This is a genomic window from Sphingobium sp. LMA1-1-1.1 (assembly GCF_040676365.1).
Taxonomy (GTDB): Bacteria; Pseudomonadota; Alphaproteobacteria; order Sphingomonadales; family Sphingomonadaceae; genus Sphingobium.
Window position 1 is genome coordinate 56,718 of record NZ_JBEGHS010000003.1, and the last position, 52,113, is coordinate 108,830.

Consider the following 52,113-nt stretch of genomic DNA (forward strand, 5'->3'; position numbering starts at 1 on the left):
CTGGTAGCGCTGATAACAGCGTCATACGGATTGATCGCTCGCAGGCCCGTTCTATTCCTGGCGGATATCAGCTGCTTGACTCGTTTCTCGATAGTTTAGACAACGATGAGGAACTAGAGGAGGCTACTCGGCGAGCGCGCGTTGAAAGCGCAGCAGTTAATGCCGAATTGGGTGCGCCCGTTACGTTGGTCCAGCTTCGTCTCTCGAAGGGGCTGTCGCAGAAGCAACTGTCAGCTTTGATGAAAACGTCGCAAAACGCAATTTCGCTCTACGAAAGGCGTGAACGAAAGCCCGGAGAAGAAGTTTTGCGCCAAATGGCTGCGATCTTCGAGGTGGATTTTAATACATTGATGGAAGCGCTTCAAAATGCCGATCACTGACGGCTTCGTTTTATTTTGCGACGACTACCGCTCTGAGGTGGCCAACAAGCAAAGCATCATGGGATTCTATGGGCCGCAGCTACATCTAATCGACCCTCCCGAAGGTGCGCCTCTACAGCTTGGTAATCTTTCGATAATTTGTATCGTTAGAAGCGAGGGTGTTGACGAACTTAAAGTCGACTTTGAGATCGAATTTGAGAATGCGCCAATAGACACCATGGATAATGTCACGGGGAACACGGTGATCTCGGATCTGCCCACTGATCGTCAATGGTCATCAAATTTCCATGTTAAGATGGGTGGGCTGCCGATCCAGGCTGGGATGACAATCAAAGCCAAATTCAACGTGAACGGACAGGCTTTTGCTGCAAGTCTGGGGATAACCGACGCACCGATGCCTCAACCTTTAGTTGTTAGTGGTTAAGCGCTTGCGCGAGTTCCCGTTGCGATGGACAAAATCTCATCCATCTGACGGACAACCTGGACGACAGCGCCGCGCTGCTTGGTCAGGTCCGGCTTGACGATAACGCGTGCGATCATAGCGCGGTAGCGGCCGATCGCTTCGGGCTGGGCCTCGGGCGTCGATAGCGCGGCCGACAGATCGTCGACCTGTTTCCGGTACTGCTCCTCGACGTGCGGGTGGAGCGCCAGGACGTTCGGCAGGGCGTCCGTGCTGGCGAGCTCGCGCTGCAGCCGGTCGGCTTCGTCGCGCGCGGTGGCGAGCATGGTGCGGATCTCGGCGAACTCGCTACCGCCTTCCGCAAACGCCTTCAGCATGCGCTCCTTCTTGCGCTCGGCTTCCTGCAGCTTGCGCTCGATCCGCGCGCGATCGCGGCCGAGGTCGGCTGACTGGCGGGCGAAGTCGCGGTGATATTCGCGGACATATTCGCTCACGGCCTCGGGTGAGAGCAGGCCCGCTTTCAGGTCGGCCAGCACCAGCGCCTCATAGCGGGACGTCTTGATGTGCCGGTTGTTGGTGCAGTCCTGCCCGTAGCGGAAGACGCTACAGCCCCAGAATTCACCAGCGGTCTTTACCCAGGGCGCGCCGCAGACGCCGCAGAAGCCGAGGCCCGACAGGACGTGCTTTGGCCGGCGCTGGCGTTCCGGTCTGACGCCCTGGTTCGACGCGAGCCGCTGCTGCGCTTGACGCCAGGTCTCATCGTCGATGATGCGAAGGTGCGGGAAGTCCTGCTGTTCGACGTCGCCATCGGGATTCGGTCGGCTGAGCCGCTGCCGGGTCTGCGGATTGATGACCTGACGGCTGCGGCCGTAAGTGATGGTGCCGATATAGGTCTCGTTGCGGAGCATGCCCCGTTTGTATTTCAGGTCGCCGCTGATCGCGGTCTCGTGCCAAATGCCGCCGCGCGAGCCGGGGATGCCGTCGGCGTTCAACCCTGCGGCGATCGCGCGCGGGCTGCGGCCGGCGACATATTCCTTGAAGACGCGGCGGACGATCTCGGCCTTGTCAGGGTCGATCTCGCGCAGGCCGCGCACCAGCTGGCCTTTCTCGTCGAGGCGGTTGGCGTGGCGGTAGCCGTAGGCGATGCTGCCCGGGATGCGGCCTTGCTTGAGCGTGCCCAGCTGGCCGCGCCGCACGCGCTTGGCGAGGTCGGTTCGGAACTGCGCATCCATGAAGCCTTTGACCAGGCCGATCATGGGCGTGACGGCGCCGTCGAACAGCGTGAAGAGCCGCGCGCCGACGAACTCGATCCGTTCGCGGATCATGTGCGCGTCGGCGATGTGGCGGGAAATCCGGTCGGTGGATTCGGCGAGCACCTGGTCGATGCCGCCAGCCTCAACCATCTGCATCATGGCGTGCAGTCCTGGGCGCTGGTGCGCATCGATGCCGGCGGCACCAGAGGTCGCGGCATCCTCGAACGCGGCGACGACGTGCCAGCCTTCCTGCTCCGCGCGTTGGCGGCACAGGGCGATCTGATCCGCGGTCGAGCGCGGATTCTGGTTATCGCTGCTGAAGCGTGCGTAGATGACCGTCCGCACCGGCGTCTCCTGGCTGGTCGCTTCGCCCGTGGGAATTCTGGGCGGCGCGAAGGGCGGCAATGTCTCTTGCAACCTGGGCGCGCGCAAGCGCCTTTACGAATTCCCGGATCTTTGGATCAAGGCTCATGCCGCCTTCCTCCTGCGGCTCCAGCGCAGCGCTCGGTTCGTCTCGGCCGGGATCAGCTCGTAATGGGTTTCCTCGATGCAGAGAGTCCGCTCGCAGCGGTGGTCGAGGTTCATGCCGTCGGGCACTCGAGGCGTGGGGATGATGCCCGCGACCCAAGCCACTGCGACATGGACGCGCACGGCGTTGAAGCCGGGGATCCAGATCGAGCCATAGGGACCGCTGCTCGGCCGCTTGCCGCCCTTCGACTGCGCCCCGGTCCACAAGCGGCAGGGCTTTTCCAGCCCGTTGCGCGAGCCGATCAGCAGGCGCTGCTTCTCGGCAAGGCGCGCCGCGACGACGATGCGGAGGCAGGCGGGTATCATGCTGCGGCCGCTTTCCGCCCGACGCAGTGGGGGCACGGCTTGGGATAGAAATTGCAATACAGCAGCGTGAATGCGAGCGCGTAGGTGATGTCTCGCAGGCCCTTCAGCTGGTCGAAGTCCTCCTGCTTCGTGCTGCCGTCCAGGACCTCCAGCATGCGCTTGTAGGTGGCGCGGGCGCTCTTCGACATGATCTCGCGCTGCGCTTCGGACCATCCCTGAGGCTCGCGGGTGTCACCTGACCAGCGGCGGAAGAAGTGGACGATGTTCGACCAGATGGCGTCGTCATAGTCCGCCTTCTCCTTCGACACCCGACCCGCATCGACCGCAGCTTTCGACGCCGCGCCGCGCCGCGCGCGTTCCTGCTCGGCCGCGCGCTGGAGGGTGGCCGGCGGCATAGGCTCACTGAGCAGGTAGCGGCTCATGCCGGCATCCCGTCGTGCTGAACGCCGTCCAGATAGCGCCCTGCGAATGATTTCGTGGTGAGAAGGGCGTGATCGCTACCGTTGGTCCAGAGGCCACCGTCACCGTTCAGTTGGCCGCACGGCAGATAAGCACCCCATTGTTTGAAGAAGAACGGCGTGCCGGCCTCGGAGCACTGGTCGCGCAGGCTTCGCGCCCAATCGGCGAGCATCGGCCGCGCCCCTTTTCCGCTTTCGCCGCCGACCACGACCCAATCCACCTTCGGGTGGCCGTCGTTTTCCCCCTCGCCCCATATGTCGAAACGCTTTCCGTTGAGGCAGCTTTCCCAAGAATGGGCCAGCCCGTCATCGAAGGTCTCATGGATGCGGTCGAGCCTGACTGGTCCGAGCAGCGGCTCGCACGAAAGCCAGCGGACGGCGGCAGGCGTGGCGAGCAGATGAGGAATGCGCTCGTCCGCGCGGGCTTGATCCTCGACCGACACACCCAGCCAGACGTTTTCTAGCGCCTGATCTTTCGTCTGAAGCAACGCGCCGCCGCTGGTCGGATGCACGATTTGAGGGCGCGGAAAATCCTTTGCGATCAGCTTCATCTGACTGATCCAGCGGAATTGCGTGGCGGAGCTGAAGTAATCCCGCATGCGATCGGCACGCTTCGTCAGCACTTGATGGATGTGCTGCGGCGTCAGCGCCATGACGGCGAAGCAGCGGTCGATCCACTCGTCGGAGACGGCCGGATGGAACATGTCGCCATGGGCGTTCCAGAAGATCCGGCGTGGCTTGGCCCAGCGGAGCGGCTGGAGCAGCTGCCCCTCGTTCAACCGGACCTCGCCGTTCCATACCGGCCCCGCCTTGCTGTCAGTCGTCAGCCCGGCGCGGGAGGGGTGATGCTTCAGCCGCGTCCCGGCGAGTCGCATCGCGTAACAGTTGGTGCAGCCCGGCGACACGACGGAGCAGCCGTTGATGGCGTTCACCGTGGCGTCAGTCCACTCGATCTTGGTGCCGTCAGCCATGGGCCCGCTCCCTGATGTGTTGGGCGACCGCGTGCAGCGTCTCCGGCTCCAGATTGAAGAAGCTCAGCTTTCCCCGGCAGGAAACCAGCGGCAGTGGAAAGGCGTCGCGCAGAACGAAGCCGTAGCGGCCGAAGAACCAGCGCGAATCCATCGCGGTGACGCAATCAACGATGCGGGCCATGCCCACCACGCCGCCGCGTGGCATCGCTGCTTCGGCTGGATCGTCCATGTCCAGTTCGCTCTTCGACACGCCGGCATGAACGATGAACCAGCCCCGGCCCTTGGTCGGCCAGTCCCGATTCTCTACGTCCTTGCCGTCGTGGAAAATGTGGTGGGGGTAGGGCTGCTTGATCGACAGGGCCTTGATCACGCCGCGCTCGACGCGGTCGGCCAGCTGGAGGAGGTCCGTCATTGAACACTCCCCATCGCCGCACCGCTCTCGTGACAGGAAATCGCCTGATACCAAGCGAAGGTCGCGATCCCGATCCACTTCTCGAAGGATTCCTCGTCGAGCGCGGCTGGACCGCCAGCTCCGGCGACGAACAGACCCGCGAAGGCGACAATGCCGCCCGTCAGCAAGTCGGCAGTCCCGTTTTCGTGTCCCCTCCGGTGTGCTTTCTGGAGTCGGCGCAGCATGTAGTCGGCCATGGCCCTGCGTTCGGCATCGCACCGCAGGTCATGTTCGCTTGTGCCGAACTTCTGCCATTGATCCGGGCGGCCGACGTGCTTGAATGGGTCGATCCCGTCAGCCATTGGCGATCTCCAGCAGCACGTCCGCGTGGCAGGGTTCGCTCGGCTGGCACCAGCAGGCGAGGTTTTTGCCCGCCAGCTCCCGGTGCGCCATCTCGCGCAAGGCCGGTGTCGCCAGGATATGGAGGCGGAACGCTGCGACCGCCATCGCGGCAGATCGTGTGCCTTCCACAGGGTAAGGGTTGCCCCACTTGGTCGAACGGTCGACCTTCACGGTGTTGGCCGGCATGCGCCAGCCCTTGGCGCGCGACAGTTGGACCCGAACGGGCTTATCCATGACGGGCCTCCGCGAAGGGCTCGCCGCAATTGGGACGGCGGCCGGTGGTGAAGGGGAGTTTGCCGAAGTCGATCGCGCTGAGCAGCATCAGCACGCCGATGGCGACCAGCACAGCGAAGAAGGCGGCGGCGCGGCTCACGCTGTCGCCTCGCGGGCTGCTCGATCGAGCGCTTCGACAACGTCGACAGCCATATGGCCGAAGAGGCCGAAGGCGAGGCACGAGCCGCCTGCTGGGGTGTCGCAGTTGGCGCAACCGCCCAGCCCGTCATCCATATCCTCATCGGCGTCGCGGCTGCGGCAGAGGGCTTTGGCGGCGATCATCACCTTGGCGCGCTTCGCTTCGGGGATGAGGTTCCACATCGCCGGCTCATCAACGACCATCGGCGGGGTCCTCCGGCGTGGCGATAGGCAGGGCTGATCCGGTCGGCTTTGCAGCTTGCTTGGCGCGGATGGCGTCAACCTTCGTCCAGATGCGGGCCAGTTCGCGTTCGGCTGCCTCGCTAATGTCCAGCCCGACCGGATTGCACAGGGCCGCCAGCGTGACCATGACGCCGCCGACTTCCTGCCCGCGCTCGCCAACGGGGCGGCTGAACACATAATCGACCAGTGCATGGGCGCGTTCGGCATTGAACCCCGGCATGGTCTGCGCCAATTCCAGCGCCTCTTCGGTGAAGCGGTCGGCCCGCTCCAGAAGATCGCCGGTTATCGTTGCGCCGAAGCAGGCCAGCATCCATTGCCGAACGCCCGCTTGGAAGTCGGACGGCCAAGCAACGATCCGCTGGGGGAGAGTGGAAAGGGCTTCCGCAGCTTCCGCGCATACGGGATGGACATCCTTGGGCGGCTTGGCGTGGAGAACCCCGGCGCGGTCAATGCAGCGAAGGTTCCTGACGAGCGCATCCCGTAGCCCCTGATCCTGAAATTCTGCCGGTGCTGGGCTCGTGTGGTGATCGGTGATGATATTCGCGATGCTGCTGGCTGCTGTCCGACAGCGTGCGATTACAAGCTCTTCGCGGCTGGTTTCAGACAGCTCTTGAAAAACAGACTGCGCGACCTTCAGGCCGTCAAGCGGGGCCAACGCTGTGCTCATTGGCTATTCCTTTCCACCGGCTGGCCAGCGTCAAAGCGCTGTCCCGGCATGGGCTCGCAGAGCAGGGCGGCGACGATCTTGTCGCGGTACTCGGCGATCATCCCGACGATGATGGCGAGGGCGAACCACGCGCTGCCGAAGAACAGCACGGCTTGTGAGGCGCTCACGCTGCGGCTTCCTCGGCCGCATGGAGCGCGAAGCTGAAGCCATTGCGGATCCCGCTGGTGTAGAGCGTGCGGACCTTCTTGGCCTGGAAGCCGCTGTCGCGCAGGCGGCGGGCAAAGACGGCTTTGTCGATCGAGGGCTCGCGCTGATAGACGGTGCGATACCAGGCGAGGAAATCGCCCCAGGCATCGGCGACTGCGGTGAAGCTGTCGCTGCTGACCGATGCGATGCGGCTCGATGCCCACAGATCGATCGCATCATCGGGCGCGGCCCAGGGCGTCAGCTGATCCAGCGCCACAGTGGCTGTAACGACCTTGCGGCGCTCGGCCTGGCCGATCACGAGCCGGGTGCCGTTGGGATTGATTCGCTGGATGCGGACCTTGGTGTTGCGAAAGACGGCGTAGCTGCCGACGTGCGGGAATTCGGTGGGCGTCTGAAGCATGGTGCAATCTCCGTCACATATGACGGGTTAGCTACACCGTCATATGTGACGGGTCAAGCGGCACGCGTAACGGGATATCGCATCGGAGGTGCCAAGGGTATGATTGGGCAGTTGGACCGGGGGAATTCTGAATGCAATCTGTGGCGCTACTCCTGCTGCTGGCTTCGGCATCAACGCAGGCGCCGATGTCCGGCGCGCGGGACGTGCAAGTCCAACAGGGCCCCGGCAAATGGCATGTGCTGAGGCAGCCGGATCCTATTCGCGGTGGCGATAGCCTGGCCATGGTGGTGGAGTCGGAAAACGGTCACGACTTTGCCTGGCCATATCAGGGCGGGTCGAAGTTGCGTCTATGGCTGGCCCGCAACGCCGCCGGTGGGGAGGGCGCGATCATCGAGCTGACGAATGGCCAGCTAGTCTGCTCGCCGTCTATTCCGTGCAGCGCTCTTGTTCGGTTTGATGAGCGTCCGGCGAGGCGCTTCCGTCTTGGGCTGATGGAAGACTTTTCGCCGAACCGGCTACGGATTGTAGACGGCGAAGAATTCGCTCGCGAGCTTATCAGTGCCCACAGACTCGTGGTGGAGGTGACCGTGTTCCGGGAGGGAACGCCGCAATTCTCCTTCGACGTGTCCGGTCTGGATGTCGCTTCCGATCAGAGACCGTAGAGGTCGTTATTTTCCATGATTCGGTGCATCCGGTGCACGGACTTCGCGGGCAGACGGAACACTATCGGCGGGTTGTATTGCTCCAGCTCGATATATTCCTTGGTCCGTTTCAGCAGCGTCTTTACGAGCACGCTGTAGATCCTGCCGTCGCCCTCCTCGCCCTCTGGTCGGGCCACCTGGACGATCACTGCGTCACCAATGCTCGGCTCTCGACGAGTCTCCACAAACGATAACCAGCCGGGGAAGAAGCGAGGCTGCATCGAAATGCCCGTGTGATAGATCGCGTAGATATCCTTGCGGCCCGCCACCCCTGCGGGCCTGCGCACATAGTCGATCACATCGTTTTCGTCGATTTCCGTCATCTCGACGATCTTACTGAGCCCGTCTTCGTCGAAGTGCATATCGCTCCCCATGGCCGTCCCAAGAACGGGGACATCCTTGCCCAGCTTTAATTTATCGAAGATTGCCATTTCGGGAATAGCTCGCTCCACCTCGCTGGAGGTTGGGAAGTTATAAGGCTGCGGTAGCGACGGCTCTGGCTTCGCGGGCTGATCATCCTTGCCCAGCAGCCAGGCGACCGTGGTGCCGAGTTCGCGGGCGATCATCTCCATCCGTTCGCCGCTGGGCATGTGACCGCGATAGATGCGGCGAATCGCATCCTCGTTGCCGGTCGCTGCCTTCGATACATTGGAAGCCGATCGCTTAATCAGCTCCAGGCGTTCCTTGATACGGTCGTTAAGGGTGTCGGACATGCCGGCATTTATGGCGGATTTGCGGGCCGTCATGCTATCGTCATCCGTGCCGGTTGACTGTGACGCATAAACCGTCATATGTAACGGCTTCCGAAGTGAGGAAGTCGTTTGCTGTGGACCAAGACAATCCATCCTCTGTTCTCATCGATCCGATGTTGGCGCTAGCCGAAATCTGGTCAGCGAAGGCGGGTAAGCCGCTGACCGTGTTAGCTGAGCGGGTCATTTCCAGCAGCCAGTTCTTCGCCCGTGTGCGGGAAGGGCGCGACATCACCGTGCGCAATTACGCTCGTGTCACCGCTTGGCTGAGCGAGCCCGCCAACTGGCCGGACGAACGCATGCCCAAGGCTGCGAAGCGCATTGTCGAGATCATGCCCCATGGTGCTGATATTGCCAGCGCGCTGGCGGCGGCGTCATCTCATAAGGCGGATGAGTGCATGAGTGACTCCGACCTCGGGGCTGCCGCGTGACGAACGGGGCGACGCTCTCCACCGACCAGCTCTACCTGAAGAAGGAAACCCGCGCGGCGGTCGACGACGTGCAGGGGATGGACAAGGTCGCAAAGATGCTCGGCCGGTCACAGTCGCGCATCTCGCACTACTGCTCGTCCAACCGCGACGAGTTCATGCCGATCGACCTGGTCGCGGAGCTGGAGCAGCTGACGGTCGGCAAGCCCGGCCATCCCCGCATCACCCGCGCGCTCGCTCGGCAGGCTGGTTTCCTGCTGGTGCCGGAGGGTGGCCAGGCCGGCGAGGGCCGATCCCTTGGCGAGCATCTGGCCGACGTGGTCGGGGAAGCATCGGAAGTCATGAGCGCGATGAAGACGGCTTTGACCGGCTGCGCGCTTGATCGCGCCGATCGGCAGCGCGCGCTGCAGCAGGCGCGCGAACTTCAGGACGCTGCGGCGGAACTGGTCGCCGCATTGGAAGCGCAAGGGGGGTAGGCATGCACGGGGGTGGGGTAGAACAGGGTGCGAAACGGGGCGCCGCAAGGCGCCAGCTCAATCGCGAAGAACTGCTCGAATGGGTGCTTGCGGCTCAGCCCGGCGCACGGCTGCTCTATGGCCATGGCGAGCATGCTTCCCATGTCGCGAGCGAAGAGGTCAATGACGAGCTGATGAAGCTGGCCGGGCAGGGCTACGTCCACCTGTTCCAGAGCAAGGCGCATCCGCCCCGCTTCACGCGCGACTATATAGCGCAGCGCAGCAGCCGGCAGGTGAAGGCATGAGCGGCGAGGGTTATCCGATCGCCGCCGATCGGCAGGTGCATGACGACACGGTGCAGTGCTGCACCTGCGACGCCATGCACCAGGGCGTCCCATCCTCATCGCTCCCAGCGGGATGGGACGCCTTCATCATGGGCGACGGGCTAGCGCTGTTCTGCTCGGCTTGCGTGGCGGCGGGACGGATGGAGCTGTTCCGCGCCACCGCCCAGCTGCCCCGGCAGCAGCATTGGCGATTTTCGACCTGCATCATCTCGGTCTATCGGCCCGCCACGCGCGAGATACTGATTGCCACGCCCGACGGGACAGCTCGGATATCGGAGCGTGATGCAGAGGCACTGGTCGCCTCTATCGGCGGGGCGCTGGCTGATCGTGCGCTCGCGGGCCAGTTGCTGGGGACTGCCGCATGACGTCCCCAATCGGCGAGCAGGTCGCCGTGATGCTCCTGCAAATCCGCCCCGTCCATGTGGGCGGCGGGGACGTGCGCGACCCGGCCATGCGGCTGGAGCGCGATCTTGGCCTCGACCAGATCGACTTCATGAGCCTCGGCCTGGAGCTGGAGGACCGCTTCGGCCTGGTGCTGGGCGACGATGCGCTGCTGGCGCTCAAAACCGTCGGCGACGTGATCGCCGCGGTAACGGATCATGTTTCTGCCGGGGCCTCGTTCACCCCACCCGGCACGGCGGGGGCTGCCCTTCGGGTCGCAACAGCTCCCGCCAACCCCCTCTCGTGTGATCAAACGGAGCGTTGCTGATGAAGACGGTCAGCCTCCTCGACGATGCGCGCGCGCCGCTGGAGCGCGACTGGTCCGTCGGCATCAACGTCGACAATTTCGCTGGCGGCGGCGGCGCCTCGACCGGACTGGAGCAGGCTGGCTTCCCGGTCCATGTCGCGATCAACCATGATCCCGAAGCTGTTGCCATGCACGCCGCCAACCATCCGGCAGCGCGGCACCATTGCCAGAGCGTGTGGAGCATCGATCCGCTGGAGGCCGTCACCTTCGCCGATGGGGACGGCCTGGTGCGCGCCCATGCGGTGCGGGTCGCGTGGTTCTCGCCAGACTGCAAGCACTTCTCCAAGGCCAAGGGCGGCAAGCCCGTTGAGAAGAACATTCGCGACCTTGCGTGGGTGGTGCATCACTGGATCGACCGGCTCGGCCCCGCGCTGCGGCCGGCCATCATCATGCTGGAGAATGTCGAGGAGTTCCGCACCTGGGGGCCGCTCGGCGATGACGGCCGTCCCTGTCCGACGCGGAAGGGGAAGACGTTCAACCAGTGGGTCGCGAAGCTGCGGCGCGCCGGATACCGCGTGCAGTGGAAGGAGCTGCGGGCGTGCGATTATGGCGCGCCGACCTCGCGCAAGCGCCTGTTCCTGAAGGCGCGCTGTGACGGTCGCAGGATCAGCTGGCCAAAGCCGACCCATGGCAAGCCCGGCAGTCCGGCGGTGATCAGCGGTCGTCTACTGCCATGGCGCACGGCGGCCGAGATTATCGACTGGTCAATTCCCTGCCCGTCCATCTTCGAGCGCGCCCGCCCGCTGAAGGATGCCACCTGCCGTCGGATCGCGGCGGGGATCATGCGCTATGTCATCAATGCGCCGCACCCGTTCATCGTGCCCGTCTGCAACAGCAGCTGGGCATCAGGGCGCGCCTATGCCGGTGACGAGCCACTGCGCACCATCACGACCGCCAAAGGCGGAGAGTTCGCCGTGGTCGCGCCATATTTCGCACCGCTCACCCATCATGGCAGTGCCGAACGGGTCTATGGTCCAGAGGATCCCCTGCCGACCGTGACTGGAGCGCATCGTGGCGAGATCGCGGTGATCGCGCCGCATCTCATGACGATGCGGAACAGTGGCAAACCCTACACCGCTGGCGACGAGCCTAACCACACCATCACGGCCGGCGGCGCGCATCAGTATCTGGTCGCCGCCTTCATGGCGCAGCACAACAGCATGCCAAGGGGCGGACTGCACGCGGGCCACGACGCTCGGTCGCCGGTCAGCACAATCACCGGGCGCGGTACTCAACAGCAGCTGGTGGCGAGCCACATCGTCAAGCTGCGGGGCACGTCGAAGGACGGCCAGGCCACCGACACGCCGCTGCACACAATTAGCGCCGGCGGGCTACACCATGCCGAGGTCCGCGCCTTCCTCGTCAAATATTATGGCGCCGCGCAGCACGGGCAGGAAATGACCGAGCCTCTTCATGCCGTCACGGCAAAAGCGCGCTTCGGCCTCGTCACCGTGACGATCGCCGGCGAGGAATATGCGATCGTCGATATTGGCATGCGGATGCTCAGCCCGCGCGAACTGTTCCTCGCCCAGGGCTTCCCCGCCGATTACATCATCGATCTGGAGGTCAACGGCCGTCCGCTAACGAAGACGGCGCAGGTCCGCATGTGCGGCAACAGTGTCAGCCCGGTGATGGCGCGGGCGCTCGCCTCGGTCGACTTCGTCAACGACGATGATGCCGCCGAAAGGATCGCGGCATGAGCGCGGCGCAGAAGCGCATCGTCGCGGTGCTGCGGGCGCAGCAGCCGGAGGAGGGTTGGACCGCCTCCAAGCTGCGGGTTGCCGCTGGCCTCGACAAGGCGACCTTCCAGGAGGCCGTCCGCGCGCTGCGCAACAGCGGCAAGATGGACTTTGCCGGCTATGCGCTCTCTCCGTCCATGCTGGAGCAGGCTGCGCCGGTCGATGCGGATGCCGTCTCCTCGATCACAGAATCGGTGAAGCTGGAGGCCGAAGCGATGGGCGCCAACCGGCGCGCTGCGCGGACGATCGGCAGCAACGGCGCGCGCGGCGGCATGCTCGACGCGACGGTGACCCGGCTGTCAGCCGGCGGTCGGCTCCAGTATGAGGCGCTCCGCGACGACCAGGTCGCTGCGCTCCAGCTGGCGCGCTCGCAATGGGGCGAGCTGTGGGCGCGGCTGTGCGACAGCGCCGTCGCGGCGGGTGAGCGGCCGGTGCAGGCGATGCGCCGCCTGATCGAAGCGGGCCTGTGGGTGGAGCGGCTCGACCAGGAGGAATCGGCAGCATGAGCACGCGGCGGAAACCTGCTGCGGCCAAGGCCGACCAGCGCAAGTCGATCGAGCGGTTGCTCGCCGAGCACAATGAGCACCGCCGCCTTGTCGGCAAGAATTTCGTCCATCGCGGCAGCGGCGATTCCTATCAGCTGCTGGCGTTGGCCCACACCGAAAGCGGCAATGAGCTGGTGGCGGTCTACTGCCTCAACGCCATGTCCCGCCTGAAATTCACGCGCCCCATGACCGAATTCCTCGATCGGTTCGAGGAAGGGCTGGGCATCAAGCAGGAGACAGAATGATGGCGAAAGCCAGCACGACGGCGCAGCCGCCGGCAGAAGGTGACGAACAGGGCGCGGCCGGGAAGGACAAGGCGCCCGTCAATCCGCCGATCATCGAAGTGGGGGTAAAGCAGCTGCGCGCCGCCATGAAGGCGGTGGCGGGCGCGATCGAGAGCCGCAACACCATTCCCGTCCTGAGCAACGTGCTCATCAACTGCGACGGGCGTCGCCTGTATCTGACCGGCACCGACCTCGACACGATGATCGAAGCCACGGTCGAGGCGCAGAAGGCGCGGGGCATTGCGGTGACCGTGGGCGCGAAGCTGCTGGAGGACATCGCCAAGAAGCTGCCGACAGAGGCGCTGGCGACCATGGTGCTCGACGGCAACCAGCTGGTCGTCAGCGCGGGCCGTGCCCGGTTCCGCCTGCCGACGCTGCCGGTAGCGGACTTCCCGATTCTCAGCTCGCCCGAATGGCTGCATGAGTTCGAATGTCCCGCCTCGGTGTGGACGCAGATGATCGATCGCGTCGCCTTCGCCATGTCGAGCGAGGAGGCCAGCTATTATCTCAATGGGATATATCTGCACCAGACCCCGGCGGGACTGCTGGGCGCGGCCGCGACCGACGGGCATCGCCTCGCGGTGTTCCGCACCGACATGCCGGAGGGTGGCGAGGGACTCACGTCCATCATCCTCGGCCGCAAGGCGGTCGGGCTGGTAGCGAAACTGCTCGACGACTTGAAGCCCGGCGATGACGGCGTGTCGCCGGAGGTGGAGTTCGCGACCGACGGCAAGAAGGCTCGCTTCGATTTCGGCACCGTGACGCTGACGACCAAGCTGATCGACGGCCAGTATCCTGATTATACCCGGGTCATCCCCTCCGGCACCGACAAGCGGTGCGAGTTCACGCCCACGGTCCTGCGCGAAGCGGTCGACCGGGTGATCGTCGTCACGACCGAAAAGACGCGGCTGGTGAAGGCGGTGTTCGGCGGCGAGATGCTGCAGCTGGAGTCGGTCAGCCCGGAAAACGGACGCGGCACCGAAGAGCTGGCGGTCGCGCATGAGGGCGGCGAGCTGACGATCGGCTTCAACGGCAGCTATCTGCTGGCGGTGCTCGACCATCTGGCGGCCGGTGCTGCCGAAGTGCTGATGAGCGACCCCGCCGGGCCGACGCTGTGGCGGCAGGATGAGCAGGCCACGTCCTTCTACGTCCTTATGCCGATGAGGGTCTGACGATGAGTGCTTTTCTGCAATGCGACGCCGCCGGATGCGATCACCGCGAGGATGTCGAGGAAATCCTGGAGGCGCAGGTTGGAATGCCCTGCCCGAAATGCGGAGCAAGTCTTCTCACTCGCGAAGACTTCGATGTCTATGTGGCCCGGTTCAAGCCGATGCTCGACATGATGAAGGTGCTGGGCCTCGCGGTTGATCCCGAACCCGGCACGGACGCACAGCGCGTCTCGGTCCATTATCATGATGGTGTGACCACCATCCGCGAACAGGGTCTGGCCTGATGGGCGTCGCCGGCTCCTTTGACCCCGCCGACGGTCCGGCCTTGCTGCCTGCCAGCGAGCTGTATCGCCGTGCGCGCAAGGTCGAGGAGCTGGCGCGCATCGCCATGGATTGCACAAGCGCGGGGGCGCGGTGCCGGGATGTAGCGCGGGCAACGCGCATCATGGCCGAAATCGGCGCGATCGTTGGCCCTGGGGGTGAAGCATGAGCTTGGGCGGCCTGCCACTTGGTCACTTTGGATGCCTGCTCGCGGATCCGCCGTGGGCGTTCCGCACCTTTTCCGGCGAGAATATGACGCCGCACCGCTCGGCGGAGGATCACTACCGCACGATGGAGCTGGATGACATCATGGCCCTGCCGGTGGGCGCGCACGCGGCGAAGGATGCGGCGTTGTTCATGTGGATCGTCGACAGCCATGTCGACGTCGCGATCGAGCTGGGCCGGGCCTGGGGTTTCGAGCTGAAGACGGTCGCCTTCATCTGGCTGAAGACCGGCATGTATGAGGCGCAGTTCGACCTCTTCACCGGCGACTTGCCGGATCCGCTCATGTCGATGGGATATTGGACGCGCAAGCAGGCGGAAATCTGCCTGCTCTTTACGCGCGGCAAGCCGGAGCGCCTGTCGAAGGGCGTGCGCCAGGTGATCGTCGATCGGCGGCGCGAGCACAGCCGGAAACCCGACGATCAATATGACAGGATCGAAGCGCTGGTTGGCGGGCCAAGGCTGGAGCTGTTCGCCCGCACCACGCGGCCGGGCTGGTCATCTTGGGGCAATCAGACAGACAAATTTGGGGAGGCGGCATGACAGAAGAAGCGAAGAAGCCTTGGGTCACGCGTTGGGGCGCGGATCCGGATAGCTGGAACTGTTACGATCCGGACGATGATCCGTACAGCGATGGCAGTGGCATGCCGGGACGTGAGCTGGTCCGGGGCGCAGTGGCGCGCTGGATGATGACCCAAACGGTCGCATCCGTCGGCTCTTCGCTCGACGTTGCCATGACCTTCAATCTGCCGCTGCAACTGGCAGCGGAAGCGGTAGGCGGTCTGCCTTGCGACCTTGGGGAAGCAGTGCAGGTCTGGTCCTCGCTCAATCATGACGGCTGGGGTGATAGCAGCGTGGGTGACGCTGCGCTGGCTTTCTTATTGCCGCCGGCGGAGATCGTTGCCGCGGTCGAACATCATCCATGGATGTATCTGACGGGGGACCGCGCCGACATCGCGGGCATGCTGATCGGGCATGAAGGGGAATAGGGGGCCGTCGGCCTGAAGGCCGCGACTTTCGAGAGATTTGTTTGAGTTGCCTGATTTTCGGGGTGGGTGTTCGTGTCCTTATCGCCTCAATTCCTTGACCAGCTGCGCGATCGGACGACGCTGTCCGCGCTGATCGGCGGGTCGATCAAAGTCGAAAAGGCGGGGCGCGAGCACAAGGCGTGCTGCCCGTTCCACAATGAAAAGACGCCCAGCTTCACCATCAACGACGACAAGGGCTTCTATCACTGCTTCGGCTGCGGCGCGCATGGCGACGCCATCCGCTGGCTGACCGATCATCGCGGCCTGACCTTCATCGATGCGGTGAAGGAGCTGGCGGACAAGGCCGGACTGGATGTTCCCGCCCCGACGCCGGAGCATGCACGGCGGGAAGCGAAGGCGGCCAGCACCGGCGATGTGCTGAGTGCGGCCGCGCGCTTTTATGCGCAGCAGCTCGATCGCACGCCCGCCATCAAGCAGTGGCTGATCGACCGTGGCGTGACGCTGGCCCAGGCGCAGGCGTTTGGCCTCGGCCTCTCGTCATGGCGCAACTCGGTTGCTGGCTGCGGTGCGTCGACCGATGCGCTGCTCGACGCCGGACTGTTGGTCGAACAGAGCGGCGATCAGGCCGGCCTTCGGCGGGACTATTTCCGGGGCCGGCTGATGGTGCCGATTCACGATGCACGCGGCCGGGTGGTCGGCTTCGGCGCTCGTGCGCTGCCGAACCGGGACGGCGAAACGCCCGATCCCAAATATCTCAACAGCGCCGACAGCGAGACCTTCGACAAGGGTCGGCTGCTGTTCAACCATCATCGTGCGGCGCCGGCGGCGCGCACTGCGCGCAGATTGGCGATCGTCGAGGGTTATTTCGACGTGATCGCGATGGACCGCGCGGAGATCGTCGAGTGCGTCGCGCCGATGGGTACCGCGCTCACCGAGGCGCAACTGGAGCGTGCCTGGCGCATCCATCATCATCCGGTGCTGTTGTTCGATGGCGACGGCGCGGGGCGCAAGGCTGCGGTCAAGGCATGCGAGCGCGCCCTGCCGATGGTCGGGCCGGGCAAGATGCTGTCGGTCGCGCTGCTGCCCGAGGGCAAGGATCCCGACGATCTGGAACGGGAAGGCGGTCGCGCGGCGATCGAGGCGGTGCTCGATGCTGCCCAGCCCATGTTCGATTTCCTCTGGCAGGTGGAGCTGGCCGCCGCCGATACCTCGACGCCTGAGGGGCGCAGCGCGCTGCGTCGCCGCCTCGGCCGTCTCGCCGCCGGCATCCAGGATGAGGAAACCCGCGCACAGTATCGCGTCGAATGGGATGCCCGCTACGCCGCTGCCTTTCCCCCGCCGCCCCCGGGGTTATCTGAAGAAGAGATGCTTCCGAATGGAAGCGTGGCGGCCTTCTCTACATTGCCGGGGGAGGTGGGGGCGCGGCTGAAACGGCTGAGCCAGCTGTGGCTTCGTCGCAGCGTCGACCATTGCCCCATCACCGCCAAGGCGATCTGCCGCTGGGCGTGGGAACTAGGGCGGCGGGTGGATTATGGCCTGCTGACGGTCGAGGAAGCGCAGCCGGAGGTCGACCGTCTCGTCGACGCGCTGGCGCAAGCGGAAGATGGCTGCGGCACCGACAGCGGTGATGATGTCGCGCGCGCCTTCGCCGCCGGTGAGCAGCGCGGCTTCGATCCGGGACCGACGCTGCTGGATTTCCAGTGCGCCGGGTTCGAGCGCACCGACCTCGGCAACGCCGAGCGCTTCCACGCCCGGTTCGGCCGCGACTATCTCTACACTACGGCCAAGGGATGGCTGGGCTGGGATCAGCGCCGTTACCAGGTGCTGAACCAGGAAAAGGATGTCACGCCGTCGGAGGTGCAGGCGGGCGTCTTCGAAACCATCCGCGCCATACAGCGCGAGGCATCGGTTATTCGCGACAGCGGCGTGCGGCGGCCGGACATCGTCGATGAGATGGATGAAAGCGCCGGCAAGTTCGAGTTGGTGCAATGGAATATCTGGGTCAATCAGGGCAATCCCGAGCACGGGCTCGACATGGTCGTCGACGTGAAGAAGGGGCAGACGGTCCTGCTGTCCGACCTGATCGGCCGCTGGGGCCGCGCGTCGGAGGCGTCGGGACGGCTCAGCTGCATCCCCAATCTGGTGAAGCGCTGGCTGACAGTCGAGCTGACTTCCTTCGATACCAATCCGATGGTGCTCAACTGCCAGAACGGCACGTTGCATTTTCTGCCGCCGGATGAGGAAGGCTCGGCTCGTGTCGAATTGCGTCCGCACGATCGCGCCGACCTGCTGACCAAGATCACCGCCTGCGATTATGATCCGGGGGCCGAAGCGCCCGAATGGCAGAAGCTGGTCCGGTGGGCGCAGCCGAACAAGGATCGCCGCCGATACCTGCGCCAGTGGGGCGGCTATAATCTGACGGGCGAGATGGGGGAGCAAATCTTCCATATCTGGTGGGGGCCGACGGCTGCGAACGGCAAATCGACGGTGGGCAACGCGATGCGGGAGGCCACCGGCGATTATGGCGACATCACCAACGTCGACACCTTCATGAACGACGGGCCGAAGAAGCGCGGCGACCAGGCGACGCCGGACATCGTGCGCCTGCCCGGCGTGCGCTTCCTCACCTCGGGCGAGCCCGAAAAGGGTGCCAAGATCAATGAGGCGCTGATCAACAGTGTCACCGGCGGCGACCCGATGCTGGCGCGCGACAATTTCCGGTCCTTCTTCCGCTTCACGCCATCGTTCAAATGGACGCTGTGGTGCAACGCCAAGCCTGACATTCCGCAGGGTACGGAGGGCATCTGGCGCCGCGTGAAGGTGCTGCTGTGGGAATCGCATCTGGAAAAGCATGAGCGCGACCGGACGCTGCCCGATCGGCTGAAGAAGGAATATCCCGGCATCCTCGCGTGGATGGTGCGGGGGCTGATCGACTGGATGGACAATGGCTTCATCGAGCCGGAGGATGTGAAGCGCCAGTCCGAAGCCTATCGTGACGATAGCGACCCATTGGCCAGTTTCCTCCGCATGTGCACGGTCGAAGATCAGTCGGCGCGCGTTCAGTCGTCGCATCTCTATGAGGTCTTCTGCGCCTGGGCCAAGGCGGCAGGCGAGGTTGAATGGAAGCAGAAGGGCTTCAGCAAGGCCATGAAAGACCGGGGCTTCGACAACAAACAGTCGAACGGGATGCAATGGCTGGGGCTGAAGCTGGTCAAGCAGAAGCATGATTTCGTGGATGAGCACGGCAATGTCGTGACGTTCCGCGACGACGGCCCGCCTACATCCGATGCCGGGCCTCCTGTCGACCATGGTGGTGGCGTCGGTCCACCCGATGACGGTGACGATTACGTCCCCTTCTGGCCGGAGGACGAATGATGACGATGCTTCCATTTGGAAGGGTGGCGGAAGCATCGCCGGAAGGAAGAAAGGGCGGATTTGTACGGGTTTGGAAGGTTTGGAAGGTTTAGCGAAACGCTATGGCGCGCATGTGCGTGTGCGCGCAGGCATGCATGAACATTAGATAATCAATAACCCTTCCAATCCTTCCAAATAATCATTTGAGGTAGAAAGAAATGAAAAAGAACAAAGGCTTGGCGGTGGAAGTGTGGGGCGCTCGTCGCTTCCTCATCCCTTCCGCTGGTGGAAGGGAGCGCAGCGCATGGTGATGATCATTCGTTCGGGTGCCCTGCCGGGGCATCGCAGCACGCGGGAACAGGACTTCGCGCCGCTGGCTCGCCCGTGGGAGCGCACCGGCTCGGTCGATGTCGAGCAGCTGGCGATATGGGCCTATCGCGATCAGAAGGTGGATCGCTTTGCCACTATCGGCCTGCATTCGATCGAGGTCGAAGCGTCGGGCATGGAGGCAAGGGGCCGTTCATCTGATGGCTGCGCGGCCATTGGCGATATCAACCACATGGGTTGCCGTATCGACTATTCAGGTCGGATCGTGCGCGACACGGTCCATCCGGCGGCTGAGACCGTGGCGGCTCTGCTCGCGACTATCGACAATGGCCGCATGGTGGCCTTCCATGCGCGCCTGGGTGGTCGGCCTGACGGGTGGGAAGATCCCAAGCATTGGTATCGGGCGGTCGTTTGGGTGAAGCGTTGGGAAGATGCGCAGGTCGAACGGACCGGGCGCGGCACGTCGCCGACCTTCTGCAGTGTGATCCCGACAGTCACGCGCGAGGAGCTGGCTCGTCGGCGCCTCGCCTATCTCAGCTGGTGGGGGGCGCTGGACGCGCTGGCGTGGCAGCTGTCGATGCGGTCGATGGGCTTCACGGTCCGTCCGCCCTCGGCTCCGCAGGCGCCGTGGGAAACCGCGGGCCAGGGCGACGCCTGATGCCATCGGTTCGCACCTGTCCGATTTCGCTTGACCGGCGGCCCGAGGCCCGGGGGGCACCCCCCTACGGGTCCTCCCGACCGACCCAGCGCGTATGCGGTGCGGCAGCGCAGTCCGCGCGTGTTTCAGAAATGGCGGAAAACCTTGGGTTTTTGATTGGTGTTTTGGACTGCGCGCAAGAAAATTGCGCGAAACGGGGCAAACGGCATGACTGACCAACCGCAAGAGCTGATCGTCAACCTGGAGGAATTTTGCGATTTGTGCGGCACCACCGGCGAGACGATGCGCGGCTATCTGAAGGCAGTTCCGGACGATGCGACCTGGCTGATCGAGCGCGGCGACCGGGGGCGCGGTTACCGCATCGAGGCGCGGGGCGGCGTCTCATGGTGGCGGGCGAAGCGCGAAAACGATGAGCAGCTGAGTGCTGAGCGCCGCGCGCAGCTGGCGCAGATGCGGTTGGACCTGATCGGCGACCAGGTCGAGGCCCCGGCCCAGCTGGGCATGTCCGGCAAGCAACGCCGGGAGGAATATGCGGCTGCGGAGGCGGCGGCCAAATATCGCAAGATGATGGGCGACCTGCTCGATCGGCACGAGATGGTCCACGCGCTCTCCTCCGCTGGTGCGGAATTGCGGCGCCGGCTGCTACAGGTGCCCGGCGAGTTCGCCATCCGCGAGGGGCTGGCGCCGCAAAGCGTTACCCCGTTGGAAGGCATGCTGGGCCGCGCGGTCGACGATTTTCTTCGGACCATTGCAGATGAGATGAAGATCGAGATAATTGCGGAAGGGGGAACCGACGCCGATGCTTGAAGCCGCGCTGCCAGCTCCGGCCCTAGCCAGCGCCCGCGCTGTCCTGGTCGACGCGCTGGAGGCGCTGCGCTTTCCCGAGAAGGTTTCGATTTCGGAAGCTGCGCGCCGCCACCGCGTGCTGATGAATCCCGGAGCCTATTCCGGTCCGTGGGGCGACAGCCCGCACGATATGCGCTGCCTCGATCGACCGATGGACTGCCTGCATGGGGACTCGCCTTATTCGGTCGTGGGCGTCATGGGGCCCAGCCAGACCGGCAAATCGGAAATCGGCAATAACTGGCAGCTGCACACGATCCTCTATGACCAAGCCGACCTGTTGTTCGTCGCGCCGACCAAGGACCTGATCAACAGCTATGTGACGACCCAGTTCGACAAGATGCTTGACCTTGCGGTCGACAAGGATGGCAATGCCGGCATCCTGCGCGAGCGCCAGCTCGGCGGCGTCTCGGCGGACAATATCAACCTGAAGCGATTCCGCGGGTGCGACCTTCACTTCCTGTGGCCTGGTGGCCCAACCTTCCGCGCCAAGCCGTTCCCGCGTGGTCGTATGGACGACTTCGAAGAATTCTCGACCGACGTTTCCGACCAGGGCAGTGCGCTCGGCCTGATGGAAGGCCGTATGGCCAGCTTCGCCGCCTATGGCCGGACCAAGATCTACGCGAATTCAAGTCCAACGCTGGGTCGGACCAAGGGTATCGAGGCGCTGGTCGCCAGCGGAACCGATGAGCGGTGGTTTGTCGATTGCCTCCAATGCGCCACGCCTTGGCGGCTATGCTTCGACCTTTTGCATTACGACCGGAGCGGCACGGGCGAAGATGCCGCCGCCAGCGCGGCGGTCGTCTGCCCGGATTGCGGCGGCCTTCATCTCCAGTCCGACAAGCGCATGCTGATGTCGACGGGGCGCTGGGTCGGCCGCGGGGAGCGTGCAGTGTCGCTGCGCGAGAGCGATATTGGCAAGGTTGGCGACTTGATCCGGACCGATCGGGCGACCTTTCGCCTCGAAGGTCTGATGGGTTTCCGTCCTTGGGCGCAAATCGCCAAACTTGCGCGCGAAGCGGAGATTTCCTTCTCGATCGAGCAGGATGCCGCCGCGCTGGTGTCGTTCGACAATACTGTGGTCGGCCGGAACTTCGTACCGCGCGAGGATGGTGAGCCAGCGGTCACCGAGGATGCGCTCTTCACGCGCGCGCGCAATTCCTATTACCGGATGGGCGAGGTTCCTCCTGGCGTTCTCTGTCTTGTCGCGACGATCGACCAGCAGGGCAATCGGTTCGAGGTTGCGGTGTGGGGCTTCGGCGTAGGTTTCCGCTGCTGGTTGATTGACAGGTTCGCCGTGCTGACCACTATTGAGAACGGCCGCGAGCGCCCGCTGCGCCCGTTTAACCGACCCGAGGATTGGTCGGTGCTGCATGCCCGCGTGCTTTCGCGCACATATCCCATGGCCGGCGCGCCCCATCTGCGCATGAAGATTATGAACACGTCGGTCGATACGGGCGGTCTCGATGGGGCGACCGACAATGCCTTTGCCTGGTGGCATAGCATGGTGTCGGGCGACATCGGATCAGGTCGACCGCCGCTGCCGCCGACCGCGATCACGCTGCTGAAGGGCGGCAACAATCCCAAGGGCAAGTTGCTTCCGCCGCCGACGGTCGATGCGAAGCGCCAGATCAAGGGTGCGCCCCAGGCCGAATTGTTCGTGCCGAACGTCAACCGCTACAAGGATATCGCCGATGTTCGCCTGAAGCGCGCGGAGGAAGGGCCCGGCTACATCGCTTTTCCGAACAATCTTCCGCAGGCCGATGACGGCTCGTTTCCTTACCTGGCCGAGCTGCGGGCCGAGACGAACGTGAACGGTCAGTGGACGCGCGAGCCGCACCGCGCGAACGAAACGTGGGACCTCTACATTCAGGGTTGCGTGGTAGTCACGCGCTTCGGCGGCAATGATGCGAGTTTCGCGTGGGTGCCTGATTGGGCGCGGCCTCCCAAGGATGCGCCGCGAAAGCTGATGCCTGAGCCGCAGCCGGATCCTGTTGAGCTGGGGCGGGAGGAGCCGCCGGCGAACGTGCCGGCGGCTCTTAGACCTTCATCCAGAAATGCGCGTCCGCGGCGGTCGGTGCGAGTGTCGCGCGGTTAGGCTACAGCCGGTTCGATGGCGGTGCCGCAATAGCGGCATTTGATGGCTTCCACCTTGATGAATTCCGCGCAGGCTGGGCATTTCCGCATCTTCGCATTGCGCGTGATTCCCGTCGGGGACGGCGATCCTGGTCCGATCAGCGCGAGCAAGAGAATGGCGAAAATTCCGAACGTCGCGCCGAGTACGCCCCATAGAACAGGTTCGCGGTCGCGCGCTTGCGCCATCTTCACGCACAGCACAATCGAACCCAGCCAGATGACCAGAACAAATAATACGCCCACGCTAACCCCCAACCGCGTTCATGGCCGGAATGTATGCCGGTTGCCGCTCCTCGTCCATAGCCTCATCGCTGGTGTCCTGACCGGCTCTTGTATCATGGCGGACCAAGGGTCGCGCCACTCATATCTCTGCTGATTTTATTAGTCGCCTATTATACGGATACTTGGCATCCTGCCCCTCTACCCCTGCTCCGGCTCCAAAACTTGACGGCGGAATCGTTTATTTGACATAGGCCAGAAGGTCAGAAGAGCTGTGCACGAACAGACCCGCCCCCGGCGCCCGGAGGCGGGTCTTTTTGTGCGCGTGCATCCCGGAGATATTCATGGCCCTCACCCCGGCAGAGATCGAGCAGCTGCAAGCCCGGCTTGCTGCCTATCTCGAAGCAGAAGCGGCCGTGCTCCGGAACCAGTCCTACAAGATGCCAGATGGGCGCGAGCTGACGCGCGCTTCGCTCGCTGAAATCCGCAAGGGGATTGATTCCCTCCGCAACGAGATCGCCAACGCCAGCGGCGCGCCGATCGTGCGCGGCCGCTTGCGGCGTGGCGTCATGGTAGGGCGCTGACGAATGCGCGTCCGCCAGAATTTCTTCGACCGCATGGTCGCGGCGGTGTCGCCGGAACGCGGTGCGCGCCGCTTCGCGGCTCGGGCGGCGCTGACGGCGGCCACGTCGATGACGGCGGGCTTGCCGATCAGCCCCGGCGGTCAGGTCACGGGACAGGGCGGCTATTATGGCGGGCAGTCGGATCGGCGACAGACGCGGGGCTGGGCTGCAAAGCTGCGGACACCCAACCAGGACGCCGCGAAGCGCGACACGCTGATTGCCCGGTCTCGCCATGCGGCCATGAACATTCCGCTGGGGACGGCGGCCGTCGAGCGTCCGATCGACTTCACCGTCGGTTCGGGCCTTATGGCGATCCCGGAGATTGACGGGGCGGCGGTGGGTCTATCGGATGAAGACGCTGCGGCTCTCAACCGGCAGATCGCCAAGGATTATGACGACTACATGTCGTCCACCGATCCCGACGCGGAGCGGGGAACGACTGGATATGGCCTGCAGGAAATCGTCATGCGCGGGGTCCTGGAGTCCGGTGACATCGTGCCGCTGCGCTGCTGGGCTGACGATCAGCTGGGCCGCACGCATTTCACCGCGTGGAAGCTGGTCGAGGCGGACTGGATCGTCTCGCCGATGGGGCATGTCGAAGGCAAGCCGTTGAACGGCGCCGGCAACGTCTGCACCGATGGCGTCGAGGTCGACGGGTATAACGCGCCCGTCGCGGTGCATGTGCTGAAGAAGGCGCCCGATGGCGCGTTCGGCGGACGTTATGCTCGCACGGCGGGGGATACGGTTCGCATTCCGATCTGGGGCGAGAAGAGCGGCTTGCCCAGCGCTGTGCTGATCATGTCGAAGCGACGCGGCGGGCAGACGCGGGGTATTCCCGTCCTGGCGCCTGTTCTGGAGATATTGCGCCAGGTGTCCGACCTCACCGACGCGGAACTGTTCGCGGCCGTGATGACCGCGATGTTGGCCATCGTCTACAAGTCCCCCGGCGCGGGCAGCATGCCCGAAGCCGATTATGGCGCCGCAAGCGAAGAAGCCCGCATGGTGTCGGGCGGCGGCGCCTACAGTGGTGACGGCAGCGATCGTGGCGGCAACATCCGCATGGAAGCCGGGTCGGTGCTGGAAATCGACAGCGAGTCCGAAGTCGATGTGAAGTCGCCGGGTCGGCCCAATCCGGCGTTCGATCCTTTCTTTCTCGGCATGGTCCGGCAGCTCTCGGCTGCGACCAAGGTGCCCTATGAAATCCTGCTGCTGCACTTCACTGCGAGCTATTCGGCAAGCCGAGGCGCGCTGGAGGTTTTCTACCTGACCCATGTCATGCCCAAGCGGGAATGGCTGTCGTCGATGTGGTGTCAGGTCAGCTATTCATGCTGGCTGCATGAGCAGGTCGTGCGGGGCATCTACAAGATGCCGGGTTTCCTTACCAATGCGACGCGGCGCGCTGCATGGTCGCGGGCGCGCCACAGGGGTGATGGCAAGATCACGCTGGACCCGGCGCGCGAAGCGAAGGCGCTGGAGGTTTATGAGGCGCATGCCTGGTCGACCGGCGCGCAGATCACCGCCGGCCTCAACGGCGGCGATTATGACAGCAACGTCACGGTGCGGGCATCCGAGCACAAGCGGTTTGTGGATGGCGGCTTGCCGATTCCGAACGCCAAGGGCGGCGGGAACGAAACGGCGCCCTCCAGTCAGAAGGAAGAGCAGGAATGAGCAGGTCGGGTGCGCGCGCGTTCTCGCTGGTCGATATTTCGCAGCGGGCGTTCAATCGTCCGGTGATGATCACGCCGGAGAAGGCGCAGATCGTCCTGGGCGTCATAGGTCCGCGCCTGAATGTTGGGTCCTTGATCGTCGCGGGCCAGGACGGACCAGCGGTGCCGATCGGCACGCTGCAGCAACTAGCTGCGACGGCTCGTGTCGACATGGAGACTATGCCCGGCGACGACGACATCGCCGCGCGCGATTGGAACACTGGACAGATTGTCGATCCCTACGAGACGTGGAACGGCGCCGCGATCATTCCGGTGCGCGGAACGTTGATGGCGGAAAATGGGCTCAACCCAGCTTCGGGTGCCACCGGATATGATGGGCTACTCTACAAAGCCCGCTACGCTCACGCCGACCCAAAGGTCAAAGGCTTGGTCATCGACGTCGATAGCCCCGGCGGCGAGGTGGTCGATATGCTGGAATTCTGCCAGCAGCTGATCGCTATCCGTGAGGACAAGCCGATCCGTGCCATCATTCGCGGCTGTGCTGCGTCCGCTGGCTATGCAATCGTCAGCTGCGCCACTCCTGGTCAGGTGACGGCCGCGCCTTACAGTATGGTCGGGTCGATCGGCGCAATCATGATGCACGCCGATTGGTCCAAGAATCTGGAGCAGGAAGGCATCGCGGTGACGCTGATCACAAGCGCCCCGCACAAGGCGGACGGTTCGCCCGTTATGCCGCTTGCGGCCGATGTGTTGGAGCGGCTTCAGGCCGCTGTGGACGCCTGTGCCGCATCCTTCATCGATCATGTCGCTGCCGCGCGCCCCGTGATGAGCCGTGACGCGATCGTCGCACAAGAGGCGCGCTTCTATTCAGGCGAGGACGCCCTGTCGCAGGGTCTCGTAGACAAGTTCATGAACTGGGATGAGTCCCTGAGGGAATTTGCCCAGCAATTGAACGGTGGCGGCATGAATAGCCGCTCCGCACCAACCGCGCCCGGTGCGCGATCCACGAAGGGAACGACGATGAGCACTCCGAATCCCGCACCGGCGGACGACACGCCCGTGCACACTCAGGCGCAGCTGGATGCTGCAGTTGCCTCGGCCTCGGCCAACGCGACGGCTGCCGCCACCACCGCCGAACGCGAACGCATCAGTGCGCTTGCTGAACTGGATAGCGACAGCACGATCAGCGCTTCGCTGTCGAAGGCCATGACCGAGGGCACCAGCGCGGGCGATTACGCGATCGGGCTGGCGCAGGCGGCGAAGGCTGCAACCGCGACCGCGCTGGAAGCGGCGAAGACCGACGCGATCAAGACCGATGCTCTCCCGAGCGGTGGCGCGGCGCGCGGTGCGGGCACCGGCGATAAGGGCAATCGCGGCGAGGCGGCTGTTGCTCGCTTCCGCGGCAAGATCCCCGGTCTGCCCGCCCGGGGCTGATCCGCCCAACATCATGCGGGGCTTGCCCCATTGGAGTATCGCAGGGCGGTCCCGATGGGCCGCCCTTTTTCGTGAAGGGAATGCATCATGGCTTATGAACGGGCCGATTATTCGCAGGAAACCCCCTACAGCCCGAAGCATCTGCTTGCTTCCGGCTCCTACACCACCCGCAAGGTGACGATCCTGTCCGGCCAGAATCTGGTCGGAGGTGCGGTGATCGGCGCGATCGCGCTGGGCGCCGTCACTGTCACCCCCGGTGCAGCGGTCTCCGCTACCCCCGCGGGTACCCCCGGCAACGGCTCCATCGGCACAGTTACGTCCGATTCCGGCGCTCCGGAGGGAACGTATCAGGTCGTCATCATCGAGCCCGCGGCCAATGGCGGCACGTTCGAAGTGATCAAGCCCGACGGCTCGCTTGATGGCGCTGGCGTGGTGGGCCAAGCCTATAATGGGTCGATCAACTTCACCCTGGCCGACGGGTCGACCGACTTCGTCGCGGGCGATCGTATCCCGGTCGTGGTGGATTACGCCGCCGGTTCGGGCAAGTACAAGCTGTCGCTCGCTGCGGCGGTCGACGGCTCCGAAACGCCCGACACGGTGCTGGCCTATGATGTCGACGCCAGCGGCGGCGATATCGAGGCGATTGCCTATGAGACGGCCAACGTCGTTTCCGGGGCGCTCACCCTTGGCGCCGGCCACACGATCGCGAGCATTCGCGAGGGCCTGCGCCTGAAGGGCATCCTGATCGACGACTGATCGTGTCACCCACCATCAACCGGGCCCACCGGGTCGCACCCCGGCTTCCGCGTGAAGCCGGGGTTTATTTTCATGGAAGGTAGAGCAAATGCCCGACGCACTTTACGGCACCGAAGAATTGCTGCCGATGATCGACTCCCTGTTCATCCCCGGCAATTTCCTGATGAAGATCGCTTTTCCCGGTCTGCTGGAATTCGACACCGAGCAGGTGTCGATGGACCGCGTGCTGGACGACCTGCGCCTCGCGCCGCTGGTCTCGCCCTATTCGCCGGGCAAGGTCCAGCAGCCGCGCGGCTTCCAGAAGGAGTCGATCGTCCCGGCCTATGTGAAGCCGCGCAACCCCGTGCCCGCGAGCCAGGTGATGAAGCGCATCGCCGGCGAGAAGCCTTGGGGCGAACTGAGCGCGGCCGAACGCCACGAGCTGATCATCTTCGACCTGCTCAACGGTCATCGCCGGAAGATCGACCGTCGCGTCGAATGGATGGCGGCATCGGTCCTCAAGACCGGCACGCTGGTGCTATCGAGCGCCGACTATCCGGCAACCACGGTCGATTATCAGCGCAGCGCTGGCCTCACCAAAACCTTGCTGACCAGCGATCGTTGGGGCGAAACCGGCATCTCGCCCTATGACGATGTGGACGAATGGATCAACGAGGTCGGTGAAGAATCCGGCGGCGCGGTCAATATCGTCGTCATGGACCGCAAAGCATGGGGGCTCTACATCGCCGATCCCAAGGCGCAGAAGGCCCTGGACAAGACCCTTGGTCAGACCAGCGTCGCCTATGAGCTGGGTCTCACTGTCCAGCTGCCTGGCTCGCCGGTGTTCAAGGGCCGCGACGGCAACATCGAATTCTATGTCTACAATGACAAGTTCGAGAATGACTCGGGTTCGATCGAGGCGCTGCTGCCCGACTATACCGTCATCCTGGTCAGCCAGGGCGGCATTGAGGGTGTCACCGCGTTCGGCCTCATCCAGGATGCGCGCAACCAATATGGCAAGGGCGCCTATTTCTCGAAGAACTGGATCGACGACAACACCGGCGCCGAGCTTCTGGAAAGCGCGTCGGCGCCCATTCCGGTGCCGAAGCGCATCAACGCGACGCTCTGCGCTACGGTTCGATAAGGCGGTATCCTCTCCTCCGCCTAACCTGTGGCCGCCGCCCTGCACGGTGGCGGCCGCTTTTCGTGAGTACAAAGGAGGCCATCCATGGCCACGAAGACAATTCTGGTCGCGGCGCAGCAGCTTCGCGGCGGTGTGCCGGTCAAAGGCAAAGAGGGCGAGATCGAACGGCATGTCGCCGAGAAGGGAACGCATCTCACCAGCGCCGTTCTGAAGAAGCTGGGGTTGAACACCAAGGCCGTGGACGGGCTGAAGGCGAAGGGCGTCATCATCGAGCGCGATGTAATGCATGCCGATGTCGACGACCTGTCCGATCTGGACTTGCTTTCCGGCGCCGAGCTGGAAGCTGTGCTGCTGATGCGCAAGGTCGCGATCGAGCCGGGCACCGAAAAGGATGGCCTGATCGCGCTCATCAAGTCGAGCAAGGCAGGCTGATCCATGCCGGTGGAATCCGCTTCGGATCGCGCCAGCTTCTTCTCGTCCAGCGAGTTCGCGGAGCTGGCGCTGTTCACCCCCGCAGGTGGCGGCAGCGGCGATGCCGTCGTCTGCACGATCGTCTATGATCGCGGGCAGGGGAAGAACCGCATGGCGGTCGGGGAAGCGGCGGCATCGGGTGCGGAGCGCGCCGTCTGGATCAATGCCGACGAGGTCGCCACGGTCGGGCGCGGTGCCCGCATCGTTGTGCCCGTCGACGAGGATGGCGACCCGTTGCCTGGCGCCGAGACGCTCGACGTGATCGGCGAGCCGAAGCTGGACGAGACCGGCTTCATGTGGGCGGCCGACCTCGTGCTGGTGGACTGACGTCATGGTTTTCGTGCCGGGACGCAAGCTCACCAGCTACGAGCGCGGCTTCGGTCGTGGCTTCGGCATCGAGATCGCAGGCGAGGCGGCGGAGAAGGAGTCGCGGGAAATCCTCGCGCAGGACGCCATCTCCATCAAGGGTGCGGCGGTGGACGCGGTCGAACACACGACCAACAGCGTGAAGATCAAGATCCGCACCTATATCGATCAGCATTTCGGCGGGTCGGAGATGCACGGCAACAATCACCGTCGTGTCTCGAACGCGGCGGCGCAGTCGAAATTCTACAACGACCTGTCGACGCGGGGACAATATACCGGCCTGGTCTATTCCAAATGGGGTCGGGGCAAGGGGCCGGGCAGCTTCATCGACTTCCTCGTGCTGCACATCAAGGGCGGCACGCTGGCGGCGCGGGACGGCGGAAAGCTGAAAATTCCCAACCGGCGCGAGCCGGGCGCGCTGATGGGGCAGGTGGGCAATTTCGGCGACAGCCGCATCTTCATCCGCAAATCCGCTGAGCCCGGCAAATCGTTCCTCATGCGGGCCTTCAAGAAAAGCGGGGGCGCCAAGCGCGGCGGCCGCGTGGTGCTGCTGGCGACGCTGGTCGACTCGCTGCGCTTCCCGGCGTCGCTGCGGGGGATCGACACCATCCTGGTCGCTGCCGGGCCGGAGCTTGAAAACAATTTCCTCTCCCTGCTGGGGCAGAGCGGCACGACGGGATCGGCGTCATGAGCAGTGTGCGCGAACAGGTGCTGCAGGCCGTGCTGGCGAAGGTAGAGGGCGTGAAGGCCGCACTTAGCTGGGTGACGGCGGTGCGCAATCCGCGTGACCCGCTGGGTGACGACCAGCTCAATGCGTTGGTGCTGTTCGATGGGGGTCTGCTTGACCCGCGCGGGCTCAGCGGCGGGGTGCAGGAGGACGAAGTGGAATTCTCGGTGGGGCTCATCGTCCGCGAGAAGGAATCAGAGGGTCTCACCGCAGAGGCGCTGATCGACGCGGGGTTTGTGGCCATAATGGATGCTCTGCTGGATCCCGACGACATCCAGCTGGGCGGCCTGGTGGAGTGCATCGATCCGCGAGGCGGCAGCGACCCCGTTTACGGTCGCGCGGAGAAGGGGGCCCGTGTCGTCGGCGGCCTCGTCATGGATTTTTCAGCACGGTTCATGACCCGCGAGGGCGACGCCTCGCAGGTCGGCCCGTGAACGACAAGGAGACAGTCATGGACGAGAAGAAGGGCATGAGCTTCGAGCCGCGCAGCGGCGACACGCATGTCATCGGCGAGGATGGCGAGGCGGTGAATGTCGACGCGCAGGCCCGCGCCGCGGCGCTGGCCGATCTGGCTGACACGCTGAAGGGCGAAGATGGCGCTCCGGTGACGCCGCCCGAGGGCGATCTGACCGATCCGCCTGCGCCGATCGCGCCGGAGCCGACTGCCAGCGGTCGCAAGACCAAATAATTCCGACCATCCAAGCAAAGGACCGTGACCGATGGGTGATTTCCTGATCAAGAACCGCCTCGTGCTGGCGAAGGTGGAAACCACCTCCGGCACCGATGCGTCGCCGACGCCGTCGGCCGACGCCGTGCTGTGCGAAGAGCCGCGCGTTGCTCCGAACATGGAACTGGAGCAGACCAATGAGGTGACGGGCTCGCTCGATAGCCAGCAGTCGATTGTCGGCGGCGGCTATGCCGAGCACAGCCAGCGCATCTTCGTGAAGGGCTCCGGCACTCCCGGCACCGCGCCGGAGGTCGACCCCTATCTGAAGGCGTCGGCCATGGGACTGACGACGCTGGCGGCGAACAGCACGGGCACGGCCCAGGCTGGCGCGACGGGGTCGATCACGCTGGCAGCGGGCGCGCCTTCGACCAGCCTCGTCGGCTTCGTCATCGAAACCACCGGCGGCACAGGGCCGGGTCAGACGCGCGTCATCACCGCTTACAACACCACGAGCAAGCTGGCGGCGGTCTATCCGAACTGGGATGTCACGCCCGACAACACGACCACCTATTCGGTGAAGGCGGGCAATCTCTACGTCCCTGTCTCTGCGGCGTTGAAGAACATCAGCAGCTATGTCTACCAGAAGAACAGCGGCGCCGGGAACGCGATCCTGAAGAAGCTGCTGGGTGGCGCAGCCAACTGCGCCCTGGCGGTGCAGACCCGTCAGACGGCGAAATTCACCTTCACCGTTCGCGGCATCCTGTCCGATCCGGAGGAAGTGTCCAATCCCGCCGCGGGCACCTTCGACGCCACTCGCCCGCGCCCGTTGCGCGATGCTGACGCCTTCCTCGGCGGCGCTCGGGTGTGCTTCCGCAACTTCACGCTCGATTGGGGCAACGTCATTTCGCAGGGCGACTGCCCCGGCGCGCAATATGGTTATGATCCTGCGCGCGTGACCGACCGCAAGCCGACGGGCCGCATCAATCCGCAAATGCTGACCCTGACCGACCGCAACGCCTGGTCCGACATGGTCAACGGCACGACCAAGCCTCTCTGGCTCAACTGGGGGGAGGTGGACGGCAACCGCGTGTCGCTGTTCATGCCCGCCATCGCCTACACCGGCAATGAGGAGGAGGACCTGGACGGCATCCTTGCCGAAGGGCTGCCCTATCAGCCTGTTGGTCCTGACAGCTGGGTCTATCTGCTGTTCTATTGAGGGTGCCCTGATGACGACTGTGCTGCGGGATCACCGCCATGTGAAGACGCTGGGCGGCGTGGACTATGCGTTCCGCCGCCCTGATGTGTATGATCTGCCCGCCATGCGCCGACGGTTGCGCATGGCGCGCGTGCGGCGCCCGACGCTGCCCGAGTATCGTGCGATCGGGGCCGAGGGCATCCGCCGCATCGGGGAGGCCGCGGGCGACGCGGCTGAGGGCGCCCGCCAGGCTGAAATCCTCGAACGCTGGTATGATCTGCTCGTGCCCGTCGATGAGGACCAGATCGATGAGCCGGACCTGGAAGCCCGCGCCGTGCTCCTGGCGGAGCAGCAGGCGGAGCGCCGGCAGGAGATGGCGAAGCTCTACCCTGATGTGCTGGCGATCGAGGCCAATCTCGACCGGCACTGCCAGGATTGGGCGGAGCTGCGCGCCGACGCTGAATATTGGGAAGAGATCAGCCGCATCGACTCGGTCCGCCTGCTGCTGACGGAGATCGGGGGCAAGGTCTTCCCCCGCGACGCGGACGGCCTGATGATCGAGGAGGGCTATCAGAGCATCCCTCCGCAGCACCGTCTCCAGCTTGGCACCTTCGCGCTCAGCCTGCTGACGCCCGACGAGGCCACAAGAAAAAACTGATCATCGCCGCCGCCTGGGCCTTCGATCCGGGGGCCTATGACGGCGGCGAGGATTACACGCCGCGCGATCCCCTGCGCGGCGATTCCTTCATCGCGCAGGAGCCCGCAGGCGTCCGCTGGCTCCATGTGCACCCGCAATATCTGGTCGACGACGAGACCGCGCTGATCGTGCGGCTCGCCAGGCTGTGGCGTGACGGGGTGATGCCGGAAGACGGCGGCCCCCTCATGCAGTCCGCCTGGACCGTCGCCGCCATCACGATCGTGCTGAAAGCCTGGAGTGACCTTCAGGCGGCGCGCGACCGCAAGACCGCAAGGGATTGACCGCATGGCTCAGACCGCCCGCGCCGTGAACCTGGCGCTGCGCATCGTCGGCATTGCCGACGCGGAGCGCGACTTCAAGCGGGTCGGCGACGCCGGCGGGGTCGCGTTTCGCCAGATCGAAAAGGAAGCGCTCGACGCCGAAAAGGCGATCATCAAGACCACCAATGCTGAAAAGACCGCGGCAATGCTCAGCGAGCGCCGCAGGACAGCCCGGTCCGAAGCGCGCGCCCTGTTCCCGACCGCGAGCGATTCCGCGCCGGTGGTGCGGCGCCAGCGGCGCGACTATGTCTCGTCCAGGGTCGCCGCAGCCGAGAAGATCATAGACGATGCGCAGGGTGCGCAGGCGCTGGAGAATCTCGCCACGAAATCGGCGGCTGCCGAGGCTCGCCTCGTCACCCTTGGTCGGGTCGCGTCTGTAGCGGCGGTGGGGGTTTCCGCGCTGGCCTATGGTTTCGTCAAGGCGGCCGAGGCGGAGGATGAGCATGAGCAGGCTATTGCCCGCTTCAACAAGACGCTGGCGCTCACGGGCAATGTGTCTGGCGCCACGGCGCAGGAACTGGAGACGTTCGCGGAAAAGGCGGCGGACTCCACCAAGGCGAGCGAAGAAGGGGCGCTGAAGGCTGCCGCCGCCCTTGCGCGCGTGCCCGGCATTGCGCGCGCCGAACTGCAGCGCGCGCTCACCATCGCCGCCGACCTTGGCGATACGCCCGACGATGTCGTGCAGCAGGCGGAGAAGATGGGCGCAGTGCTGAGCGCCCTTGCCCGCAACGATGTCGAGGAACTGCGAAAGGCGCTTGGCGACGATCTGAACCCGGAAATCACCATCACGGTGATGAAGCTGGCGGAGGCCGGAAAAACGGCTGAGGCCCAGACGGCCTATATGGACGCGCTGGCAGGGGCGGTCGCCAACAATCCGGACAGTCTTTCTGAAGCGACCGATCATGTGACGAGGTCGTTCACGGGCATGCTCGCCAAATGGAGCGAGGGCAGCGGCGCGAAAGACATCCTGATCGGCGGGCTCAATGCCATTTCGTCGGCGATGGATTGGCTGTCCGGCAAGACGGAGGCCGCCAGCGGAAAGCTGGGCGCGTTCCTGCACTATGCGCGCCAGATCAGCGCGGCGGCTATCAACCCGGCCAAGGCCGCCGATATCATCGTGCATGGGTTCGAACCGCAGCAACAGCAACCGAGGCAGACTCGGTCGGCCTTCGCGAGCCCGGTCGAGCAGATGCTGGAAATGGGCCGTCGCGCGCGGGGGATGGCGACTGATGCCGCGGCCCGAGCCCTGCTCGCCAAGCCGGACACGCCCAAGAAGAGCAGTGGCGGCGGTGGTGGCGGCAAGTCTGACGCCCAGCGCGAAGCGGAGCGGCTGGCCCGCGAATCCGAGCAGGCGCGCAATGCTGCCGACCGCGTCCGCCAGTCTAACCAGGAGGTCATAGACAGCTACAAGCTGCGCTCCGATGAGGCGCATGCGCGGCTCGGGCTGGAGGGTGACGCGCTGGAGGCGGTCGTCCGCCAGCAGGCGATCGACGCTGCGGCCCGGCGGATTTCGACGGAGCTGGTCGAGAAGGAAGTCACGGCGCGTCGTCTCGCGGCGAAGGGGCATTTCGACGAAGCGCAGGCGCGGGCCGAAGCTACCGCGATCGTCGATCAGCAGACAGTCGCGGTGCGGAGATTTGCCGCCGCCGAGTATGACGCGGAGCAGGCGCAGAAGCAGTTCATCGAACGGCAGCGCATCGCCACCCAGCTGTTCGAGGAAACCCGCACGCCGCTGGAGAAGATCGCGCAGGAAGTCGCCAATGTGCAGGCGGCCTTCGACAGCGGCGCGATCAGCGCCTTCACCTTCAGCCGTCGCATGAAGCAGTTGGCCGAGGACTATGTCGACCTCGGCCGCATGGGCAATAAAATGTGGGAGGGGTTCGGCCAGGATGTGGGCCGCACCCTCACGGATATCATCCGCAATGGCGGCAGCGCCCGCGACATTCTCAGCCAACTGATAGACCTGCCCCTTCAGCGGCTTCTCCAGAAGAATATCGAGGAGCCGGTCGCCAAATTCATCGACGGCATCACCGGCAATGATGTCGCCAAGAATGTCGCCAAGGCCAAGAGCGACATTCTGCCCGGTCTGCCGCAGCAGCTCGGTATCCAGGCGGAGCCGGAATTTCTGCGCTTGACCACGGCGGCGGGTATGGCAGCCGATGCGCTCACGCGGGTCGCGGCCGCTGGCGGCTCGCCCATTGTTGACCCGCTGGCCGATGTAGGAGTCGAAGCGAACAGGGCCGCCGAAGGCATGAATGCGATCACCGCGCAATCGGGCCAGCTTGGTTCGGCGTTCAACAGCCTGATCGCCATGGCGACGGGTGGTTCGGTGTCGGGCGGCGGCGGCTTGCTGGGCACGATCATCGGTCTGGGATCGCGGCTGGTCGGCCCCGCGATCGGCGGCGGCGTCACCAGCGCGGGCACGGATGCCGTCTATGGTGGCACTCTGGGCGGCATCTACCATGACGGCGGCCGCGTCGGGCCCGGCGGCAAGCAGCGGATGCTTCCCTTCGATGTGTCGGCACTGCCGCGCCTGCACAACGGTACGCTCCGCAACGACGAATTCCTGTCGGTGCTGCAATTGGACGAGGAAGTGCTCAACCGATCCCAGGCCCGCGCCTTCCGCACCCTGCTAAAGGGTCAGGTCGCCTCGCGTTTCGGCGGCGGCGGGGGGGGGGCCGGCCAGACCATCATCAACAACTGGAATGTGCCTGCCACGCCCGACCGCCGGCGCACGGGGGCAGAGGTCGCGCGGCGTCAGGCCGAGCAACAGGATGATTTCCGCCGGAGGGGGCTGGCCTGATGGTTGACGATGTTCGCTTGCCGGAGAAGTGGTCGAAGGGATCCAACGGCGGCTTTGAATTCTCCACCGACGTGGTGCCCACCGACGACGGCGGCGTGGAGGCGAACGAGAATTGGGCGGTGCCGCTGCGCCGCTACGAAATCTCGCACAATGTGAAGGCCCCGGAGGATATTGGGCTGCTGCGCGCCTTCCATGCGGCGCGGCGCGGCGCCGCGCGGCCCTTCCTGTTCAAGGATTGGATCGACTTCACGAGCAAGGCGGACGGTAACTCATCCGCCACCATGACCGATCAGCCGCTGGGAACCGGCGATGGCGCGACCACGGCCTTTCCGCTGGTGAAGCGCTATGCCGACAGCGTCAGCCCTATTGACGTGCCGGTCCTCTGGCCTGTTACCGGAACCGTTCTGATCGCCAAGGATGGCGTTGCCGCCCCCACGGGCTGGTCCGTGAATCGTGGGACGGGCGTCGTCACCTTCTCGGTCGCGCCGGCGCTGGGGGTGATCCTTACGGCAGGCTTCCAGTTCGATGTGCCGGTGCGCTTCGAGGACGATCTGCTGCGGATCAGCTGGGACACGATCAACAGCCGCAGCGCGGGCAGTGTGCCGCTGCTGGAGTGGCGCGCATGAGCCGCACCATCCCCGTCGGCCTGGCCTCCCATCTGGCATCCTCGAATCGCTCGCTCAGCTGGTGTCTGCGCATCGATGCGCCGAACGGCACGAGCGTCGGCCTGACCAGTCATGACCGGACCTTGTCCATCAACCTTGGCGACGGCGCGCTGGACTATGTGCGCGGCCTCGCCCTCTCGGAGGTTGCGCTTGTCGCCGGGCTCGGCGCCGACAATTTTCAGGCGAGCGGCCCGCTCGGTCCGCTGTTCACGGCCGAGGACATTCTCGGCGGTCGCTGGAACAGCTCCCGCTTTCGGCTTTTTCAGGTGAACCATGCCAGCATCGGCTCCGGCGTCATCAAGGTGCTGGGCGGCAAGCTGGGCCAGCCTTTGATCAACGGGCGCTCCTATGCGCTGGAGGGCCTCGGTCATACCGCCAGCTATAATCAGGATATCGGCCGGGTGACTTCGCCCTATTGCTCGACCACCTTCGGCAGCGACAAATGCAAATATCCGTTGCTGCCGCCGGTCTGGACCGATCTGGCCGATGTTGCCATGCGTGGCGCATGGGATGCAGGTGTCGGCGACTTCGTGCGGCCGACGCTGTTCAACGGCTTCCATTATACCTGCTCTGTCGCGGGCACGACCGGCGCGAGCGAACCCAGCTGGCCGACAACGCTGGGCGGGACCGTGGGCGACGGCAGCGCGACATGGACCTGCGTCAAGGCGGCGACGATCGAGGCCGAGGTCGCGTCCGTCAACAGCGATCTCAGCTTCGCGCTGGCGGCCCTGCCGATCGTCACCGCCAACGACGAGCTGAACTATGGCCGGGTCGCCTTCACCAGCGGCGCGCTCGTCAACGATCCTGAGATCGAGATATTCGACTGGATCGCGTCGAGCCGCACGATCGAGCTTTATGCCGGCATGCCGGTGCTGCCGGAAGTCGGCGACACGCTGGTGATCCGCCGTCCCTGCCTCAACACCCGCAACTATTGCCGCGACACTTGGGCGAACACCTGGAACTTCCGGGGTGAGCCCGACCAGCGAGGCAGCGACCAGGTGCTGCGTAGCCCGGAGAGCGGACAATGACGGCGACACGCGCGGACATCGTTGCGGAGGCGTGGCGCTGGGTGGGAACGCCCTACCATGAGCAGGCGAGCGTTCGCGGCGCCGGCTGCGACTGCAAGGGGCTGGTCGTCGGCGTCGCCCGCGCCTGCGGTTTGCCGGAGGCGGACGGATTCCACGCGCGGCTTGCCGATTATGGAATTCGCATCGATGCGGCCCTGCTGCGGCGCGGGCTTGAAGCCGAGCTGGTGCGGGTTGATGTGCCCCGGCCCGGCGACGTGCTGCTGCTGATGGTCAGGGGCAAGGCCCAACATCTGGGCCTGCTCGTCGATCGCGGCCGCATGCTGCATTGCTGGGGCGCGGGCCCGCGCGCCGTCGTCTCCGCGCCCTGGACCGAGGGCCGAGTCGCGCGCGAACTGGATTCGGCTTGGGCTTTCCCCTCGATCATTGCGCAGGAGGCCGCCCATGGCTGATCCGGTTTCCCTTGGCCTGACACTGGCGCTCACCGCCGCGCAGATGGGGCTTCAGGCTTCGCGGAAGATCGAGGGGCCGCGTCTCACGGATCTGTCCGTCAGCCTCGGCGATCCCGGCGACCAGAAAAATTATTTCCTCGGCACGCGCCGGTTCGACAGCTGTTCCTTCCTGTTCGCGGAAGACTTGCGCGAAGTGAAGAAGAAGCGGAAGACCAAGGGCGGGAAATATAATCAGTATAAATATTTCGGGACCTGGGCGAATCACATCGCCGACCATCCTGTCGACGCGGTGACGCGCATCTGGCTCGACAAGCATCTGGTCTATGACGCCACAGGGGGAGGACCGATCAGTGCCTTCGCCGCTGGCGGCGTCTACGCCGATCTCAGCGAATATCTGCGCTTCATGCTGGGCGCGGAGGATCAGGAACCTGATCCCCGCATGCTGCTGACGATAGAGGCTCAGCATGGGGAGGGCAGTTGCCCCGCCTATCGCGGGCAATCGCTGGTCATGTGGGAGGAAGTTCCGCTGGAGAAGTTCGGCAATCGGCTTCCCCAGCCGACGATTGAAGCCGTCACTTCCGCCGCGCCATATTATCCCTTCGATCTTGTCGATTCCTCGCCTAGCACCGGCGAGACGCCGTTCCTGTGGACAATCATGGCGAGTCCGGACGGGTCCCGATTTTACATCGGTCACCTCAATTCTCCGACCGTCACGGTATGGGATGCCGGCACGCGATCGATGATGTCGGAAATGAAGCTGGATCATGGCCTGGGCGCGATGACGCCTAGCGGGTCATTTTATTCGATCAGCGGTGTTTGGGGGGACGTTTATCTTGCCTTCACCAACCCCGATGGAATGTATGTCATTCTGGCCGGACCTGGCGATTTCGACGAACCGCCCGGCGGCGTGGCCTATGTCGGCGGACTGGTCTGCGTCTATCCCATCTTCAACTGGCAACAGACGCAATATTGGAACCCTGGCACCGGACGCGTCGAAGCGCGTTATCCCGGCTTTTCCGCCACCCATTATTTCGAGGATGTGAACGGTCGCCCTTGGGCTGTCGGCCAGGTGGGTACCGATCCGAAGATTGCCTTTTCGATCATGCCCTATGGTGAGGTGAATGAAGTCACGACCGGCGAGACCGGCGACGCCTTCGCGATCGACGGCGGTAACGGCGCCTTCTTCGTCTGGCAGGGCGGCAAGGTGATGATGGTCGATACGACCAGCTGGACGGTCACGGCCTCGACGGCGAACAACGGCGTCAATGTCTTCACGCCGCCGATGGCGTTCCGTCACTCTCGGCCGGGCCAGAAATCGATATGGGTGGGGCCGACCGAATATTCTACGCGCGACGCCTCGATCATCAGGACGGTTTCACTGCTGGACTGGCCGGTGGGGGAGCTTGCCGATTGGGTCATCTATGATCCGTTCAATCATGCGTTGCTGACCCAATCGGGGGCAACAGGCAACTTCGTCTGGCGCTATCTGGACCGCATCACGGGCGAGGGTGTGACCATTGCGCAGATCATCGCGATGGTCAGCGATATGTGCGGCGTCGACGATGCCGACTATAACGCCTCGCTCTGCACCGACATAGTCGATGGCTTCAGCTTCACGCCCGGCGCGGCCAAGTCGATCCTCTCGCCCGTGCTGGAAGCGCACGATATCGATCCGGTCTCCGAAGACTTCATCGTCCGGTTCCGCCCACGCGGGACGGCGAGCGAGGGCTTCATCCCGACCGGCAAGATCGTCCGCAGCGGCGACAAGCGCTTCAGCATCACGGTCGCCAAGGATGAAGACCTGCCGTTACAGGTGACGATGGCCTTCGCCGATGTCGACAAGGATCAGCAGGGCAATGTCGCGGAGTCGGCGCGAGCGGCCGACGCAGTCCGCACCAAGCGCGTGACGCAGCTCGACATGCGCAACGTCGCCACCGATGTCGACAATGCGCGCCAGCTGACCGACCGCTTCATGCGCCGCCAGCATTATGAGAAGGAAAGTTACGAGCTGGCGATTTCCGATCGCTACCTGAAGATCACGCCCGGCAGCGTCTATACGATGGAGCTGGACGAGAGTGAGCGGACGGCCCGGTGCGTCTCCACTCGCATCGGCGCTGATCGCATCACGGAAACCCAATGGGTGCGCGATAATCCCTCGCTCGCGGGGCGCAGCAGCGGGACGGGCGCGCCGATGGATTCGCGTGCGCCCAGCCAGATCCTCGTGCCCGCGCTGTCGAAGGGCATGGTTATCGATGCGCCGCTCGCCGTCGATTCGGATGAAAGCGCGTCGCCCTTCCTGATGGTCGCGGCCGGTCCCTACGGACAGGACGTGTATTGGACCGGCGCCGAAATTTGGGCCAGCGACAGCGGCGACGAAGATGAGTTCGACCCGGACTGGGCAGCGGTTCCCTACCAGAGCGCCGCGACATGGGGCTATTGCACCGATGTTTTGGGCGATGCGCTGCCCTGGGTGCCGGACATGGGCAATGTCGTCACGGTCTTCATGGGCCATGGCGAGCTATCGAGCGTCACCATGGACGAGCTGCTGCTCGATGATAGCCTCAACCTCGCGCTGATCGGCAGTGAATATGTGCAGTTCGCCACCGCGACTCTGGTGGCCCCGCGCACCTATGAGCTGTCCGGCCTGCTGCGGGGTCGCCGAGGCACCGAGCAGCATCTTTCGATGCATGCTGTTCGGGACCGCCTCCTGCTGATCGACGCGGCGGTGTTGAAGCGCAGCATGGGCGTGTCCGAGATCGGCGACACCGATTACTACAAGGCGATCACCCAGGGGCGTGATGACGCGAGCGCGCCTGTCGAAACCGTCACCTTCGGTGCGGCCGCTCAGAAACCCTATGCGCCTGTTCATGGGGCGCTGACGCTCGATAGCGGGTCAGGCGACTGGTCGATCGACGCTGTGCGGCGGACACGTCTTGGCGGGGCCAATGTCGACGGGCAGGACGTGCCGCTCGGCGAGACGGGCGAAAGCTGGTCCTGCGACATTCTCGACGGCGCGGTCGTCGTTCGGACCATCGCCGGCGACAGCCTGCCCCTGGCCTATAGCAGCGCGCAACAGACAGTCGATTTCGGCGCGCCGCAATCCAGCCTGACGGTGAACCTCTACCAGGTGGCGCCGCCTCTCTCCCTGCGGGGCTTCCCGCTCCAGATCGCAGCCTAAGGGTATCCAATGACAGATTTTCCGAACACCGGCGCGCCCATGTGGGCGGGGCCGCAGGCTTCGCCATGGGACGTGGTGAACGAAGCATCGTTCATTTTCGATGCCTTCGCGAGCCGCTCTATCATCGAGGACCGCGACCTGACCGCGCCTCCGGGCAGTTGCGCGAACGGCGCGCGCTATCTGGTGGACGCGACCGCGACCGGAGCTTGGGCTGGGCATGATGGCGAACTCGCCATCGCGATTGGCGCGAATGCGAGCAACGGCTGGTATTTCGCGACCGTGGATAACCACGGGAACCAGTTGTTCGTGCGCGATGAAGATATTCTCATCGAATATGACGGTGCGGCATGGGTCACGGCACCGGGCGGGGTCTCATACCTCAACGACCTGACGGACGTAAACGCCCCAGCGCCCGCCGATAATGATCTTCTGTCATGGGATGAAGGGGCCGGGCAATGGGTGCCGGTTGCTGCGGCGGCCGGTTACACGGATGAGCAGGCGCGCGATGCGATTGGCGCGATGCTGGCGGATAGTTCCACGATCGACGTCACCTACAACGACGAGGGTGACGCCGAAACCTTCGAAGTGATCCAGGCTGCGCTAAAACCAACCGAGAGCCTGATCATCGCATGCTCGGATGAAACAACGGCGATCACCGCTGGAACGGCGAAGGTCACTTTTCGGATGCCCTATGCCTTCACCCTGACGGCGGTGCGGGCCAGCGTCACTACCGCGCCCACGGGCTCCACCATCCTCATCGACATCAATGAGAGCGGGACAACGATCCTCTCTACCAAACTGATGATCGACGCGAGCGAGAAGACCAGCACGACCGCCGCGACCGCTGCCGTGATTTCAGACAGCGGCCTTGCCGATGATGCGGAGATCACGATCGATTTCGACCAGGTCGGCTCCACCATCGCGGGCGCCGGGGTCAAGGTTTATCTGATCGGCCATCGCACATGAGCATGATGGTCAACTCCTACGCGTTCGGGGGAATCGCCATTCTCAGCTTCGGGCTGTCTGTTGGAAATACTGAGGTCAATATTGGCAATGGCTTCATGGCGGGTAGCACGTGGACCGCGCCGGCGAGCGGGACCATTACCCACTTGACCGTTCTTTACGGGACTGGAGCGAATTACACTGGCAATTTCCGCTTGGCCATATACGCTGCCTCGTCGCCCACAAGCTGGGGAGTAAAGCTGGCGGAAACCGCATCGCAAAGCGGGATCAACACCAGCCAGTCCAAGAAAATCGCGCTCACGACGCCTCTGGATGTAGTCGCCGGGCAACTCTACGCGCTGTGCGTGCAGACCGATAATAATTTCGGGGTGCGGGCTGATACCGCTTACACTTGCTACTATTTCACCGACAGTTATGCCGACGGCGCAGCCGCTAACGCTGGTTCTCTTGGTTCCTTCACAGGCGCCCCCGTGATCCTGGCCACGGGTACACCGATCACCCCCGCCTTCAGTGCTTCGCCGACAATAACGACCGACACCGGCTTCTTTGCCGAAGGCGACACTGCCACCGTCTCCTACACGCACAACAGTCCAAGCACGTCTATCCAGTGGACTAGAGACGGCGTCGCGATCAGCGGCGCTACATCGGCCAGCTACACCTATGTTTCCGGTGATGTGGGGCATGTCGTCGCCTGCACCGTGACGGCGATCAACGGATCGCTCAGCGCTAGTGCATCCGCCAGCGGAACGACAATCGGGACGCCCAGCTATACGACGCACACCCGCGTTCCCGCTGGTGACATGGATAGCGGTTCCGACAGCCGCCTCACCGCCGGCGACATGCAATCCGGCTCTGACCTGCGCATTTCTACTGAAAGGACCGCCTGATGGCGAACAAGAAGATCAGCGATTTCACCGCCATCACTGTCGTCGATAAGGATGATCTGATCGAGATCGAAACCATCGGCGGCAACTCGCGCAAGGCCAAAAAGCGCAACGCTATGCCCGGCCCTCTTGGCGTTTTGGCGCTCAAGAAGAGCACCAATCAGTCGATCGTCACCGGCGCGTGGCGGCTCGTAAGCTGGGACGTTGAGATGCATGACAATCTCAATGCCTTTTCTTCCGGTTCATCGACGACCGATTTCACTGTTCCATCGGGCATCACTGTCATGAGGGTCAACCTGCGGGCAGGGTGGGCGAACAATTCGACCAGCAATCGATACCTCTCCCTTTATAACGTCACCACGTCGACTGACGTGGCGATCGACATCAAGGTGTCGGCAAATGAGTCTGGGCAGACCCTGAATTCTGGACTGATCGAAGTCACGGCGGGCCATGTCTATCGCATCCAGGCCAACAGCGGCTCTCAGACCCTCAATCTGTCTGGCACCGAGTTTGGGGGGGCGAGCATCCTAACTGTCGAGTTTTTCGAGGCGTGGGCCAACACGCATATCTAGTTCGAACACAGCAAGGGGGTGAGCTTATGCCTGATCCGGGGGCAGGTGGAATTTCGTCGGGCGAGGTCGGGGGCGTCCTCGCTGGGGTGATCGCGGTGGGCATGGCTTTGGGGAAGGGAATGGCCTGGCTGCTCAACTGGAGGGATGCGCGAGCGAAGACCCGCGCCGCCAAGCTGCAGGTTTGGCATGACGAGCTGAAGGCCCGCGAGGATGCGCTCGACAGGAAGATCGACGCCCGCCTGGCCAGCTTCGAGCAGCAGGTCGATAAATGGCGCCTGGCCTTTCATCTGGTCGCGGCCGAGCTGCTCCAGCGTTATCCGCAATCAATGGCACTGATGCAGGCGCAGAAGATCCTCGCCGAAGCCTTCCCGATCCATCTGGCGGTGCCGGAGGACATGGCGCGGTCGTTGGACCGGCTCGACGAAGCGGAAGCGGGCAAGCCGTAACCGTCGGCACATTTGTCAATTACATGGGGCGCTTCGGGCGCCCTTTTTCATGGGGGAAGGGCGATGCATTATCCCAAGGGATACGAGTGGCTTGCCAATGTCGGCACGTTGCCGCGCACGATTCAGGAAGGGCTGGCGCTGGTCGGCACGATCGAGAAGGCGGGGCCTGCCAGCAATCCGGTCATCATGAGCTGGGCGAAGGAGCTGGGACTTGCGTCGACATATTCCGATGACGCGGTGCCATGGTGCGGGCTGTTCGCGGCGTTCGTCGCCAAGCGGGCGGGGAAGGATGTGGTCGGCGGTCCGCTGTGGGCAAGGAATTGGGCCAAGTTCGGAATCGCGCCGCCTGCGGCTGGGTTGGGGGACGTGCTGGTCTTCCAGCGCTCCGGCGGTGGCGGGCATGTCGGCTTCTATGTCGCCGAGGATGGGCACGCCTTTCATGTTCTGGGCGGCAACCAGTCTGATGCGGTGACGATCGCCCGAATCGCCAAGGCCCGCTGCATCGCGTTCCGCCGGCCCATCTACCGCGAGCAGCCCAAGAGCGTGAAAGCCTATCGTGTCGCGGCCGGCGGAGCTTTGTCGGTGAACGAGGCATGAGCGAGCCGCGCAAGAAAGCCGTGTATGTCGGTGCGCCCGCCTGCTTCGCGTTGGAAGCGGAGTGCCAGCTGCTGAATCAGGCATTCCCCGGAACGTGCTATCTGGTTGGGTCCTCGTTGGAGCGGCCGGATTGGCGCGACATCGACGTGCGCATGATCATGGATGATGAGGCGTTCGCTACGCTCTTTCCGCACGCGAAAGAGCATTGGGAATTCGACCCTCGCTGGATTGTGATGACGGTCGCCATATCGGAGCGGCTGTCAAAGCAGACCGGGCTTCCGGTGGATTTCCAGTTTCAGCCTCGGACGCATGCTAACAAGCGTCATAGCGGGCCGCGCAATGCGTTGGGCCTGATCTTCGCCAGACGTGGGGAGGAAGATTGATGACCCTCCTCCCTGACACCACCGGCTGGACGGCCCGCGACTGGCGCCGGATGGTCGGCATCGTCTTCCTCGGCGCGGGTGGCATTGCCTGCACCGCCATCGCATGGTTCGCGCTGACGGTGCTGGCCGCCAAGTCGCCGGGGCCGTGGCCTGTCGCCTATTTCGCCTATGGGTGTCTGGTGCTCATCGGCATCGTGCTGACGGGCCTGTCGGCCATACTCGGCCGGCGCACCTTCAGGCTGAAGGTGGGCGGCAACACCGTCGAGAGCGTCGGCGAGGATGCGGCCGATCGCATCCGGGCTGCGGCGGAGCAGGCGTGATGGGCGCGCTCCTCTCCCGCATCGGACCGCACCTGTTGGTCGTCGCCGCCGTGCTGGGCGGGCTCTGGTATGTCGACCACCGGGGCTATCAGCGCGCGCGCAATGATTTTCAGATGGACCAGCTGAAAATTAGGGCGATGTTCGACGGGCTGTTGCGTGACAGCGAAGAGCGGATGGCAGGCGTCATTCGCTTCCAGGACCGCGACCTAGCCGACAAGATCGCGGCGGTGAAGGTCTATCACCGCACCATCATCCAGCCCGCAATCGAAAAGGAAATCGCCAATGATCCGGCGCTTGCCCGCCCTGATGCTCGCATGTCTGACGGCCTGTGGCGTCAACTCAACGCCGCCCTCGCCGGCAGCGCCTGTTCCCGCCGCGCTGACGGCGGAATTGAGTGCGCCTTGCCCGACGCTGCAACAGCTGGCGGACCCGATGTGGGCGACGCTGGCGCGGGTAACGTCACCGAACGCGGGCCTGAATGATGAGTGTCGCCTGCGGCATGCGGCGGTGGTGAACGCCTACGTCGCAAGCCGGGCTGAGATCATCCGGCACAATGAGGAAGTAGCAAAGCGGTCGAAGGGCCGCCACTGAGAGTGCCCTGAAGACGGGGGCCGAAGCGCGGACACGCTTCAAGCCGGCGGGTAGTCACCGCCATGTCCCCAACAGGATCCTGTCGGGTCCATCCCGCCACCCGGCGCCCGGGTGAGGGGAGACGTATCGGAAGAACAGCGATGGAGTCGAGCCACCTTTTTGATGATTTCGTTCAACCCGTCAGCCCGCCTGCGGCCTACATAGGCGGCAAGCGTCGCCTGTCGCGCATGCTGGTGCGCGCGATCGAGCGTATTCCGCATCACAGCTATTGCGAGGTGTTCATGGGGATGGGCGGCGTGTTCCTACGCCGCACGCGCCGCCCAGGGGCGGAATATATCAATGATTGGTCGGAGGATGTCTCCACCTTTTTCCGCATCCTTCAGCGCCATTATGTCGCCTTCCTGGACATGCTGCGATTCCAGCTCACCACGCGCAGCGGATTCGAGAAGCTGTTGCGCGTCGATCCTTCGACCATGACCGACCTGGAGCGGGCGGCGCGCTTCCTCTATCTCCAGCGCCTGGCGTTCGGCGGAAAGGTCGCGGGCCGCAACTTCGGCGTCGATCCGATGAACAGCGGAGGCTTCGATGTCACGCGCCTGGCGCCGATGCTGGAGCAGCTGCACGAGCGGCTCGCCGCGGTGACGATCGAGCGGCTGCGCTGGCACGATTTCGTGCGGCGCTATGATCGGCCGGGCACGCTGTTCTACCTCGATCCGCCCTATTTTGGGTCAGAGGGGGACTATGGCGCGGACCTATTCGACCGTTCGCAATTCTCGACAATGGCGGAACAGATGTCCGCGATCGAGGGCACTTTCCTGCTCAGCATCAATGACTGCCCCGAAATCCGGCAGCTATTCGGCGCCTTCCAGATGGTGGAGGTCGACCTACTCTATTCAATCGGGAGCGGGTCGCCGACCGACGCGCGCGAGCTGGTCATCACTAATATCGATGCATCGCTAAAAGCCTTGCTTGGGAGCTGCGGCGGCTGATTTTTCCTTCTGAAGTGACCGGCGCCGCGATAGAGTTATTGGATTTCGTTTGTTGAAACTTCCCGGTTATTATTTGCCGTCCTGCGCAGGGGAGGCTTCATGATAACCTCAGCGATACTCGATCGTTTTAAGTTCCTGACGGCGGATTCGCGGCTGCCGGTCATCGACCCACTTTCAGTGCCTGCCTTGGTGGTGAGTTGGCTGTTTATAGGCGCAGCGACGGTGGGTTTTGCATTCACCAGCTTCACCTTGGTGCCGACGCACATTCTTTCCAGCTTCCTGCTCTATGCATGGCTGATGCTTGGCGGTGGCCTGGCGCGGCGATACGGGATGATCCGCATCGGTCTTTGGCTCAGCTCGATCGCAACCCTGACGCTGGTGTCGATGGGTTCGCTGATGCTGATCACGTTGGTCACGGCGGTGGCATTGCCGTTTCAGGATGCGGCCTTATTGAGTGCTGATGATGCGGTGGGCTTTCATTGGCTTGCCCTTTACCAGCTCTTCTTGGCCCATCCTTGGCTATTTGATGTAAACAGCGGCTTGTATCGACTGATCATCCCGCTTCCCTACGTTGTCTTGACGCTGCTGGCACTATGTAATCAGCGGAAGGAAGCATGGGCGCTGATGTTCGCCTGGGGCATTTGCCTAGCCATTACGGTGGTAATTTATCCATACTTCCCCGCGATCGGTCCCTACGAATATTTTCACATCGCTAGAAGCGACGCGCCCAAAGCGTTGTCCGATTACCCTTGGCTTTTCGATGGTCGTATCGCGTCTATACGCGACCATGGACAACGGGTGATCGATCCGCTGCAATTCATCGGTCTAGTCTCGTTTCCAAGCTTTCACGCCGGATCGTCGCTACTTCTTGCATGGACGTGCCTTAGCGTGCGCTGGGTAGGTCCGGTTTTAGCTGTGCTTAGCGTGGGCATGGGTGCGGCTGCGTTGATCAGCGGCAGCCACTATTTGATCGACCTCGTCGGCGGCGTGTCGATAGCATTGTTCGCGATATGGCTGGCTTCTAAGCTGGTCGGTATGACAGAGGGTGGCGCCGGTTAGGCGGCCATGGCAAGGCTGTTTTGGTGGCCTCGGCCGACATACGCTAACGGCCAACGCGGTTCCGCAAATTCATCGCAATAATGATTGGCGATAAGCTTCGACCACCAGCCGCCATTGCCGGGCAGGGGCAGGACCGGAAGCTGAACGAGCTGGAATCGGTCCGTCATCACGTCGAACAGTCGGATTTCATCGCGGTGAACCACGTCTTCCGCGTCATGCAGGGCGATCGCCTTGAAGCGCGATCCGGTACGTCTTTCCTCCTGAAGCATGGCGCGCCAGACACGGTTCAGGCAATCGGCCTTCGTGGTCGGCCCGTCGCGTTCGTTGATGCACAGGATCAGCCGCTCTTCGCCGGAAGCGAGGGGCGTCAGTATATCCAGAGTGGCTCGGTCATTGGGATAGATGCCGACAAAGATGCGGTAGTCCTGATTACCCCAGCGGTTCAGCGCATTGCGCAACATTCGGCCGATCACATCGGCCTCCTGCCAGGCGGGAATGAAGATGGCGATGCGGCCCGGCTGCCGCGAAGCCGGCAGGGTCGCCGTCGTCATTCGCTCGTGGCGCGAATAGACAATCAGCTTGCGCCACAGCCGACGACACAGGAAAACTGAGTCTATAATGAAATCATCGATCCCGCCAATCGCCAGTCCCACAACCGCGAACAGCAGAATTTCATGATGAACCCTCCCCAGAATAACGAAGATGGTCTCCCCCACGGAATGCGGCTCCCTGTATTCCCCGGACGCGCTATGGCAGCAAAGAATTGATTCTCAAACATTTATTGGTTGCGACATCGGAATGAACATCGATCTTCAGCCCTCTTCCAGCCCACTCCCACAGGAGCAAGCAGCATGATCAATCGGCGCTCCTCGGCGCTGCGTGATTTTCTGAAAAGCGAAGCGGGGCGGGCGGCCGCCTCCTGCTGATGGGGGCTGTCGCCCTGGCCATGCTGTTCGCCAATTTGCCGGGGCCTGCGGGGCATCTCCATCATGCCTTTGTTCATGCGGAGGCCGGGCCGGAATTGAAGCGCGGTCTGGGCAAGCAGATCGGCATCTTCGGCAGCATTCTCGCTGGCTTGCGGCTTTCGGCCGTGACGGGATATCTTGTCCTGCGACGTGCCAAATACCGCTGAAGATCCTGATTTACTCGTCCAGCCGCCTTTCCCATGCGTCGGACGGAATCGTATAGCTACTGGGCCGGTGTTATCCTGACGCTGCCGCAGAGCGAATCGCACTTGATGCGAACTCCAGCCAATCTTTTCAACGATCAGGTAGGAGGGTGAATATGAATAGGGAGATGGATGTAAATTATCTGCTGCACAGGCAGCAGGTCGCCTTGATCCGTGCGCAGATGAGCCGGTCGGCGAAGGGCCGGGAAGCCTATGAGGGTCTTGCGCGCGGCTATACGGATCAGATCGATGCCTACAGGCGTCAGAATGAAAATCTGGTCGATCTGACCCATTAAGCGTCCCCGCATTTCCCCACGATACTCTGGTCGTGACGACCCCTCTGTCAAAGCCGGTTGATCAGTCGCGCTATCGATTCATGATGCGTTGCATCGTCACCGCATTCCTTTTCCAGCATGGACTTTATCTGCTCCAGTTCTGCTTCGGTCAGATGTTCGATACCGATGAACTCGTTCCGTGCTGTCGAAAGGGCGCGTATCAGTTCGTCCATTTTCGCCTGAATGGCTGAGCCATCCCGATTTTGCGCATTCTGGATCAGGAACACCATCAGGAAGGTGACGATCGTCGTGCCGGTGTTGATGATGAGCTGCCATGTGTCGGAATAATGAAAGATCGGGCCGGTCACGATCCAGGCCAGGATGATCAGCGCCGCCAGGATGAAAGCGGCAGGCTGGCCAGACCAACTTGCGATACGGTGGGCAAAGGCTGTGAAAATCCGGTCCATCTTTCTTTTTCTCCGCTGGCCATAGCAAATATTTAGCCCCTGTTCAGGCCATGCTTGCCATGAAGGCGGGATGACAGCCATCCCTTTCCGTGCGCTGGCCTGCGGGCTTGGCGCTTCTCTCTTCCTGATGTCCTGTGCGACGGTTTCGCCCGAATCACGCCTGCGAACGGGCTTGATCGATGCGGGCGTGTCTCCCCGCATGGCGGGCTGCATGGCGGAAAGGATGGTCGATCGGCTGAGTTTGGCGCAGCTCCGCAGGCTCCAGTCGCTGGCCTCGCTCCGCAAATCTCACATGGGCGACATGACGGTGGACCGGTTCCTCTTCAAGGTCCGCGCGCTGGAGGATCCAGAGATATTTGCCGTGACGAGCAAGGCGGCGATCGTCTGCGCCATCGACCGCTGATTTCGCAATAACCGCGCTGTCGCTTCGCAAAGGTTTTGCAATTTTGCAAAGTCATTTTGCGAAATTTTCTGGCGCTGGCTCCCTGCCTGTGCTTAGCCGCTGTCCAGAAGAGTTTCAGCGGAAAGGACGGGCGAGCCCCATGAACATCCACGAATATCAGGCGAAGGAATTGCTGGCCAAATACGGCGCGCCGATCGCTGCCGGTTATGCCGCCTTCTCCGTCGAGGAAGCTGTCGAAGCGGCGAAGAAACTGCCCGGGCCGCTCTATGTCGTGAAGTCGCAGATCCACGCCGGCGGCCGCGGCAAGGGCAAGTTCAAGGAACTCGCTCCTGAAGCGAAGGGCGGTGTCCGCCTCGCCTTCAACCTGGATGAGGTCAAGGCCCACGCCACCGACATGCTCGGCAACACGCTGGTCACCATCCAGACCGGCGAAGCGGGCAAGCAGGTCAACCGCCTCTACATCACCGACGGCGCCGACATTGCGAAGGAATTCTACCTTGCCCTGCTGGTCGACCGCGCCAGCAGCCGGGTCGCTTTCGTAGTGTCGACCGAAGGCGGCATGGACATTGAAGAGGTCGCCCACTCGACCCCGGAAAAGATCCACAGCTTCTCTGTCGATCCGGCCGCCGGTTTCCAGCCGCATCACGGTCGTTCGATCGCCGCCGCCCTGGGCCTGAGCGGCGATCAGGCTAAGCAGGCTGCCAAGGTGGCTGCCTCGCTCTACGCCGCGTTCCTCGACACCGACGCCGAGCAGATCGAAGTCAATCCGCTGGCGCTGACCGAGCAGGGCAATCTGTTGGTCCTCGACGCCAAGGTCGGTTTCGACGGCAACGCGATGTTCCGTCACAAGGACATCGCCGAACTGCGCGACCTGACCGAGGAAGATCCGGCGGAAGTCGAAGCGTCCGAATATGACCTCGCCTACATCAAGCTCGACGGCAATATCGGCTGCATGGTGAACGGCGCGGGCCTGGCCATGGCGACCATGGACATCATCAAGCTGAACGGCGAATTCCCCGCCAACTTCCTGGACGTCGGTGGCGGCGCCAACAAGGAAAAGGTGACTGCGGCCTTCAAGATCATCCTGAAGGACCCGGCGGTGAAGGGCATTCTCGTCAACATCTTCGGTGGCATCATGAAGTGCGACATCATTGCCGAGGGCATCGTCGCCGCCGCCAAGGAAGTGAACCTGTCGGTTCCGCTGGTTGTCCGCCTGGAAGGCACGAACGTCCAGCAGGGCAAGGACATTCTGGCCGCTTCGGGTCTGGCCATCGTCCCGGCGGACGATCTGGGCGACGCGGCGAAGAAGATCGTGGCGGAAGTGAGGAAGGCAGCCTGACGCAGCTTTTCGCCTGAACAAGACACCAAGGGGTGCGGGTGGTCCGGTAACGGGCTGCCCGCGTCCGCGTTCGCATTTGCGAGCTTGGCGTGAATGAAGGAAGGATGTTGGAGATGAAGATCCTTGTGCCCGTGAAGCGGGTGATTGACTATAATGTGAAGCCGCGCGTGAAGGCGGATGGGACGGGCGTCGATCTGGCGAACGTCAAGATGTCGATGAACCCGTTCGACGAGATTGCGG

The 52,113-nt window shown here is 63.7% G+C and carries 67 protein-coding genes and 2 pseudogenes (1 of these 69 cut by a window edge); 53 read left to right on the plus strand and 16 right to left on the minus strand.

Annotation, left to right across the window (positions count from 1 at the left end; genetic code table 11):
* On the plus strand, positions 1-380 hold the 3' portion of the coding sequence (locus MRBLMA1_RS06030; protein ID WP_363735629.1) for a helix-turn-helix domain-containing protein. Its footprint begins 82 nt before the window's first position; only the last 380 of its 462 coding nucleotides appear in the window; the start codon falls outside the window, past its left edge; the stop codon is at positions 378-380.
* On the plus strand, positions 367-804 hold the full coding sequence (locus MRBLMA1_RS06035) for a hypothetical protein (protein WP_363735630.1): 438 nt from the start codon (positions 367-369) through the stop codon (positions 802-804). Before MRBLMA1_RS06030 ends, MRBLMA1_RS06035 begins: the two co-directional genes overlap by 14 nt.
* Here the strand turns inward: MRBLMA1_RS06035 and MRBLMA1_RS06040 are convergent.
* The 12 genes from MRBLMA1_RS06040 to MRBLMA1_RS06095 all read right to left on the minus strand — a co-directional run bounded on the left by MRBLMA1_RS06040 (position 801) and on the right by MRBLMA1_RS06095 (position 7,017).
* Positions 801-2,378: a recombinase family protein gene (locus MRBLMA1_RS06040; RefSeq protein ID WP_363735631.1), complete on the minus strand. Its 1,578-nt coding sequence runs from the start codon at positions 2,376-2,378 to the stop codon at positions 801-803. The genes MRBLMA1_RS06035 and MRBLMA1_RS06040 overlap by 4 nt on opposite strands.
* Before the next feature lie 123 nt (positions 2,379-2,501).
* Positions 2,502-2,867: a hypothetical protein gene (locus MRBLMA1_RS06045; protein ID WP_363735632.1), complete on the minus strand. Its 366-nt coding sequence runs from the start codon at positions 2,865-2,867 to the stop codon at positions 2,502-2,504.
* Complete coding sequence (locus MRBLMA1_RS06050; protein ID WP_363735633.1) at positions 2,864-3,289, minus strand: hypothetical protein; 426 nt, start codon at positions 3,287-3,289, stop codon at positions 2,864-2,866. Before MRBLMA1_RS06050 ends, MRBLMA1_RS06045 begins: the two co-directional genes overlap by 4 nt.
* Positions 3,286-4,296, minus strand: coding sequence for a phage Gp37/Gp68 family protein (locus MRBLMA1_RS06055; RefSeq protein WP_363735634.1), 1,011 nt, complete (start codon positions 4,294-4,296; stop codon positions 3,286-3,288). Before MRBLMA1_RS06055 ends, MRBLMA1_RS06050 begins: the two co-directional genes overlap by 4 nt.
* The gene (locus MRBLMA1_RS06060) at positions 4,289-4,708 is read right to left on the minus strand and encodes a hypothetical protein (protein WP_363735635.1); all 420 of its coding nucleotides are present in this window, start codon (positions 4,706-4,708) and stop codon (positions 4,289-4,291) included. The genes MRBLMA1_RS06055 and MRBLMA1_RS06060 overlap by 8 nt, the downstream gene beginning before the upstream one ends.
* Positions 4,705-5,049, minus strand: coding sequence for a hypothetical protein (locus MRBLMA1_RS06065; protein WP_363735636.1), 345 nt, complete (start codon positions 5,047-5,049; stop codon positions 4,705-4,707). Before MRBLMA1_RS06065 ends, MRBLMA1_RS06060 begins: the two co-directional genes overlap by 4 nt.
* The gene (locus MRBLMA1_RS06070; protein ID WP_363735637.1) at positions 5,042-5,323 is read right to left on the minus strand and encodes a DUF4326 domain-containing protein; all 282 of its coding nucleotides are present in this window, start codon (positions 5,321-5,323) and stop codon (positions 5,042-5,044) included. Before MRBLMA1_RS06070 ends, MRBLMA1_RS06065 begins: the two co-directional genes overlap by 8 nt.
* Positions 5,316-5,462, minus strand: a complete 147-nt coding sequence (locus MRBLMA1_RS06075) for a hypothetical protein (RefSeq protein ID WP_363735638.1) — start codon at positions 5,460-5,462, stop codon at positions 5,316-5,318. The genes MRBLMA1_RS06070 and MRBLMA1_RS06075 overlap by 8 nt, the downstream gene beginning before the upstream one ends.
* Entirely contained in the window at positions 5,459-5,704 is a 246-nt protein-coding gene (locus tag MRBLMA1_RS06080; RefSeq protein ID WP_363735639.1) for a hypothetical protein, read from the minus strand. The genes MRBLMA1_RS06075 and MRBLMA1_RS06080 overlap by 4 nt, the downstream gene beginning before the upstream one ends.
* Positions 5,694-6,410 (minus strand): hypothetical protein, encoded by a 717-nt coding sequence (locus MRBLMA1_RS06085; protein WP_363735640.1) that lies wholly within the window; start codon positions 6,408-6,410, stop codon positions 5,694-5,696. The genes MRBLMA1_RS06080 and MRBLMA1_RS06085 overlap by 11 nt, the downstream gene beginning before the upstream one ends.
* Positions 6,407-6,577, minus strand: a complete 171-nt coding sequence (locus MRBLMA1_RS06090) for a hypothetical protein (RefSeq protein ID WP_363735641.1) — start codon at positions 6,575-6,577, stop codon at positions 6,407-6,409. The genes MRBLMA1_RS06085 and MRBLMA1_RS06090 overlap by 4 nt, the downstream gene beginning before the upstream one ends.
* Positions 6,574-7,017, minus strand: a complete 444-nt coding sequence (locus MRBLMA1_RS06095) for a hypothetical protein (RefSeq protein ID WP_363735642.1) — start codon at positions 7,015-7,017, stop codon at positions 6,574-6,576. The genes MRBLMA1_RS06090 and MRBLMA1_RS06095 overlap by 4 nt, the downstream gene beginning before the upstream one ends.
* 131 nt (positions 7,018-7,148) lie before the next feature.
* Between MRBLMA1_RS06095 and MRBLMA1_RS06100 the strand changes: the two genes are divergently transcribed.
* On the plus strand, positions 7,149-7,679 hold the full coding sequence (locus MRBLMA1_RS06100) for a hypothetical protein (RefSeq protein WP_363735643.1): 531 nt from the start codon (positions 7,149-7,151) through the stop codon (positions 7,677-7,679).
* On the opposite strand, the gene MRBLMA1_RS06105 is transcribed toward MRBLMA1_RS06100, so the two are convergent.
* A complete protein-coding gene (locus MRBLMA1_RS06105) occupies positions 7,667-8,509 on the minus strand; it encodes a S24 family peptidase (protein WP_363735644.1) in 843 nt (280 codons plus the stop codon). The two genes, MRBLMA1_RS06100 and MRBLMA1_RS06105, sit on opposite strands and share 13 nt — an antisense overlap.
* A 35-nt stretch (positions 8,510-8,544) precedes the next feature.
* Between MRBLMA1_RS06105 and MRBLMA1_RS06110 the strand changes: the two genes are divergently transcribed.
* The 17 genes from MRBLMA1_RS06110 to MRBLMA1_RS06190 all read left to right on the plus strand — a co-directional run bounded on the left by MRBLMA1_RS06110 (position 8,545) and on the right by MRBLMA1_RS06190 (position 22,991).
* Positions 8,545-8,898: a hypothetical protein gene (locus MRBLMA1_RS06110; RefSeq protein WP_062117706.1), complete on the plus strand. Its 354-nt coding sequence runs from the start codon at positions 8,545-8,547 to the stop codon at positions 8,896-8,898.
* Positions 8,895-9,371, plus strand: coding sequence for a phage regulatory CII family protein (locus MRBLMA1_RS06115; protein WP_363735645.1), 477 nt, complete (start codon positions 8,895-8,897; stop codon positions 9,369-9,371). Before MRBLMA1_RS06110 ends, MRBLMA1_RS06115 begins: the two co-directional genes overlap by 4 nt.
* Before the next feature lie 2 nt (positions 9,372-9,373).
* A complete protein-coding gene (locus MRBLMA1_RS06120; protein ID WP_363735646.1) occupies positions 9,374-9,655 on the plus strand; it encodes a hypothetical protein in 282 nt (93 codons plus the stop codon).
* Positions 9,652-10,059 carry a hypothetical protein gene (locus tag MRBLMA1_RS06125; RefSeq protein WP_363735647.1) on the plus strand — a complete coding sequence of 136 codons (408 nt, stop codon included), beginning with the start codon at positions 9,652-9,654 and terminating at the stop codon, positions 10,057-10,059. Before MRBLMA1_RS06120 ends, MRBLMA1_RS06125 begins: the two co-directional genes overlap by 4 nt.
* Positions 10,056-10,403 (plus strand): acyl carrier protein, encoded by a 348-nt coding sequence (locus MRBLMA1_RS06130; RefSeq protein ID WP_363735648.1) that lies wholly within the window; start codon positions 10,056-10,058, stop codon positions 10,401-10,403. The genes MRBLMA1_RS06125 and MRBLMA1_RS06130 overlap by 4 nt, the downstream gene beginning before the upstream one ends.
* On the plus strand, positions 10,403-12,142 hold the full coding sequence (locus MRBLMA1_RS06135) for a DNA cytosine methyltransferase (protein ID WP_363735649.1): 1,740 nt from the start codon (positions 10,403-10,405) through the stop codon (positions 12,140-12,142). The genes MRBLMA1_RS06130 and MRBLMA1_RS06135 overlap by 1 nt, the downstream gene beginning before the upstream one ends.
* Positions 12,139-12,687, plus strand: a complete 549-nt coding sequence (locus tag MRBLMA1_RS06140; RefSeq protein ID WP_363735650.1) for a hypothetical protein — start codon at positions 12,139-12,141, stop codon at positions 12,685-12,687. Before MRBLMA1_RS06135 ends, MRBLMA1_RS06140 begins: the two co-directional genes overlap by 4 nt.
* Positions 12,684-12,971, plus strand: coding sequence for a hypothetical protein (locus MRBLMA1_RS06145; protein WP_363735651.1), 288 nt, complete (start codon positions 12,684-12,686; stop codon positions 12,969-12,971). Before MRBLMA1_RS06140 ends, MRBLMA1_RS06145 begins: the two co-directional genes overlap by 4 nt.
* Entirely contained in the window at positions 12,968-14,182 is a 1,215-nt protein-coding gene (dnaN, locus tag MRBLMA1_RS06150) for a DNA polymerase III subunit beta (protein WP_363735652.1), read from the plus strand. The genes MRBLMA1_RS06145 and dnaN overlap by 4 nt, the downstream gene beginning before the upstream one ends.
* Before the next feature lie 2 nt (positions 14,183-14,184).
* Positions 14,185-14,463, plus strand: a complete 279-nt coding sequence (locus tag MRBLMA1_RS06155; RefSeq protein WP_363735653.1) for a hypothetical protein — start codon at positions 14,185-14,187, stop codon at positions 14,461-14,463.
* Positions 14,463-14,669, plus strand: a complete 207-nt coding sequence (locus tag MRBLMA1_RS06160) for a hypothetical protein (protein WP_363735654.1) — start codon at positions 14,463-14,465, stop codon at positions 14,667-14,669. Before MRBLMA1_RS06155 ends, MRBLMA1_RS06160 begins: the two co-directional genes overlap by 1 nt.
* On the plus strand, positions 14,666-15,265 hold the full coding sequence (locus MRBLMA1_RS06165; RefSeq protein ID WP_363735655.1) for an MT-A70 family methyltransferase: 600 nt from the start codon (positions 14,666-14,668) through the stop codon (positions 15,263-15,265). Before MRBLMA1_RS06160 ends, MRBLMA1_RS06165 begins: the two co-directional genes overlap by 4 nt.
* The gene (locus tag MRBLMA1_RS06170) at positions 15,262-15,711 is read left to right on the plus strand and encodes a hypothetical protein (protein WP_363735656.1); all 450 of its coding nucleotides are present in this window, start codon (positions 15,262-15,264) and stop codon (positions 15,709-15,711) included. Before MRBLMA1_RS06165 ends, MRBLMA1_RS06170 begins: the two co-directional genes overlap by 4 nt.
* A gap of 72 nt (positions 15,712-15,783) precedes the next feature.
* A complete protein-coding gene (dnaG, locus tag MRBLMA1_RS06175) occupies positions 15,784-19,086 on the plus strand; it encodes a DNA primase (RefSeq protein ID WP_363735657.1) in 3,303 nt (1,100 codons plus the stop codon).
* Positions 19,087-19,369: 283 nt separating this feature from the next.
* Entirely contained in the window at positions 19,370-20,050 is a 681-nt protein-coding gene (locus MRBLMA1_RS06180; RefSeq protein ID WP_363735658.1) for a hypothetical protein, read from the plus strand.
* Between the two features lie 207 nt (positions 20,051-20,257).
* Positions 20,258-20,857, plus strand: coding sequence for a hypothetical protein (locus MRBLMA1_RS06185; RefSeq protein WP_363735659.1), 600 nt, complete (start codon positions 20,258-20,260; stop codon positions 20,855-20,857).
* Positions 20,850-22,991, plus strand: coding sequence for a terminase gpA endonuclease subunit (locus tag MRBLMA1_RS06190; protein ID WP_363735660.1), 2,142 nt, complete (start codon positions 20,850-20,852; stop codon positions 22,989-22,991). The genes MRBLMA1_RS06185 and MRBLMA1_RS06190 overlap by 8 nt, the downstream gene beginning before the upstream one ends.
* On the opposite strand, the gene MRBLMA1_RS06195 is transcribed toward MRBLMA1_RS06190, so the two are convergent.
* Complete coding sequence (locus MRBLMA1_RS06195) at positions 22,988-23,272, minus strand: zinc ribbon domain-containing protein (protein WP_363735661.1); 285 nt, start codon at positions 23,270-23,272, stop codon at positions 22,988-22,990. The genes MRBLMA1_RS06190 and MRBLMA1_RS06195 overlap by 4 nt on opposite strands.
* Before the next feature lie 320 nt (positions 23,273-23,592).
* Here MRBLMA1_RS06195 and MRBLMA1_RS06200 point away from each other — a divergent pair, with 320 nt between their 5' ends.
* The 28 genes from MRBLMA1_RS06200 (at position 23,593) to MRBLMA1_RS06335 (ending at position 48,221) form a co-directional block, all read left to right on the plus strand.
* Positions 23,593-23,832 (plus strand): hypothetical protein, encoded by a 240-nt coding sequence (locus MRBLMA1_RS06200; protein WP_363735662.1) that lies wholly within the window; start codon positions 23,593-23,595, stop codon positions 23,830-23,832.
* 3 nt (positions 23,833-23,835) lie between these two features.
* The gene (locus tag MRBLMA1_RS06205; RefSeq protein WP_363735663.1) at positions 23,836-25,539 is read left to right on the plus strand and encodes a phage portal protein; all 1,704 of its coding nucleotides are present in this window, start codon (positions 23,836-23,838) and stop codon (positions 25,537-25,539) included.
* A 65-nt stretch (positions 25,540-25,604) separates the two neighbouring features.
* Complete coding sequence (locus tag MRBLMA1_RS06210) at positions 25,605-26,972, plus strand: S49 family peptidase (RefSeq protein ID WP_363735699.1); 1,368 nt, start codon at positions 25,605-25,607, stop codon at positions 26,970-26,972.
* An 87-nt stretch (positions 26,973-27,059) separates the two neighbouring features.
* A complete protein-coding gene (locus tag MRBLMA1_RS06215) occupies positions 27,060-27,728 on the plus strand; it encodes a head decoration protein (protein WP_363735664.1) in 669 nt (222 codons plus the stop codon).
* A gap of 88 nt (positions 27,729-27,816) precedes the next feature.
* A complete protein-coding gene (locus tag MRBLMA1_RS06220) occupies positions 27,817-28,851 on the plus strand; it encodes a major capsid protein (RefSeq protein WP_363735665.1) in 1,035 nt (344 codons plus the stop codon).
* Between the two features lie 84 nt (positions 28,852-28,935).
* On the plus strand, positions 28,936-29,283 hold the full coding sequence (locus MRBLMA1_RS06225) for a hypothetical protein (RefSeq protein WP_363735666.1): 348 nt from the start codon (positions 28,936-28,938) through the stop codon (positions 29,281-29,283).
* Positions 29,284-29,286: 3 nt separating this feature from the next.
* Positions 29,287-29,649 carry a head-tail joining protein gene (locus MRBLMA1_RS06230; protein ID WP_363735667.1) on the plus strand — a complete coding sequence of 121 codons (363 nt, stop codon included), beginning with the start codon at positions 29,287-29,289 and terminating at the stop codon, positions 29,647-29,649.
* 4 nt (positions 29,650-29,653) lie between these two features.
* Complete coding sequence (locus tag MRBLMA1_RS06235) at positions 29,654-30,379, plus strand: hypothetical protein (protein ID WP_363735668.1); 726 nt, start codon at positions 29,654-29,656, stop codon at positions 30,377-30,379.
* Positions 30,376-30,849 carry a hypothetical protein gene (locus MRBLMA1_RS06240; protein WP_363735669.1) on the plus strand — a complete coding sequence of 158 codons (474 nt, stop codon included), beginning with the start codon at positions 30,376-30,378 and terminating at the stop codon, positions 30,847-30,849. The genes MRBLMA1_RS06235 and MRBLMA1_RS06240 overlap by 4 nt, the downstream gene beginning before the upstream one ends.
* A 17-nt stretch (positions 30,850-30,866) precedes the next feature.
* Positions 30,867-31,103 (plus strand): hypothetical protein, encoded by a 237-nt coding sequence (locus MRBLMA1_RS06245; RefSeq protein ID WP_363735670.1) that lies wholly within the window; start codon positions 30,867-30,869, stop codon positions 31,101-31,103.
* Positions 31,104-31,134: 31 nt separating this feature from the next.
* Complete coding sequence (locus tag MRBLMA1_RS06250) at positions 31,135-32,298, plus strand: hypothetical protein (RefSeq protein ID WP_363735671.1); 1,164 nt, start codon at positions 31,135-31,137, stop codon at positions 32,296-32,298.
* Positions 32,299-32,308: 10 nt separating this feature from the next.
* A complete protein-coding gene (locus MRBLMA1_RS06255) occupies positions 32,309-32,935 on the plus strand; it encodes a hypothetical protein (RefSeq protein WP_363735672.1) in 627 nt (208 codons plus the stop codon).
* Positions 32,936-33,060: 125 nt separating this feature from the next.
* Positions 33,061-33,255, plus strand: coding sequence for a hypothetical protein (locus tag MRBLMA1_RS06260; RefSeq protein WP_363735673.1), 195 nt, complete (start codon positions 33,061-33,063; stop codon positions 33,253-33,255).
* Between the two features lie 4 nt (positions 33,256-33,259).
* Entirely contained in the window at positions 33,260-36,097 is a 2,838-nt protein-coding gene (locus MRBLMA1_RS06265; protein WP_363735674.1) for a phage tail length tape measure family protein, read from the plus strand.
* Positions 36,097-36,723 carry a DUF2460 domain-containing protein gene (locus MRBLMA1_RS06270; protein ID WP_363735675.1) on the plus strand — a complete coding sequence of 209 codons (627 nt, stop codon included), beginning with the start codon at positions 36,097-36,099 and terminating at the stop codon, positions 36,721-36,723. Before MRBLMA1_RS06265 ends, MRBLMA1_RS06270 begins: the two co-directional genes overlap by 1 nt.
* A complete protein-coding gene (locus MRBLMA1_RS06275) occupies positions 36,720-37,790 on the plus strand; it encodes a baseplate hub protein (RefSeq protein WP_363735676.1) in 1,071 nt (356 codons plus the stop codon). Before MRBLMA1_RS06270 ends, MRBLMA1_RS06275 begins: the two co-directional genes overlap by 4 nt.
* Positions 37,787-38,239, plus strand: a complete 453-nt coding sequence (locus tag MRBLMA1_RS06280; protein WP_363735677.1) for an NlpC/P60 family protein — start codon at positions 37,787-37,789, stop codon at positions 38,237-38,239. Before MRBLMA1_RS06275 ends, MRBLMA1_RS06280 begins: the two co-directional genes overlap by 4 nt.
* A complete protein-coding gene (locus tag MRBLMA1_RS06285) occupies positions 38,232-41,417 on the plus strand; it encodes a phage tail protein (protein ID WP_363735678.1) in 3,186 nt (1,061 codons plus the stop codon). Before MRBLMA1_RS06280 ends, MRBLMA1_RS06285 begins: the two co-directional genes overlap by 8 nt.
* 9 nt (positions 41,418-41,426) lie before the next feature.
* Positions 41,427-42,383, plus strand: coding sequence for a DUF2793 domain-containing protein (locus MRBLMA1_RS06290; protein ID WP_363735679.1), 957 nt, complete (start codon positions 41,427-41,429; stop codon positions 42,381-42,383).
* Between the two features lie 95 nt (positions 42,384-42,478).
* The gene (locus MRBLMA1_RS06295; protein WP_363735680.1) at positions 42,479-43,267 is read left to right on the plus strand and encodes a hypothetical protein; all 789 of its coding nucleotides are present in this window, start codon (positions 42,479-42,481) and stop codon (positions 43,265-43,267) included.
* The gene (locus MRBLMA1_RS06300; protein WP_363735681.1) at positions 43,267-43,836 is read left to right on the plus strand and encodes a hypothetical protein; all 570 of its coding nucleotides are present in this window, start codon (positions 43,267-43,269) and stop codon (positions 43,834-43,836) included. The genes MRBLMA1_RS06295 and MRBLMA1_RS06300 overlap by 1 nt, the downstream gene beginning before the upstream one ends.
* 26 nt (positions 43,837-43,862) lie before the next feature.
* On the plus strand, positions 43,863-44,282 hold the full coding sequence (locus MRBLMA1_RS06305; RefSeq protein ID WP_363735682.1) for a hypothetical protein: 420 nt from the start codon (positions 43,863-43,865) through the stop codon (positions 44,280-44,282).
* Between the two features lie 63 nt (positions 44,283-44,345).
* A complete protein-coding gene (locus MRBLMA1_RS06310; protein ID WP_363735683.1) occupies positions 44,346-44,879 on the plus strand; it encodes a TIGR02594 family protein in 534 nt (177 codons plus the stop codon).
* Entirely contained in the window at positions 44,876-45,262 is a 387-nt protein-coding gene (locus MRBLMA1_RS06315) for a hypothetical protein (RefSeq protein WP_363735684.1), read from the plus strand. The genes MRBLMA1_RS06310 and MRBLMA1_RS06315 overlap by 4 nt, the downstream gene beginning before the upstream one ends.
* The gene (locus MRBLMA1_RS06320; RefSeq protein WP_363735685.1) at positions 45,262-45,582 is read left to right on the plus strand and encodes a hypothetical protein; all 321 of its coding nucleotides are present in this window, start codon (positions 45,262-45,264) and stop codon (positions 45,580-45,582) included. Before MRBLMA1_RS06315 ends, MRBLMA1_RS06320 begins: the two co-directional genes overlap by 1 nt.
* Positions 45,579-46,064, plus strand: a complete 486-nt coding sequence (locus MRBLMA1_RS06325; RefSeq protein ID WP_363735686.1) for a hypothetical protein — start codon at positions 45,579-45,581, stop codon at positions 46,062-46,064. The genes MRBLMA1_RS06320 and MRBLMA1_RS06325 overlap by 4 nt, the downstream gene beginning before the upstream one ends.
* A gap of 249 nt (positions 46,065-46,313) precedes the next feature.
* Positions 46,314-47,162 (plus strand): DNA adenine methylase, encoded by an 849-nt coding sequence (locus tag MRBLMA1_RS06330; protein ID WP_363735687.1) that lies wholly within the window; start codon positions 46,314-46,316, stop codon positions 47,160-47,162.
* A 99-nt stretch (positions 47,163-47,261) separates the two neighbouring features.
* Entirely contained in the window at positions 47,262-48,221 is a 960-nt protein-coding gene (locus MRBLMA1_RS06335) for a phosphatase PAP2 family protein (protein WP_363735689.1), read from the plus strand.
* Between the two features lie 59 nt (positions 48,222-48,280).
* Here the strand turns inward: MRBLMA1_RS06335 and MRBLMA1_RS06340 are convergent.
* Positions 48,281-48,937, minus strand: a pseudogene (locus MRBLMA1_RS06340) (glycosyltransferase); the annotation flags it as partial.
* A gap of 209 nt (positions 48,938-49,146) precedes the next feature.
* On the opposite strand from MRBLMA1_RS06340, the gene MRBLMA1_RS06345 reads away from it, so the two are divergent.
* Together MRBLMA1_RS06345 and MRBLMA1_RS06350 are read left to right on the plus strand one after the other, a co-directional pair.
* On the plus strand, positions 49,147-49,353 hold the full coding sequence (locus MRBLMA1_RS06345) for a hypothetical protein (protein ID WP_363735690.1): 207 nt from the start codon (positions 49,147-49,149) through the stop codon (positions 49,351-49,353).
* A 152-nt stretch (positions 49,354-49,505) separates the two neighbouring features.
* On the plus strand, positions 49,506-49,685 hold the full coding sequence (locus MRBLMA1_RS06350; protein ID WP_133651642.1) for a hypothetical protein: 180 nt from the start codon (positions 49,506-49,508) through the stop codon (positions 49,683-49,685).
* Between the two features lie 47 nt (positions 49,686-49,732).
* Here the strand turns inward: MRBLMA1_RS06350 and MRBLMA1_RS06355 are convergent, their stop codons facing one another.
* Positions 49,733-50,131, minus strand: a complete 399-nt coding sequence (locus MRBLMA1_RS06355; protein ID WP_363735691.1) for a low affinity iron permease family protein — start codon at positions 50,129-50,131, stop codon at positions 49,733-49,735.
* A gap of 70 nt (positions 50,132-50,201) precedes the next feature.
* On the opposite strand from MRBLMA1_RS06355, the gene MRBLMA1_RS06360 reads away from it, so the two are divergent.
* The 3 genes and pseudogenes from MRBLMA1_RS06360 to MRBLMA1_RS06370 all read left to right on the plus strand — a co-directional run.
* The gene (locus tag MRBLMA1_RS06360) at positions 50,202-50,534 is read left to right on the plus strand and encodes a hypothetical protein (RefSeq protein WP_363735692.1); all 333 of its coding nucleotides are present in this window, start codon (positions 50,202-50,204) and stop codon (positions 50,532-50,534) included.
* 139 nt (positions 50,535-50,673) lie between these two features.
* Positions 50,674-51,873, plus strand: coding sequence for an ADP-forming succinate--CoA ligase subunit beta (gene sucC / locus MRBLMA1_RS06365; protein WP_363735693.1), 1,200 nt, complete (start codon positions 50,674-50,676; stop codon positions 51,871-51,873).
* 113 nt (positions 51,874-51,986) lie between these two features.
* Positions 51,987-52,113 (plus strand): annotated as a pseudogene (locus MRBLMA1_RS06370) (electron transfer flavoprotein subunit beta/FixA family protein); the annotation flags it as partial.

Coding starts and splice junctions, on each gene's coding strand:
- MRBLMA1_RS06035 (WP_363735630.1), top strand. CDS start 367: ATGCCGATCACTGACGGCTTCGTTTTATTTTGCGACGACTACCGCTCT.
- MRBLMA1_RS06045 (WP_363735632.1), bottom strand. CDS start 2,867: ATGATACCCGCCTGCCTCCGCATCGTCGTCGCGGCGCGCCTTGCCGAG.
- MRBLMA1_RS06050 (WP_363735633.1), bottom strand. CDS start 3,289: ATGAGCCGCTACCTGCTCAGTGAGCCTATGCCGCCGGCCACCCTCCAG.
- MRBLMA1_RS06055 (WP_363735634.1), bottom strand. CDS start 4,296: ATGGCTGACGGCACCAAGATCGAGTGGACTGACGCCACGGTGAACGCC.
- MRBLMA1_RS06060 (WP_363735635.1), bottom strand. CDS start 4,708: ATGACGGACCTCCTCCAGCTGGCCGACCGCGTCGAGCGCGGCGTGATC.
- MRBLMA1_RS06065 (WP_363735636.1), bottom strand. CDS start 5,049: ATGGCTGACGGGATCGACCCATTCAAGCACGTCGGCCGCCCGGATCAA.
- MRBLMA1_RS06070 (WP_363735637.1), bottom strand. CDS start 5,323: ATGGATAAGCCCGTTCGGGTCCAACTGTCGCGCGCCAAGGGCTGGCGC.
- MRBLMA1_RS06080 (WP_363735639.1), bottom strand. CDS start 5,704: ATGGTCGTTGATGAGCCGGCGATGTGGAACCTCATCCCCGAAGCGAAG.
- MRBLMA1_RS06085 (WP_363735640.1), bottom strand. CDS start 6,410: ATGAGCACAGCGTTGGCCCCGCTTGACGGCCTGAAGGTCGCGCAGTCT.
- MRBLMA1_RS06095 (WP_363735642.1), bottom strand. CDS start 7,017: ATGCTTCAGACGCCCACCGAATTCCCGCACGTCGGCAGCTACGCCGTC.
- MRBLMA1_RS06100 (WP_363735643.1), top strand. CDS start 7,149: ATGCAATCTGTGGCGCTACTCCTGCTGCTGGCTTCGGCATCAACGCAG.
- MRBLMA1_RS06105 (WP_363735644.1), bottom strand. CDS start 8,509: ATGACGGTTTATGCGTCACAGTCAACCGGCACGGATGACGATAGCATG.
- MRBLMA1_RS06120 (WP_363735646.1), top strand. CDS start 9,374: ATGCACGGGGGTGGGGTAGAACAGGGTGCGAAACGGGGCGCCGCAAGG.
- MRBLMA1_RS06125 (WP_363735647.1), top strand. CDS start 9,652: ATGAGCGGCGAGGGTTATCCGATCGCCGCCGATCGGCAGGTGCATGAC.
- MRBLMA1_RS06130 (WP_363735648.1), top strand. CDS start 10,056: ATGACGTCCCCAATCGGCGAGCAGGTCGCCGTGATGCTCCTGCAAATC.
- MRBLMA1_RS06135 (WP_363735649.1), top strand. CDS start 10,403: ATGAAGACGGTCAGCCTCCTCGACGATGCGCGCGCGCCGCTGGAGCGC.
- MRBLMA1_RS06140 (WP_363735650.1), top strand. CDS start 12,139: ATGAGCGCGGCGCAGAAGCGCATCGTCGCGGTGCTGCGGGCGCAGCAG.
- MRBLMA1_RS06145 (WP_363735651.1), top strand. CDS start 12,684: ATGAGCACGCGGCGGAAACCTGCTGCGGCCAAGGCCGACCAGCGCAAG.
- dnaN (WP_363735652.1), top strand. CDS start 12,968: ATGATGGCGAAAGCCAGCACGACGGCGCAGCCGCCGGCAGAAGGTGAC.
- MRBLMA1_RS06155 (WP_363735653.1), top strand. CDS start 14,185: ATGAGTGCTTTTCTGCAATGCGACGCCGCCGGATGCGATCACCGCGAG.
- MRBLMA1_RS06160 (WP_363735654.1), top strand. CDS start 14,463: ATGGGCGTCGCCGGCTCCTTTGACCCCGCCGACGGTCCGGCCTTGCTG.
- MRBLMA1_RS06165 (WP_363735655.1), top strand. CDS start 14,666: ATGAGCTTGGGCGGCCTGCCACTTGGTCACTTTGGATGCCTGCTCGCG.
- MRBLMA1_RS06170 (WP_363735656.1), top strand. CDS start 15,262: ATGACAGAAGAAGCGAAGAAGCCTTGGGTCACGCGTTGGGGCGCGGAT.
- MRBLMA1_RS06180 (WP_363735658.1), top strand. CDS start 19,370: ATGGTGATGATCATTCGTTCGGGTGCCCTGCCGGGGCATCGCAGCACG.
- MRBLMA1_RS06185 (WP_363735659.1), top strand. CDS start 20,258: ATGACTGACCAACCGCAAGAGCTGATCGTCAACCTGGAGGAATTTTGC.
- MRBLMA1_RS06190 (WP_363735660.1), top strand. CDS start 20,850: ATGCTTGAAGCCGCGCTGCCAGCTCCGGCCCTAGCCAGCGCCCGCGCT.
- MRBLMA1_RS06200 (WP_363735662.1), top strand. CDS start 23,593: ATGGCCCTCACCCCGGCAGAGATCGAGCAGCTGCAAGCCCGGCTTGCT.
- MRBLMA1_RS06205 (WP_363735663.1), top strand. CDS start 23,836: ATGCGCGTCCGCCAGAATTTCTTCGACCGCATGGTCGCGGCGGTGTCG.
- MRBLMA1_RS06210 (WP_363735699.1), top strand. CDS start 25,605: ATGATCACGCCGGAGAAGGCGCAGATCGTCCTGGGCGTCATAGGTCCG.
- MRBLMA1_RS06215 (WP_363735664.1), top strand. CDS start 27,060: ATGGCTTATGAACGGGCCGATTATTCGCAGGAAACCCCCTACAGCCCG.
- MRBLMA1_RS06220 (WP_363735665.1), top strand. CDS start 27,817: ATGCCCGACGCACTTTACGGCACCGAAGAATTGCTGCCGATGATCGAC.
- MRBLMA1_RS06225 (WP_363735666.1), top strand. CDS start 28,936: ATGGCCACGAAGACAATTCTGGTCGCGGCGCAGCAGCTTCGCGGCGGT.
- MRBLMA1_RS06230 (WP_363735667.1), top strand. CDS start 29,287: ATGCCGGTGGAATCCGCTTCGGATCGCGCCAGCTTCTTCTCGTCCAGC.
- MRBLMA1_RS06235 (WP_363735668.1), top strand. CDS start 29,654: ATGGTTTTCGTGCCGGGACGCAAGCTCACCAGCTACGAGCGCGGCTTC.
- MRBLMA1_RS06240 (WP_363735669.1), top strand. CDS start 30,376: ATGAGCAGTGTGCGCGAACAGGTGCTGCAGGCCGTGCTGGCGAAGGTA.
- MRBLMA1_RS06245 (WP_363735670.1), top strand. CDS start 30,867: ATGGACGAGAAGAAGGGCATGAGCTTCGAGCCGCGCAGCGGCGACACG.
- MRBLMA1_RS06250 (WP_363735671.1), top strand. CDS start 31,135: ATGGGTGATTTCCTGATCAAGAACCGCCTCGTGCTGGCGAAGGTGGAA.
- MRBLMA1_RS06255 (WP_363735672.1), top strand. CDS start 32,309: ATGACGACTGTGCTGCGGGATCACCGCCATGTGAAGACGCTGGGCGGC.
- MRBLMA1_RS06265 (WP_363735674.1), top strand. CDS start 33,260: ATGGCTCAGACCGCCCGCGCCGTGAACCTGGCGCTGCGCATCGTCGGC.
- MRBLMA1_RS06270 (WP_363735675.1), top strand. CDS start 36,097: ATGGTTGACGATGTTCGCTTGCCGGAGAAGTGGTCGAAGGGATCCAAC.
- MRBLMA1_RS06275 (WP_363735676.1), top strand. CDS start 36,720: ATGAGCCGCACCATCCCCGTCGGCCTGGCCTCCCATCTGGCATCCTCG.
- MRBLMA1_RS06280 (WP_363735677.1), top strand. CDS start 37,787: ATGACGGCGACACGCGCGGACATCGTTGCGGAGGCGTGGCGCTGGGTG.
- MRBLMA1_RS06285 (WP_363735678.1), top strand. CDS start 38,232: ATGGCTGATCCGGTTTCCCTTGGCCTGACACTGGCGCTCACCGCCGCG.
- MRBLMA1_RS06290 (WP_363735679.1), top strand. CDS start 41,427: ATGACAGATTTTCCGAACACCGGCGCGCCCATGTGGGCGGGGCCGCAG.
- MRBLMA1_RS06295 (WP_363735680.1), top strand. CDS start 42,479: ATGGCGGGTAGCACGTGGACCGCGCCGGCGAGCGGGACCATTACCCAC.
- MRBLMA1_RS06300 (WP_363735681.1), top strand. CDS start 43,267: ATGGCGAACAAGAAGATCAGCGATTTCACCGCCATCACTGTCGTCGAT.
- MRBLMA1_RS06305 (WP_363735682.1), top strand. CDS start 43,863: ATGCCTGATCCGGGGGCAGGTGGAATTTCGTCGGGCGAGGTCGGGGGC.
- MRBLMA1_RS06310 (WP_363735683.1), top strand. CDS start 44,346: ATGCATTATCCCAAGGGATACGAGTGGCTTGCCAATGTCGGCACGTTG.
- MRBLMA1_RS06315 (WP_363735684.1), top strand. CDS start 44,876: ATGAGCGAGCCGCGCAAGAAAGCCGTGTATGTCGGTGCGCCCGCCTGC.
- MRBLMA1_RS06320 (WP_363735685.1), top strand. CDS start 45,262: ATGACCCTCCTCCCTGACACCACCGGCTGGACGGCCCGCGACTGGCGC.
- MRBLMA1_RS06330 (WP_363735687.1), top strand. CDS start 46,314: ATGGAGTCGAGCCACCTTTTTGATGATTTCGTTCAACCCGTCAGCCCG.
- MRBLMA1_RS06335 (WP_363735689.1), top strand. CDS start 47,262: ATGATAACCTCAGCGATACTCGATCGTTTTAAGTTCCTGACGGCGGAT.
- MRBLMA1_RS06345 (WP_363735690.1), top strand. CDS start 49,147: ATGGGGGCTGTCGCCCTGGCCATGCTGTTCGCCAATTTGCCGGGGCCT.
- MRBLMA1_RS06350 (WP_133651642.1), top strand. CDS start 49,506: ATGAATAGGGAGATGGATGTAAATTATCTGCTGCACAGGCAGCAGGTC.
- MRBLMA1_RS06355 (WP_363735691.1), bottom strand. CDS start 50,131: ATGGACCGGATTTTCACAGCCTTTGCCCACCGTATCGCAAGTTGGTCT.
- MRBLMA1_RS06360 (WP_363735692.1), top strand. CDS start 50,202: ATGACAGCCATCCCTTTCCGTGCGCTGGCCTGCGGGCTTGGCGCTTCT.
- sucC (WP_363735693.1), top strand. CDS start 50,674: ATGAACATCCACGAATATCAGGCGAAGGAATTGCTGGCCAAATACGGC.